We start from the raw sequence: 43,686 nt of genomic DNA, 5'->3' as shown, positions 1-43,686 counted from the left end.
ATTGAAGAATTGAAGAATTGAAGAATTGAAGAATTGAAGAATTGAAGAATTGAAGAATTGCACTTCTACTTGGTAGACACGCACTGCTGATCTGTAGAAGTTCGAAGAACTTCATCAAATTCCTTATCTTTCTCAGAGTCAGTCTAATCTTTTTATAATTGGTAAAGGAATCTAACGAGACTTGAGAAGAAGTCTCCACAGGGCAGTAGTGCAGCTTCAATCTAATCCTTTTATATATTTAATAAGAAAGTAAACTGCCCTAAGAAAGCAAGAAAGCAAGAAATAAAAAATTCTTGCTTTCTTCAACAATATGAAATAAAAAGATTTTTAAGCCTCTAAGATCTCAGCTTCAAGACTATCCATAAGTTCTTGAACTTTGACTATCTTATCTAAGCGATATGCATTTTCTCCACAGAATACTAGACCATTATCTACATCACCTTTAACTGAGTTTATCAAAGCTTCAGTTATGCAATATGGGGTTGTAGCTGGATTACATGGGGTTAAACAAGCGTAACACCTAGTAACTTTAGAGCCTTCAAGTTCAACTTTTTTCATGAATGGATTTTTTATAGCACGACCAGGCATACCAGCAGGACTTTTAACAATACCTATATCTTCACGTGAACTGCTTAAATATGCATTTTTAAAGTTGATGTGAGCATCACATTCTTCAGTAGTTACAAATCTTGTAGCCATTTGAACTCCACTGGCACCAAGTTGTAAGTACTTTGCAATATCGTAACCAGTAAAAATTCCACCAGCAGCAATTACAGGAATAGATTTATTATATTTATCCTCATAAACCTTAACTGCTTCAACTATATCAACTATAATTTTATCGAAATCTATGTTATCTTCAATAAGTTCTTCTTTAGAGAATCCTAAATGTCCTCCAGCCTTAGGGCCTTCTACCACTATAGCATCTGGAGCTACACCATGGTGTTTATCCCAAAGTTTTAGAATAACATTACAGGCCTTTAGTGAAGAAACTATAGGAGCAAGCTTCACATTAAAACCTTTAGCTAATTTAGGTAAAGCCGTTGGAAGTCCAGCACCTGAAATTATTAAGTCTACGCCAGCCTCTATAGCAGCTTTAACATGCTCATCATATTGTTTCATAGCAACCATAAGATTAACACCTATTACTCCATTTAAAGCATTTTCTTTAGCTGTTTTTATATGTTTTTTTAAGGCTCTTAGGTTAGCTTCAAGATTGTTAGTATAAAAATCTTCTTGGTCATAACCTATTTGAGCGCCTGATATTATACCTATACCACCTGCATTAGCAACAGCCGCAGCTAGCTTAGAAGAGGATACGCCTACACCCATCCCGCCTTGTATTATTGGTAGTTTAGATACTAAGTTTCCTATTTGTAGAGGTTTTATATTCACCATACACAACTCCTTTATATTAAAAACCTTTGAAAATAAAATACTTTCATAATCAAAGTATTTTATAGAGTAATTATAGATTATAATTAGAGAATTAACAAGAAAATTTATTTTGTATAAATATTGAATGAAAAAAATATATAAATTTAATGTATAATAAGAATATACGTATTCATATAGGAGGGGATTATGAAAAATAAATTATTAAAAGTGGTTGTTACTAATTTATCATTAATTATTTTTACTTCTATTTTTGGTTATGAGGTAAATGCTTTAGAAATAAATCCAGATATAAATGGAGATAATATAATTAATGAAGAGGATTTAAATGAATTAAGTAAATACTACAATACTAATAGAGAACAATTTGATTTTAATAAGGATGGTATAGTTGATATTTATGATTTTACAATTATAAGTAAATATATAAATAGTGATTTATATAAAACGTATAATTCTAGTGGAGTATTAATACAATCATTTAAAGTTGGAGAAATAGATAAAGCAATTCAGTTAGCAGTTACCGTAAATGGAAGAGTACTTAATAATAATGATGGACAAACTATATGGGACAAAACAGCTTATTGGGGTTTCAATGGAGAAGCCTCTATCGGAAAATATGATAATTTATATGATGCGATAAAACATACTGATAACTTATTAGGAGGGAGAGTTTTTACCCAATATGGTACAGAAATACTAAACAACTCAATTAACTTCAAAAGAGCTATAGGTGTAACAAATACAAGTGGTTTAAATTTTAGAGAAGCACCATCAACATCATCAAAAGTGATAAGTGTTTTATCTGATGGAGTAATGGTAGAAATACTAGGAAAGAACAGTGAGTTTTATCAAATAAGGTTATATAAAAAAGATGGGACATTTACATTAGGATATGTACATCAATTATATCTAGATATAATACAGGATGATAATGTTGAATCTAATTTTGGTTATATAGCAGCAAAATATGAATCGAATTTTAAGGTAGGTGCAATTTCCGATAATCCGCAAGATAAAGGAGGCCCATCATTTGGAATGTTCCAACTTGCAAAAAATGGTTCATTAGGAGCATTTATGATTTGGCTGCAAAGTGAAAATAATTATATATATACTATATTAAATAATGCAAAAGTAGCTGATAGTGATTCATATGGAACAAATTATAAAGCTGCTTGGAAAAGTATTGCAATAAATAACTATGAAGAATTTTTTAGAGTTCAACTAAAGTTTGTAAAGGGTCAATATTATGATCAATTTTTAAGAATATGTAAAAATAATGGATATGATCCGGGTGTACTTTTAAGTTATTATTCAACTAAAAATATGATATTTTCTACCTCTATTCAACATGGAGCCAATGGCGCATTTAATATAATTTCTTCTGTAGATAAAAATGTATCTATAAAGGATTTTATTACTAATGTGTATGATAATAGGTTAAATCAAATCTCTCAATCCTATCCAATAGATTCAGATATATATATAGGAGTAAAAAAAAGATATATATCTGAAAGTGGAGATATAAAGAGAAGCTATGATAGAGAAATATCATATTAGAGGTGATAAAAATGAAGAATAAGGTAGTAGTGTTAGTAATTATTTTAATTTTTAGTTGTACTTTATTTGGAGTAAATTATTATCAAAAAGTAAAAAATAATGAGAAAGAAGAGAAGACTTTTGAAAATGAACAAGCTAATATAAAAGATGATGAAGCTTATGGAGAAGAAATGATATCCTCTCTCAGTATTATGTATAAAAATATGGTCAACAATAAAGAAGCAAATTTATCATATTTAGGAGATATAATAAATACTAAGAGTGAAGCTTACTTAGTAATTGAAAATAAAATAAAAGAGTATAGAGAAAAAAAAATAACCATAGAATATTTTGATTATTATATTGATAAGATGGAAAAAATAGCGCCAGATGAGTTTAAAGTATACATAACTTTAGATGAATCTATATATAGGAATGAAAAAAGTGAAAAAGATAAAAAAAAAGTTGAAATAAAGTTGAAATTAGTGGATGATAGAGGAATATACGAATATAAAGAAATATAAAGAGGTAAACAATGAGTATAACATTTGATAAACTTAATTTAAATAAAGACATGGTTGAAGCATTAAAAAACTTAAAGATAACAGAGGCTACAGAGGTACAAGAAAAATCTATACCTTTAGCTTTAGAGGGGAAAAATATTTTAGCTCAATCAGAGACAGGAACAGGGAAAACTTTAGCATATCTATTACCATTAATAGAAAAACTTCAAAAAGATAAAAAAGAGATGCAAGCTATAATACTTGCGCCTACTTATGAACTTTGTATGCAGATACATAATACAATTTTAGAACTAAAAAAGGAAAGCAACGGTTCTATAACTTCTACTCAATTAATAGGCAGTGCTAATATAGCTAGGCAGATAGAAAAATTAAAAGATAAACCTAACATATTAGTTGGATCATCTGGAAGAGTATTAGAATTAATAAGAAAGAAAAAAATAACTGCGAGTACAATTAAAACTATAGTTCTAGATGAAGTGGATAAACTTTTAGATAACAAAAACATTCCTTTAATAAAAGATATAGTAAAAAATACACAAAAGGTTGATCAATTTTTGATGTTTTCTGCAACTATTAATAATAGCAGTTTACAACTTTCTAAGGAATTAGTAGAAGATTTAGAGGTTATAAGAGTAAAGGGTAGTAATAAAGTAAATGAAGATATAACTCATAACTATATTATGGTTGAGGAAAGAAAAAAGGTTGAATATTTAAGAAAACTTATACATGCAGCTAGACCTAAAAGAGCAATAGTGTTTATAAGTAATAGCTTTAATGTTGATCAGACATTAGAAAAATTAAAATTTCATAAAATAAATGCAGCAACTATTCATGGAGATATAGATAAAGATGAAAGAAAAAATGCATTAGAAAGTTTTAGAAAAGGAAAAATTCAAGTATTGGTGGCATCTGATGTAGCAGCAAGAGGATTAGATATAAAAGGAGTTACTCATGTAATTAATCTAGATACACCAAGAGACCCTAAAAATTATCTTCATAGAGTAGGTAGAGTAGGTAGAGCTGGAGAAAAAGGAGAAGCATATTCTTTAGTTGATAATAGGGATCTTAATAACATTAGAGTATATGAAAAAGATTTAAACCTAAAATTTAATAGAAAATATGTTTACATGGGAAAAGTATTACAAGACTAAGAGTTTTAACATGATAAAATATTGGAAACTAATAAAAAAACAGTTATAATGAAATTAAGAAAATAAAAGGCGGATAATCCGCCTTTTATAATATTATCTTTGGAGGTAAACTATATGAGCATGCATGAAAACGAAGTCATACTAGATTATTCAGTTAAGGACTTATTTGGGATCTTTATTAAAGTAGCAAAAAGAGATTTTCCTAATTTTAAAGAAAAAACAGCAGTAGGAACCAAGGTTGAAAAAAAAGTTGGAGCATACTCTGGAAAGACAGCAACTATGACTGTAGAAATAACTGATTTTGAGAGAAATAAGGTTTATGAGATAACTAGTACTAGTCCTAATGGGCAAGTATATACTTCAAGATATGAGTTTGAAGAGTTAGAAGAAAACAAAACAAAAGTATCTCTTAGTGAGACAGAGGCATCTGGAGGAATATTTGCAATTATTAATTCTTTTATAGTTAAATACTTATTTAAAAAGAGAATAAATAGAAGATTTGAATATTTTGTAAAAGGACTGGAAGCAGAGGCTAAAGACTTAATTGAGAGAAGAGAAAATAGCGGCAGAAGAAAAAATGAAGACGATGATGGGGAAGATGAAGTAGAAGAGATAGCATCAGAAGAAGAATAAAAGATAATAATTAATGATGAAGGGACAGGGTAAAATGAAAAAAATTATAATAAATGCCGATGATTTTGGATTAACAAAAGGTGTGTCATTAGGTATACTGGATTCTATGGAAAAAGGTGTGGTAACAGAAACTACTGCCATGGCAAATGGACTATATATAAAGGAAGCTATTGAAGAGGCAAAAGTTAGAGGCGTAAAAAATATAGGAGTTCACCTAACTTTAACCTGGGGTAAACCAATACTTCCTAGAGAAGAGATAAAATCTATAGTTTCAGAAGAGGGAAATTTTTATAGAAGAATAGATTTAGTTGAAAATATAAAATATGAGGAAGTTAAAAAAGAATTTAAAGCGCAGATAGAAAAGATTATTTCCATGGGAATAGTGCCAACTCATTTGGATGGTCATCATCATGCATTTGCGTTTACAAATGAGGGGCTAGATGTTGTATTTGAGCTTGCCAAAGAATATAAACTTCCAGTGAGATGCCCATTTATAGAAAATTTAAATTACTTCAAAGATAGTAATATAAAAACAACGGATGATATGTGTATTGATTTTTATAATGAAGGAGTAAGTGAAGATTACTTAATAAAAGTATTAGAAAACGCTAAAGATGGGGAAACGTTAGAAATAATGTGCCATCCAGCATATGTAGATGAGGATTTGATAAATGCAACCTCATATAACAAACATAGAGCAGAGGAATTTAGGGTTTTAACTTCAGAAAAAATTAAAACATATATTAGAGAAAATAATATCGAGCTTATAGGCTTTAATGAAATATAAATAAAAATAGATGCTTCTAAAAAATAGATTTTTAGAGGTGTCTATTTCTTTGTAGTTATATAAGAAGAAGAGATAATATAAACATTGAAATGAAAGTGCATATATCAATGTTCCATTAAAAAGTTGGTGTACAAATAAAGTTTTAAAAATGTAACTGAGAGATAGTATCACCAATTTTTAATTCCAACATTGTTATAAGAAAATAAAGACTATAGTACCAATCAAATTACCGTATAGTATGGAAAAATAGAAGTAATACTAAATCTAGAATATAAAAAGGAGTGATATTAAATGGCTCACAAAAATAACAAAAACTCTAAAGAAAATAAAAAAGCAGGTCAAAAAACTCAAAAGGAATTAAATAAAATGAAAATGGAGACAGCTAACGAAATAGGTTATTCAAAAGAGTCGAGAAAACTTGGCAAAAATGAGCCTAGAAAAAGAGACCCAGAACAAAGTTAATAGCCTTTAGGGCTATTTTATTTTGCTTGCAATTATTGGATATAGAAATAAATTGTAACAAATTAATTAGTAGGCTAAAATAGTATTAATTAGAAAATGTTGAGAGGGATCTTAAATGGATATTTTTTTAGCAAGGCAACCAATATTCGATAAAAAAAATAAAATAATAGCCTACGAATTATTATTTAGAACTGGAATTTTAAATAAATATAATAGTGTGGATGGAGATAATGCAACAATAGAAGTAATAAAAAATACTTTATTTAGTTTTGGAATAGAAAAAATAGCTAAAAGTAAAAAGGTATTTATTAATTTCACTGAAAATATTTTAAAATCCAACATTTTAGATTTGTTGTCTCCAGAATATGTTGTTGTTGAAATTTTAGAAGATATAGAACCAACCCTAGAGATAATTAACATATGTAAAAAGCTTAAAGAAATGAAATATACAATAGCACTAGATGACTTTGTTTTCCATGATAAATACAAGAGTTTAATGGAGTTTGTTGATATTATTAAAGTCGATTTTAGGATTACTAAAGGGGAAGAGCGAAAAGAAGTTATTAAAAAGATAAAAAACAAAAATATAAAGTTTCTAGCTGAGAAAGTGGAGACCATAAAGGAGTTTAATGATGCAGTAAAATATGGGTATTCGTATTTTCAAGGCTATTACTTAAGTAAACCCGTAGTTATATCAGGTAAAAAAATACCTGAAAATAAGATTATACATATGAGATTATTGGAGGAATTAAACTCTAAGGACTTTTCATTAGAAAAGGTTGATGAGTTGATAAAAAAGGACATATCTTTGTCATATAAATTGCTCAGAATAGTAAATTCAGCTGAATTTGGATTAAAGTATAAAATTACATCCATAAAACAAGCCTTATCCTATACAGGAGAAATTCAGGTGAAAAAATGGTTGTATTTAGTATCAATAAAGGCTATAGGGGATGACAGACCTGATTTTATAATATTTGAATCTTTAGCAAGAGCAAAATTTGGTGAATTAATATTTCTAAAAACAAGATTCAAAAATGACTCATTTAATGCTTATTTGACAGGTATGTTATCTTTAGTTGATGTGATTTTAGAAAAACCAATAGATGAAATACTTGAGGAAATTTTAGTTGATGAGGAAGTTAAAAGTGCGTTAATAGGAGAAAAAAACAATAAATATGGTTTCTTATTATCTTTAATATTAAATTATGAACAAGGAAAGATAGATAAGATATTTGAACTTATGGAATATTTTAATATTAGCACGGATGAATTAAGAAGTAGTTATATGGAAGCTATAGAGTGGAGTCATAGAAATAATTTATAACAAGTATTTTAAGTAATAAACTTGCGCTAGTAAGAAATTTATGTTAATATAACTAATGTTCAAAACATATAGGGGTATGGCTCAATTGGTAGAGTAGTGGTCTCCAAAACCATTGGTTGTGGGTTCGAGTCCTACTGCCCCTGCCATAAAAGACTTTAATTAAAATTTGATTAAGGTCTTTTTTTATTGCTTAAAATTTTATTACAAAAAAGACTTTTCATTGAATGAAAAATAACTATATGATACTATAAAAGTTGTTTAATATTTAAATAGAAGTTCAATTAATAAAATAGATTTGTAAAATTTAAAAAAAGAGAGGTTTGTTTTATGAAAATTTTAATTACTGGAGCAAAAGGACAATTAGGAAAGCAAATTACTAATATATTAAGAAATGGACAATCAGAAATAGGTAAACTACCAAAAGAATATGAAAATGTTGAGATCATAGGTGTGGATGTTGATGTACTTGATATTACAGATATAAATGCTGTAAGGAGTTATTTAACCGATGTTAAACCAGAAATCATAATAAATTGTGCAGCGTATACAAATGTAGATGCTTGTGAAAGTAATGAAGATTTAGCTTTTAAAATAAATGCGTTAGGACCTAGGAATTTGGCAATAATATCTAATGAAGTAAATGCTAAAATGGTTCATGTGTCTACTGATTATGTATTTAGTGGGGAAGGAACAGTGCCATTTAAGGAGTATGATGAAACAATACCAGTAAGTGTTTATGGAAAAACTAAACTAGCTGGAGAAAAATTTGTAAGAGAAATAGCTGACAAATATTATATAATAAGAACAGCTTGGCTATATGGATATGAAGGTAGTAATTTTGTATATACTATAATTAAAGCAGGAAAAGAAAAAGGGCATTTAACAGTTGTAGACGATCAAAGAGGAAATCCAACTAATGCAGAAGATTTAGCACATCATATGTTAAAAGTTGCTGTAACAGAAGAATACGGTACTTATCACTGTACAGGAACTGGAGAGTGTTCTTGGTATGATTTTGCTAGCAAAATCATTGAATTTTCTAATATAGATTGTAAAGTTGATTCAGTTACTTCTAATGATTATGTAAGAGCAGCAAAAAGACCATCTTATTCATCTTTAGACAACATGATGTTAAGAGTTACTGTTGGAGATGAAATGAGAAACTGGGAAGATGCACTTAAAGTATTCTTAAATAATAAAAAATAACACGGTTAGTAACCTATTTGTAAATATTATGAGGAATATGTTGCCTTTTTATACTCTATATATAAAGATTTAGTAACAAAATTTTAGTTTCATAGACACTATAAGCTAAGTATGGTAGAATTGTATTGCTAAAGTTATGAAAAAAATGGTATTCAAGTAATTTAAAATAAATCTAATTCTTAATTTTGGAGGGTAACATGCAAAATTTAGATTATAATATTTCTAAAAAAATCAACGGAGAAATAAGCATGAGTTTAAAAATATATTCACTTTTTAAAAGGATATTTGATGTTGTTAGTTCAACTTTATTATTAATAACTTTATCTCCATTGTTTTTGATTTTAATTATCTTAGTTAAATTAGATTCAAAAGGTCCAGTGTTTTTTGGACATAAAAGAATAGGATACAAAGGAGAAATCATAAGCGTCTACAAATTTAGAAGTATGGTTCAAAATGCAGAAGAGGTTTTAAGAAATTTTACACCAGAGCAAAAAGCGGAGTTTGAGAAAAATTTCAAATTAGATGATGATCCAAGAGTTACGAAAATAGGGGCGTTTTTAAGGAAAACTAGCTTAGATGAACTTCCTCAATTAATTAATATAATTAAAGGGGACATGAGTGTGGTAGGACCTAGGCCAATAGTTCAGAAAGAAGTAGTTAAATACGGGAAATATGCAGATAAACTTTTTTCTGTAAAACCAGGTTTAACTGGATTTTGGCAGGCTAATGGCAGAAGTGATACTACTTATGACGAAAGAGTTCAAATGGATATGTATTATATAGATAATAGATCTACGTTATTAGATATAAAAATATTATTTAAAACAGTTATAGCTGTTATAAGAAAAGAAGGGGCAATTTAAAGCAAGAGGGGATGACACTAACTATGTTATGTGCATTAATAATGGCAGGTGGAAAAGGAACAAGATTTTGGCCGCTTTCTACAGAGGAAAAGCCAAAACAATTTTTGTCGTTAATAACTGAAGATACAATGCTTCAGATGACGGTAAAGAGATTAGGGGAATTAGTACCAGTAGATAGAATATTTATTTCTACTGGGGAAAGATATGTAGATTATGTTAAAGGACAACTACCAAGCTTACCATTAAGGAATATAATTATTGAACCAGAAGCGAGAAATACTGCACCTTGTATAGCATTGTCAGCTATGGTTATAAATAGATATTATAAAGATGCAACTTTAGCAATTCTTCCATCTGATCATTTAGTGGAAGATGAGAAAGAATTCAAAAATAAACTTCTTGCAGCCTATGATTATACTAAAAAAGATAAAGATGCTATTGTTACTTTAGGAATGAAACCTAATAGACCAGAAACTGGTTATGGATATATAAATTTAAAGGAAAAGATTGATACTATAAGAAACTCAGATATATATGAGGTTAATAAATTTATAGAAAAACCTAATTATGAAAAGGCGTTAGAATATTTAGATGCAGGTACATACCTATGGAATGGTGGTATGTTTATTTGGAATAATGATTCTATACTTAAGTCTATTAGAGAGTTGTTACCTAATACCTATGATGCATTAAAAGAAGTTATGCACATTAGTGAAGAAAAATTGCAAGACATAATAAATAGCAATTATAAAAATGTTGATAATATATCCATAGATTTTGGTGTTATGGAGAAAGTTTCTAATATATATGTTATTCCTAGTGAGTTTGGATGGGATGATGTAGGAAATTGGACTAGTATAGAAAGATACAGTGAATTAGATGAAAAAGGTAATGTGTTTAAAACAGAGGGAGTTGCTTTTGAATCTAAAAATAATATTGTTGTAACAAACAAACCTATTCTTCTTAATAATGTAGATAACTTGATTGTTGTTGAAACAGCTGATTACATAATGATATCTTCAAAAGAACATGAACAACAAATCAAAGTTGCTAAAGAAAGCTTATATTAAGCTATTAAATAAAAATTTAAATTATTTTAAATGAAATTATAGATGAATATTGGAATTTATTAAGAAAGTGAAGAAGTCAAAATGGTAAAATATAAAGTTGATATAATATGTCCATTATACAAAGCAGAAAAGTATATTGAAAATCTACATAGAAGTTTATTAATGCAAAAAGGTAATTTTTTTGTAAATATTAAGTATGTTTTAACAAAGTCTAAAGATGATGGGACAGAAAATCTGTTAAATAAGTTAAAGGCAAATTACTCAACTATAGAGCCGAGAGAATTCTCTCATAGTTTAACTAGAGAGAATGAAGCAAAGAATTCAGATGGAGATATAATTGTTTTTATAACTCAAGATATAAGAATTAAAGGTGACAATTGGTTAAGTAGATTAACAGAACCAATAATTAATGGAGAATGTGAGGCATCTTTTTCTAGGCAGTTATGTGATAATAAATCGATTGAAAGATATACAAGAATCAATAACTATCCAGAAGAAAGTAGGACTGTATCAAAATCTGATATAAATAGATTAGGAATTATGACATTCTTTTTTTCAGATGCTTCATCAGCAACGAGTACAAAAATATTTAAAGAGCTTAATGGCTATGATGGAAAAGATATGCCTACTAATGAAGACATGTATTTTGCATATAAACTTATTAATAATGGTTATAGAATAAAGTATTGTGCGGATTCGCAAGTAATACATTGTCATGAGTATAACTTTTCTGAACTTTTTAATAGATATTATGCACAAGGAATGTTCTTGAAACAAAATCCTTATTTAATGCAATATGGTGCAAATAGTAGTGCTTTTAAGATGTTTAAGTTAGTTGTAAGAGAATCACTAAAAGAAGGCAATTTTAAAGCCTTTTTTAATATAATACCTAATTTTTCAGCTAGGTTTTTAGGAGACAAATTTGGGAAAAATCATGAAAGAATATCCTTTAAGAAGAATTTATAAAAATAAGAATAATTACTACGAGGTGTTCATATGAAAGGAATTATATTAGCAGGAGGATCTGGAACAAGATTGTATCCTGTAACAAAAGCAATGTCAAAACAAATGGTACCAATATACGATAAGCCAATGATTTATTATCCAATATCAGTACTTATGTTGGCTGGTATTAAGGAAGTGCTTATAATATCTACAGATAGAGATTTACCTAACTTTAAAGAGTTATTTAGAGATGGATCTGATTTAGGATTAAAGATAGAATATAAAGTTCAAACAGCTCCTAACGGGCTTGCAGAAGCTTTCATAATCGGAGAAGAATTTATAGGAAATGATAACGTGGCCATGATATTAGGAGACAATATATTCTATGGTCAAAGCTTCAGTAAAAACCTATATAATGCTTCTAAACTAGAAAAAGGAGCAGTTATATTTGGATATTATGTTCAAAACCCTAAGGCTTTTGGTGTAGTAGAGTTTGATTCAGAAGGAAATGTTTTATCATTAGAAGAAAAACCTGAAAAACCTAAATCAAAATATGCAATACCAGGATTATATTTTTATGATAATTCAGTTGTTGAAAAAGCTAAGAATTTAAAACCTTCACCAAGAGGAGAATTAGAAATAACAGATTTAAACAGATTATATCTTGAAGAGGAAACCCTTAAGGTTGAATTATTAGGAAGAGGAATGGCTTGGCTTGATACAGGAACTCATTCTTCAATGCTTCAAGCATCTAACTTTGTAGAGGCAGTTCAAAATACACAAGGAACTTACATAGCATGTTTAGAAGAGATTGCCTATAGAAAAGGCTGGATATCTAAAGATAAGCTATTAGAATTAGCTAAACCGCTATTAAAAACAGGGTACGGAAAATACTTAGAGGATATAGCAGAAGAGTGTGAGAAAGAAAATTTAGCTAATAAGTAAGGAGAATAATTATGTTTAATTTTATTGAAACTAAGATAAAAGATTTGTATATAATAGAGCCAAAAGTATTTGGAGACAATAGAGGATACTTTATGGAAACATACAATAAAAATGGTTTCTTTGAAGCTGGATTAACTATGGAATTTGTTCAAGATAATGAATCAAAGTCCAAAAAAGGTGTACTTAGAGGAATGCATTTTCAAACAAAACATACTCAAGGGAAGCTGGTTAGAGCTACTAGGGGATCTGTCTATGATGTAGCTGTTGACTTAAGAAAAGGTTCACCAACATTTGGTCAATGGGAAGGTGTTCTTTTGACAGAAGAAAATAAAAGACAATTTTATGTGCCAGAAGGATTTGCTCATGGATTTTTAGTAGTTTCTGATGAAGCTGTATTTAATTATAAATGCACAGATTTTTATGCGCCAGAATTTGATTCTGGACTTTTATGGAATGATCCAGAAGTAGGAATAGAATGGCCTTTAGATGGAATTGATGAACTTTTGTTATCTGAAAAAGATAAGGCACAGAAAACATTAAAAGAATTAGATTTACCGTTTATATATAAGGGGGATAAATAGTTTATGAAGACTTATTTAGTTACTGGTGGAGCTGGATTTATAGGATCAAACTTTGTTATATATATGCTTAACAAATATAATGATGTGAAAATAATAAACTTAGATAAATTAACTTATGCAGGAAATTTAGAGAATTTAAAATCCTTAGAAGGAAATGAAAAGCATATATTTGTTCAAGGTGATATATGCGATAAAGAACTAGTTACATCTTTATTTGAAAAATATGAGATAGATTATGTAGTGAATTTTGCAGCAGAATCTCACGTTGATAGAAGTATAAAAGAACCAGAAATATTTGTTCGAACAAATGTTTTAGGAACTGTAAACTTACTTAACTGTGCAAAAAATGCATGGGAAACAAAAGATGGATGGAAAGAAGGGGTTAGATATCATCAGGTATCGACAGATGAAGTATATGGTTCGTTAGGAGAAACAGGATACTTTATGGAAACAACGCCTTTAGATCCACATAGCCCATATTCTTCAAGTAAAGCTGGAGCAGATTTTATGGTGCAGGCATATTCAGATACTTATAAGATGCCAGTTACAATAACAAGATGCTCAAATAACTATGGACCATACCATTTCCCAGAAAAGCTTATACCATTACTTATAAATAACTGTTTAAATCATAAAGATTTACCAGTGTATGGAGATGGACTTAATATAAGAGATTGGTTATATGTTGAAGATCACTGTAAGGCTATAGACATGGTAGTAAGAGATGGAAAACCAGGTCAAGTTTATAATGTAGGTGGACATAACGAAAGAACGAATATACAGATAGTTAAAACAGTAATAGCTTATTTAAATGAAAATATAGATAATACTATAACTGAAGATTTAATTAAGTATGTAGAAGATAGAAAAGGTCACGATAGAAGATATGGAATAGATCCAACTAAGATAAAAAATGATTTAGGCTGGTATCCAGAAACTACTTTTGAAGTAGGAATAGTAAAGACTATTAAGTGGTATTTAGATAATAAAGAGTGGATGGAACATGTAACTTCTGGAGATTATCAAAAATATTATGATGTTATGTATAAATAATTAGGAGAAAAAGAAGATAAATGTCAAAACTTTCAGTAGTAATTGTGAATTGGAATGGAGAGAAATACTTATATAAATGTATTGAATCATTATTGAATCAGACTTTAAATGATATGGAGATAGTTTTTGTTGATAATTCATCAACAGATAATTCACTTAAATTGGTGCAAGAACATTTCAATAAGAAACTTAAAATTGTAAGTAATATTAATAACGGTTACGCAGGAGGAGCAAATGTTGGAATTAATTATTCAAATAGTGATTATGTAGCAATAATTAATCCAGATGTAGTCTTTGATCCTGAATATATGGAACGTTGCTGTGATTTTCTTGAGAAAAATTATAAAGTGGCTGCTGTTACGGGAAAATTACTAAAATACGATTTTGACACTAACGAAAAATTGAATGTAATTGATAGTGTTGGCATTTCAGTTAGACACGATAGATATGCTTATGATATAGGGCAAAATGAAGTTGATATAGGTAAATATGACAAAACAAATAGAGTTTTTGCTATCTGTGGAGCAGCAGCAGTTTTTAAAAAAGAATCTTTAGAAAAAATAAAATATGAAAATGAATATTTTGATGAGGATTTTTTTGCCTATAAAGAAGATATTGATTTATGTTGGCGCTTAAATTGGACTGGTTTTAAATGTTTTTATATTCATGATGCTTTAGCTTATCATGGTAGGGCAATGAATAGTGCTATAGGATTTTTTGAAAAAATTAAGAATAGGAAAATTCAATCAGCTTATTTAAAAGGAATTTCATTTAGAAATCATTATTTAATGATTTTAAAAAATGATACAAAAAAGACAATGAGAAAAGATTTTCTTTTTCTTTCAATTAGATTAATCAAATTTTTAGTTTTTTCTTTAGTCTTTGAACGAAGTAATTATAGATATATTAAAGAATTTTTTATATTAAAGAATAGAATTTTGAGTAAAAAACATTTTGTTATGAAAAATAGAGCAGTTGATGATTTGTTAATATACAATTTGTTTGAATAGTGGAGGTCCAAGTGAAAAAGGTTTTAAGTATTATAATAACGTATAATACAGGTAAGAACATACTAAAATCATATAATGCTATTAAATCAACGGAATATGATGTGTTGATTGTTGATAATGGATCCAATGAAGATACTATAAAATATTTAAAACAAATAGAAAATGATAAAGATACAACAATAATCTATTTAAATAACAATGAAGGAATTGCTAGTGCGTTAAATAAAGGGTTAAAATATGCAATGCATAATAAATATGATTGGGCATTAACATTAGATCATGATAGTATAGTTACTAGCGATATGCTACAGAAGATGTTTCATACATATGAAAAATTAGATGATTTTTACAAAGAAAAAATTGCTGTAATAACGCCAGTTCATATAGAAGAAAAAATAAAAGATTTTAAAAGTATACCTACTAACCCCACTGAATTTACTGAAGTTTTAACAGAAATAACATCTGGAAATTTAATAAAGGTTAGCCTTTTGAATAAAATATCTTTATTCAAAGAAGAGTTTTTTATTGATTATGTAGATCATGAATTTTGTTTAAGAATAAACAAATTTGGATATAAAGTTATTAGAGTTAATAATGCCATTTTATTGCACAACTTAGGTGAATCAGAAGAAAAGAAAATTGGAAAAGTAGTTTTTGTAAATACTAATCATTCACCATTAAGAAGATATTATATGAATAGAAATAGGATGTGGGTATGGAAAAATTATAAACTTCTATATCCTAAATGGGTTAAAGAAGATAAAATAAAATTTTGCAGAGAGCTAATTAAAATTATATTATTTGAAGAAAAAAAGATTATTAAAATTAAAATGATATTCATAGGAATAAATCATTATTATAAAAATAAATACGGTAAGTATAATAATTAATAGAGATTTGGGGGAGCATATGATTAATCCATATTTTGTATACTTTATCAGCTTTGTAGGAGTTCAGATTGTTTATTTATTTGGATGGTCGGATGTATATCCAAATATATCATTAAGTCTGATCTTATTTAATATAATTACATTTATAATTACATTAATATTAGGAGTTAAACATTATAAAAAGAATAAAAATAAATTTTATATTACAGAACATAGTAACAAAAGGCTTTTACCATTAATATTTCTTTTTGTAGGATACTTTGCAGAATATATGTATACTGATGGAATGCCCTTAACTAATCCTAAGATAGTATATGCAGAATATACAGGTATACCTACTCTACATGTAATATTATTTACATTTACAATATTCTACTCAACATATCTATTTTATCTTTTTATATCAAATAAAAATAAATGGGTATTTATATCTTTTTTAAGCACTTTATTACCTGCTATTTTATTAATTTCAAGAGGAATGCTAATGAATATTTTCTTAGGTTGCTTTTTTGTATATGCACAATATGTTATATCTAAGAAGAAGCTGAGTAAAACTGTTATAGTGGGAATTGTTAGTGTAGTTTTAGTATTTTTATATATGTTTGGTCTTTTTGGGAATTATAGAAGTAATCCTAGAACCAGAAATGTTTTTAATACTAATTATGTATTAAGAATTGGTGAAGCAACAGAAGATTTTAGAAACTCACATATTCCGAAAGAACTATTTTGGAGTTATATATATATATCATCACCGTTAGCAAATTTACAAAAAAATATAAATGAATATGAATATGAAATTAATGCGGAAAATTTAAGGAAATTTGTAACAGTTGAAATCATACCTGATTTTATTTCTAAAAGAATATCAAGTACATATTATGAAGATATTAGTAAGAAAGTTAAGTTGATAAAAAGAGAGTTAGTAGTTGGAACAATGTATATGGGAGCATATTACTATATTGGATGGGTTGGGATAATAGGATTATTTCTATATATGCTTTTAATTATTACTGTATACATGAAAATCGTAAAAAATAGTAAAGAGTTCTACGTTGTGGGAATTGCAATGTTATGTAACATTATAGTTTTGAATACATTTTCTAATATATTAGCTTTTTCAGGGATGGTGTTCCAATTAGCCTATCCAGTAATGTTTATAGTTATTCAGAAATGTATAAAAAAATACAGGACCTTATATCAAGGAGGGTGAATCAATGAAAGTTTTGATTGTAAATAGATTAGATGCATTTGAAAACTTCGGTGGAGATACAATGCAGATGATAGAAACAGAAAAAGAATTAAAAAAAATCGGTATAGATGTAGAGGTATCATTGGGATCTCAAACCTTGGAAAAATATAATGAATATGATGTTATACATTTTTTTAATATACAAACTGAAAAATTTACATATAATGAGATACTAAAAGCAAAGAAACTGAAAAAGAAAATAGCCGTATCTCCTATATGGTGGAATTATGAAGAATTATTAAATGATTTACCAGATAGTTTTTACACTTCAAAAGCAAAATTAATTAAAAAAATATTTGGGAAAAAAACACTGATTTACATGAAGAATGTAAATCAAAGAATTAGAAATATAAAAAGAGTAAAAATATTAGATATTGCAAATATAATTTTGCCAAATTCAAAAATGGAGATCGACTGTTTATTGGATTCATTTAATAAAGATTTTTCTTCAAAATGTAAAGTTGTATATAATGGAGTAGATGAAAAATTTGAACATATAACTGAGATTGAAATGCTAAATGAGTTAAAAGAAAAAGGATTTAACAAATTTGATTATGTAACCCAAGTTGGGAGAATAGAAGTTAATAAAAATACATTATTAACAATAAGAGCCTGTAAAGAATTGGGAATTCCGCTAGTTTTAGCAGGTAAGTGGAATGAAGATGAATATTTTGATTGCTGTAAAAATGAAGCAAAAGGACATGATGTAGTGTTTTTAGGGAAAAGGGATATGAGTGATATTGTAAAGTTGAATAAAAACGCTAAAGCACATATATTACCAAGTTTTAGAGAAACTCCTGGACTTGCTAGTTTGGAAGCTGGTGCACTCGGTTGCAATGTAGTTACAACTGTAATTGGAAGTACTAAGGAGTATTTTAAGGAAGATGCATACTACTGTGATCCATCAGATTATAGTAGTATAAAGGACAGCATTAGTAAAGCTTGGAATAGCAATAGAAATGAGATACTAAAAGAAAAGATATTGGAGCTATATACATGGAAGGTAGCTGCTAGACAAACTATGGAAGCATATATAAATATTTTGGAGTAGAAGATAATGAAGATATTAATGTTATGTGAAAGATTCTATCCTTATGTAGGTGGAGTAGAAAAACATGTGGAAAAACTTGCTATAGAATTAATTAAAAAAAATAATGAAGTTACTGTTATTACAAGAAATAGTGAAATAACGGACATGGAAGTTTATAAAGATATTAATATAGTTAGATTTGGGACTAAAGGAAGGCTTCAACGTTTAAAAGTATTTTTTAGTATGTTAAAAAATATAAAACATATAATAAAGGCCGATGTAGTTCATTGCCACGATTTTTCTACATTTTGGTATTGGTATCTTCCCTTTAGATTTATACTTCCATTTAAAAAAGTTTTTGTAACTTTTCATGGATGGGAAGGGGTATTTCCTCCAGATAAAAAAGTTATAAATATCAGAAAAAAAGTTGAAAAGTTAGCATATGGTAATATATGTATAGGGGATTTTATTACTAAATGGTACAATACGAAAGCTGATAAAATATTGTATGGGGCAAGTGATATTAAAATAAATAAAAATGAAATTAAAGAAAACCTATTAAATGGTAATAGGATTTTATATTTAGGAAGGCTAGAAAAGGATACTGGGATAGATTTATATTTAGATTCAATGATTTTATTGAAAAATAATTATAATGTAGAATTTACATTTGAAGTTTGTGGTTCAGGTTCTTTAGAGAATGAAGTAAAAAACAAGTGTCTAGAGCATAAAATTAATTTTAAAATGAATGGTTTCGTAAAGGATGTTAAACCTTATTTGAAAAATTCAAATTATATATTTACATCAGGATATTTAGGTATAATAGAGGCTTTAGCCGCATATAAGGTTGTTATTTCAAATTATGACAATGATTTGAAAAAAGATTATTTATGTATGATTCCAGATTATGATAAAAAAATTTTGGTAGCAAAGAATAAATATGATTTATCTGAAAAATTATACAAATTAATGAGTAATAAAGAAAATGAGAAATCTTTAAAAGATGCGGGGTACGAGTGGGCAGTAACTCAAACCTGGAAAAAAGTTGCTGAGGAGTATATGGATTTATGGGAAAAATAATAGAGGATGTTTCTATAATAAGTACGGTGTATAATGAAGAAAAAAATATAGCTTCATTTCTAGAAAGTCTATTAAATATGACAGTTCTACCTAAAGAAATAATAATAGTAGATGCAGGTTCCAAAGATAATACTGTAGAAATAATAAAAAAATATTCGAAAATTCATAGCTTCATAAAGCTGATGATAAGCAATGGTTGTAATATTGCAAAGGGAAGAAATGTTGCAATTGAAAATGCTACAAATAGTATTATAGCAGTAACAGATGCAGGATGTGAAATTGATAAGTTTTGGTTAGAAAAAATAATACTTCCTTTCAAAGATAGCAATATAGATGTAGTTTCAGGTTGGTATAAACCCCTAATAAAAAATAAATTTCAAGAGATTACATCTCAAATACTATTTTCTAGTTTAGATCAAATCGACAAAGAAAGTTTTTTACCTTCATCTAGATCAATAGCGTTTAAAAAAGAGTCTTGGAAAAAAATTAATGGATATCCTGAACACTTAACTTTTGCTGGGGAAGACACATTATTTGATATAAAGTTAAAAAATGAAAAAAATATTTTTTTCTTTCAACCAGAAGCGTATGTATATTGGGAGCCAAGAGAAAATGTTAAGCAATTTAAAAAACAAATTTTTTATTATAGTTTAGGAGATGCAGAAGCTAGTAATATGGATTTTGATTATATAAAGAAAATTATTTTTTATATAATTAATTTTATTTTACTAATTTGTGCTATTAAGATACCTGCAATTCTTTTATTAAATGCAGCTCTATTTTTGATAAAATATAGAGTAGTATTTCAAAAAAATAAAAAATATAGACTAAATTTATTTTTTGTTTACATATACTTAGAAATTATACAAATATATGGATTTATTTCAGGGAAGTTAAACAGAGATGTTATACGTAAAAATAAAGAATATATGAGTAGTAGGTGTAGCGATGAAAGATAAGTTTAATCAACTTAAAACCAAAATAATGCAAAATAGAATACTCAAAAACTTATTTATTATATTGACAGGAGATTCATTAGTATCGGTAATAGGAATTGTCAATCTTACAATAGCTATATGGACTATTGGACTAGAAGGTAATGGAGTAATTGCTATTATACAGTCTTATGTACTAGTTTTTAACGATATATTTAATTTCCAATCCTTTAATGCATTAATTAAGTTCTTACCTCAATATATCGAAAATAAAAATATAACAAAATGCAAAGAAATAATTAAGCAATCTCTAATATTAGATATTAGTTCTGCTATAATTGCATTAATTGCTGGTTATATTTGTTTATCAGCTGTAGCTAATTTTATGAATTGGGACAGCGAAGTAGTATTGTATGTTAAAATTTATTTAATAACAATAATATTTAATATCACAGGAACTGCAATTGGAATACTAAGAATATTTGATAAATTTACATATACTACATATACTGGAATAATAACCAGTATTTTTAAATTGGGCTTATATTTAATAGGCTTCATGATGAAGATGAGCTTTATGTATTTCATAATTGTTGAAGTGATATTAGAAAGTATCAGAAATATATCTTTATTGATATTTGCATTAAAGGTACTTAAACAGCAAAAATTAAATAAATTCTATAGAGAAAGATTAAAATTTGATAGAGAGTTCTTTGTCTTTAATGTCTATAGTAACATAGTTTTTACTATAGACGTACCTGTTAGATATTTAACAACATTTGTAATTAATAAATATCTTGGTGATTCTATGACTGCTATATATAAAATATTCCAAAAATTAGGATCAATAATCGAAAAGCTTGGATCGCCATTAAGCCAAATTATTTTCCCAGAAATGTCTATAATGGTATCTAAAAATGATTATGATTCTACATTCAAGCTTAATAGAAAACTTACGAAAGTATTATTATTAGCAGGAAGTGGAATATTGGTTGGAACAGCGTTAACATATAAATTATGGATGTGGTTATTTATACCAGATTACAATAACTATATTATTCAATTATTACTATATTTCTTTATGATTGTGATTAGTTATTCAGCGGTAGGTTTACATTCATTGTTTATAACACTAGGGTTTATAAAATACAATTTTCCTATTCTTTTAGTGGTTAATAGCCTTTATTTAATAATTTTATATTATGGAGTAATGTATTATACTTTAACAGGAGTTATAGTAGCATTAATACTACAGACAATGATGGTAGTAATAGCAAAAATAATTATTTTAAGTAGAAATAATTATAAAATACTAGGTTAATGAATATATGGGAGGTAGGTTTTGAGATTTTTAAGCAAGAAAAGTAAAGTAATTGCACGAATATTGGTTTTGATATTTATACTAACAAATAGTATAGGAATTAAAATTAATGCTTATGAGGGAATGGGTATAATTAAGCAAAAGTCGGTAAAAGCAAGTGATATGAAAGAATGGGCTATAAGGAATAATGCGACACAAGCATTTGCAAACTTGGCTAAAACTTATTATGAATTGGCAAGTAATCATGGGGGAGTAGATCCTACAATTGCATATGCGCAAGCTGCAAAAGAAACAAACTTTGGAAGATTTGGAGGTCCTTTAGATGAAACCTATAAGAATCCAGCAGGATTAAAAATAGGTCAAGAGGTTGATAATTCAAATGAATATCAAAGATTTAATTCATGGGAAGATGGTATAAGTGCTCATTTAGATCATTTAGTCTTGTATGCTCTAGCAGATGGATATCCAAGAATAAATAACACTAGAGATTCTGAACAGCTTAAGGAACTTTTAGGACAATCTAAGACGGTTGAGCAATTAGGCGATAAATGGTCACAATCAGATACATATGGAATAGAAATAATAAATATGGTTAGAAATATACAAAGTATTTCAAATCTAAATCCAATAACATGGATAGATTCACCTACAAATGGACAAGTTGTTAATCAAGATAAATTCAATTTATATGGTTGGGCAATAAACAAAACTGGCATTAAAGATTTGAACGTATATATTAATGGAGCATTGATTAAAGATGTAAATGAAAGGCTTCCAAGGCAAGACGTAAAGGATTTTTATCCTCTTTATAGTGATGCTGAGAATAGTGGTTTTTCTATAGAAATAAATAGTAATATTTTAATCGAAGGAAAGAATACGGTAAAAGTTGAAGCAATAGGAAATGATGGAGTGATTCAAAGTACAGTTACCACCTTTAATTATGAATATTTAACACCAAAGTTGTATACAGAAAGTCCAATGAATAATAGCACTTATTCTAAGGATATAGAAGTGAATGGATGGACATTAAATAAATCTGGAATTAAAGAAGTCAAGATATATATTGATAATACATTTAAAGGAAATGCCAATATAGGGATTATAAGACAAGACATAAATAAAATTTTTAGTGAATACAAAAATTCATTAAATAGTGGATATAGCTTCTTAATAAAGAATGGTGATCTTAGTCCTGGTGAACATACAATTAAAATTGAGTCTATAGGAAATGATGGTACAATTATAAGGGACAATGCGAAAGTGATTTATAAAAAATTAAATCCAATATTGTACATAGACTCACCAAAGAATAATAGCACAATATCAGGAAAAAGTTTGACAATTAGCGGATGGACCCTAAATCAAAGTGGGGTAAAAGAGGTCAGTGCTTACATTGATGGAAATTTAGTTGGGAAAACTGATGTGAGTTTGGTAAGAGAAGATGTAGGTATAGTGTATAATGAATATTACAATTCTCGTGTAAGTGGATTTAGTCTTAATATTAATTCCAAATTAATTAGCAAAAATGGAAGCACTGTCAATTTAAAAGCAATTGGAAACGATGGAAGTATTAAAGAGGATAATTTAATAATTAAAAGAGAAGGTCTTAATTCATTAATATTTCTAGATACTCCTTATAATAATCAGAGTATAGGCACAAATACAGAATTAAAGTTAAATGGATGGGCATTAAATGAATCAGGAATTAAAGAAGTACGAGTGTATCTAGATAATAAATTACAGGGAAATGCTAATTATGGAAACTTGAGACCAGATGTAGCAACAGCTTTTCCTAATTATGATGAATCTAAGACAAGCGGGTATGAATATAAACTTAATTTTAAAGATGTGTCATTAGGTATCCATGAAGTTAAAATTGTATCAATTGGTAATGACAATACGATGGATGAGGTGTCTACAAAAATTCAAGTTATAAAATTGGAGCCTAAGATTTTTATAGATACGCCTACTAATTTAGCAACAGTTAATTCGAAAGAGTTAAAAGTTAATGGATGGGCACTTAATGAATCGGGAATTAAAAAAATTAGTGTGTACATAGATGATGTTTTTATAAAAGATATAGACGATAGAGTCTTAAGACCAGATATAAAGTCATCATTTCCTCTTTACCCTGAGTCAAATAATGCTGGTTATGATACGAATATTGACATTTCAAAACTAAGCATAGGTAACCACAAGTTAACTGTTATTGCGGAAGGTAATAATGGATTTAAGCAAGCTAGTATAATTTCTTTTAACTATAAAAATTATATTATAATAGTTGATCCTGGACATGGTGGAAAAGACGGAGGAGCAACTAGCATTCATAACGGTATTGAATATAAAGAAGACACACTAAACTTTTCTGTATCTATGAAACTAAAAAGCAAACTTGAAAGTATGGGATATTATGTAGTATTAACAAGACAAGCTTGGGAATTCGTTGATTTGGTTCCTCGTGCAAATTATGCAAATTCAATTAATGCAGATCTTTTTATTAGTATTCATCATAATAGTGCGGATACAAATGTACAAAAGAATCCTGGACCTAGTGGTGTTGAGACTCATTATAGTTCATATCGACCTAACATTGATAATGAAGGAATAACTACAATCACTACTGGTGAATATATAGGAGCATATATAGATACTACTCCGACAGAAGCTGCTAAATTAAGCAAAATCTTATCAGAGAAAATAGTTAATAATTTAGCATCATATTTGGGAAGAAATAATAGAGGAGCACGTGACCATAATCTAGCTGTTACTAAATACACAAATATGCCATCAGTATTAGTTGAATGCGGATTTATATCTAATCCTAATGAAGCAACTGATTCTGGTAAGGATGATAGGCAACAAACAACAGTAAATGCAATAGCAGATGCAGTTGGAGAAATGTTTTAATTAAAAATAAAAGTAAAAGTATGACAAAACAGTAACATGTCATACTTTTATTTTTTTTTTTAGTATTTATTTGATATAATACAGATATTGAGATTAAATTACAATATATTGAATTTGGAGGTATACTATGTCAATATTGGTATGTGGAGGAGCCGGCTATATAGGAAGTCATATGGTAGCTTATCTTTTAGAACAAGGAAAAGATGTTGTAGTAGTAGATAGTTTAGAAACTGGCCATGAAAAATCAGTAAAAGGAGTTAAGTTATATAAAGGAGATTTAAGAGACAAAGCATTTTTAAATAATGTCTTTAATGAAAACGAAATAGAAGCAGTTATAGATTTTGCAGCATACTCTCTAGTAGGAGAAAGTATGGTAGAACCATTAAAATATTTTAATAATAATGTATATGGAACCATAAACTTACTAGAAGTTATGAAAGAGCATAATGTTAAATATATAGTATTTTCATCAACAGCGGCAACTTATGGTGAGGCAGAAAAAACTCCTATAGTAGAAGAGGATAAAACATTCCCTACTAATGCTTATGGAGAATCTAAACTTATGGTAGAAAAAGTTCTTAAGTGGTGTGATACAGCTTATGGAATAAAACATACAGTTTTAAGATACTTTAACGTAGCTGGGGCTCATGTAAGTGGAAATATAGGAGAAGATCATAAGATAGAAACTCATTTAATTCCGCTTATATTACAAGTTGCTTTAGGGAAAAGAGAAAAGATAATGATATTTGGAGAAGACTTTAATACCCCAGATGGAAGTTGTATTAGAGATTATATTCACGTGTCAGATTTAGCAGAAGCTCATGCTTTAGCATTAGATAGATTATTTAAAGGTGGAAAAAGTAGAATATTTAACTTAGGAAATGGAACAGGATTCTCAGTTAAAGAGGTAATAGAAGTAGTTAGAAAAGTAACTAATCATCCTATACCAGCAGAAGTTACAGGAAGAAGAGCGGGAGACCCTGCTATACTTATAGCATCTTCTGATAAAGCTGTAAAAGAATTAGGATGGACACCTAAGTTCAACACTTTAGAAACAATAGTAGAAACTGCTTGGACGTGGCATTCGAATAATCCTAATGGATATAATGACTGATTAAATAACTGAAAGAAGGAAGAGAAACATGACAATAAAAAAAGCAATAATTCCTGCAGCAGGACTTGGAACAAGATTTTTACCAGCTACAAAAGCATTACCTAAAGAAATGCTACCAATAGTAGATAAACCAACAATGCAATATATTATAGAGGAAGCTATAGCATCGGGAATAGAGGAAATACTAATAATAACAGGAAGAAATAAAAAGTCTATAGAAGACCATTTTGATAAATCAATAGAGCTTGAGATGGAACTTGAGAAATCAGGAAAGCAAGAGTTACTTGAGCTAGTTAGAGATATATCAGAAATGGTAGATATACATTTTATAAGACAGAAAGAACCAAAGGGATTAGGGCATGCGATTCTTTGTGCTAAAACATTTGTAGGAAATGAACCTTTTGCAGTACTTTTAGGAGATGATATTGTTCATAATGATGAAAACCCATGCTTAAAGCAATTGATAGATTGTTATAGTGAGTATAAGACATCAATACTTGGAGTACAAACAGTTTCTGAAGAAAATGTAAGTAAATATGGTATAGTAGATGGGCTGCATATAGAAGATAGGGTATATAAAGTGAAAAATCTAGTAGAAAAACCATCTAAAGAAGAGGCTCCTAGTAATGTGGCTATACTTGGAAGATATATAATAACTCCAGAAATATTTAATATATTAGAGAAAACTAAACCAGGGAAAGGTGGAGAGATTCAGCTTACAGATGCACTTAAGGATTTAATATCGCAAGAAGCAATGTATGCTTATAACTTTGAAGGAAAAAGGTATGATGTTGGAGATAAGTTAGGATTTCTACAAGCAACAGTTGAATATGCATTAAGAAGAGAAGACTTAAGAGAAGATTTTATAAAATATTTAAAAGAAATAATATAATAATTAAGGAACGAGAAGTATTTATATTGAATGCTTTTTGTTTCCTTTTTGTAAACAAATTTTTGTGAGGAGTATTTTATATAATGAAAATTAAAAATAATTAAACGATTTTAAACAGAAATCGACACGGTCTATTGAGAGAATAAAATCTTTATTTTGTATATAGAAGTCTTGTAAATTAGTTGTTTAAATGGTTACATATACAGGGCTGTAAATAAATTCTAATTATTTAAAATTTATTTACAGTTTTTTTTATTGGGAAATATATAAATAAATTCCTTAAAACTACATATATTAATTTTAAAAACGGAGATAATATTAAATTAATAAATATAAATAATCATTAAAAAGTATTTAAGACATTACAATAGTCGAATAATGTCAATTTTGAATAAAGATTATCAATGGACCTAATGTTGAACAATATGTTAAAAAGTTATATAATTAGTTGGTAAAACTTTAAAGATATATATTATCGTGAGACTTAAATTATAGTTTATAGTATAATTTTTAAAAGTTTAATAATTAACACCAAAAAATGGTTTCGACACCATTAAACAATTTGAGTGAAAAAACTTCATAAAATAGACACAAATATAGTAATATGTTATGATTTATATACATTAGATTTAAAAAATATTCGGAGGATTTAAGATGGAATTAAAGGAATACCTACATATTTTAAAGAAAAGATGGCTATTGATAATATCAGTGACTTTAACCTGTGTATTTGTTAGTACAATAGTAAGTTTTTTCTTAATTAAGCCTACATATCAAGCTAGTATATCAGTTATTATAGGAAGTAATAAAGATCAATCTTCAAGTAATACTAATCAAACCTATAATGATGTTATTATGTATCAAAAGTTAGTTAAAACCTATAGTGAATTTGCAAAAACTAGGGCTGTAGCAGAAGATACTATAGATAAGTTAAGTTTAGATAAAACTCCTACAACTCTTTTAAATATGCTTTCAGTAGCACCGAAAGGAGATACCGAGTTTTTAACTATAACAGTAAAGTCTAATGATGCTTATGAAGCAAGAGATATAGCTAATCAGATAGCAAGGTCATTAAAAGACGTAACTAAGAAAATTAAAAATGTGGACAATGTTCAGTTGGTAGATGATGCATTATTACCTAGTGGGCCTGTAGCACCTAAGCCATTACTTAATATAGCTATAGCACTACTACTTGGAGTATTTGTTTCAGTGGGAGTAGTATTCCTAATAGAATATCTAGACAATACAGTAAAAGATCCAGAAGAATTGGAAAAGTTATTAGAAGTTCCTGTATTAGGGGCTATACCTATGATAGAAGATAAAAAGAAAACAAGAGGTGGTAAGCGTGATAAAAGATCTAATAGCATATAGTGACCCTAAGTCTGCAGCAGCAGAAGCATATAGAACCTTAAGAACAAATTTACAATTTTCCATGTTAGATAAAGATTCTAATATTATTGCAATAACCTCATGTGCTCCAGGAGAAGGAAAAAGTACTATAATATCTAATTTAGCTATAAGCTTAGCACAGAGCGGCAAAAAAGTATTATTAGTAGACTGTGATTTAAGAAAGCCAATAATACACAAGAAATTTGGAATATCGAATACTACTGGATTAACTTCCCTATTATTGAAAGAGAGTACATTGGAAGAGGCTATATATAAAGTAGATATACCTAATCTAGGACTTATACCTAGTGGTCCTGTTCCACCTAATCCATCAGAAATATTGGGCTCCAAGAAGATGGGAAAGATATTAGAAGATCTTAAAAATTATTTTGATGTTATACTTTTAGATTCACCTCCAGTACTTGTTGTTTCAGACTTACATGTGCTTGCATCAACCTTAGATGGAATACTATTAGTTGCAACTTATGGAATAACAGAGAAAAACGCGATATTAAGAGCAAAGGAAAGTATTATAAAGGTTGGAGGGAAAGTTTTAGGAGTAGTTGAGAATAAAATACCTCAGGATGCTAAAGAGTATGGTTACGGTGGATATGGCTATAATCAATACCAAGGATATTATTCTTCAGAAACAGAATAATAGGAGGCAATATGATAGATTTTCATTCACACATAATTTATGGAGTAGATGATGGCTCTAAAGATATAGATATGTCCATGGACATGATAAGAAATGCAGAGAAGGAAGGCACTAAATATATATGTGCCACATCTCATTATTTATTAGGAGAGTATGAGCCTGATAGAGAAGAATATTTTGATAAACTTAATGAATTAAGAGAAAAAAGCAATATACATATAATATCAGGTTTAGAAGTGTATATGGATCCAAGTCTACCCATGCTTTATAAAGAGAATAAGATATGGGGAATAAATGAAACTAAATATATGTTAATAGAATTTCCTATGAGAGATGTACCTAAATATTCTATGGATGTACTATATGAATTAACGGTTTTAGGAATAAAACCCATAATAGCACATCCAGAAAGAAATATTAAGCTTATAAACAACATAGATATGATAGAAGACTTTATTGAAGAGGGGTACTTACTACAACTTAATGCTAACTCACTATTAGGAAAACATGGACAGGCTGAAAAAGATTTTGGAGAAGAATTAGTAAAAAGAAATATGATTCATCTAGTAGGCAGTGACGGGCATAATAACAGTTTTAGAAAAACAGATATAAAAGAAGCATTAAATAGATTACAAGAATTGAATCCAGAATTATATGAATTTGTATTAACAAATGAAAAAAATGTATTAGATGGAAGGGATATAGAATTACCATATATAAAGGAAGTAAAAGAGAAGAAAAGTTTCTTCGGGTTATTTAAGAAAAGATAATTGATAGGTCATAAGTAATTATGACCATATTTATAGAGTATAGATGGGAAACTAAGGAATTATTTGATTAAGAATTATTATTTATTTAAATATATTAATTAATGAAATAAAGGAGGGGCGATAGTATTGGAGAATTTTAGAGAAAAATTAAGTTTTCATGGAAATCAAGAAATTATAGTGAGTGAAAAAGATAGATTTTTATATAATATTATAAAAAGAATAATTGATATATTTTGCTCAATTATAGGAATAATATGTTTAAGTCCGTTATTTGTTATTATAGGGATAATAATAAAGTTTGACTCTAAGGGCTCCATTATATTTTCTCAAAAAAGAATCGGAAAAAATGGAAAAGTATTTAAGATGTACAAATTCAGAAGCATGGTAGTTAATGCAGAGGAGCTAAAGAAAAAGTTAGTGACTCAAAATGAGATGTCCGGACCTATGTTTAAAATGAAAAATGATCCTAGGATAACTAAGATAGGAAAATTTATAAGAAAAACAAGTATAGATGAATTACCACAGCTTATAAATGTGCTAAAGGGAGAAATGAGCTTAGTAGGACCTAGGCCCAGCTTACCTAAGGAGGTATCAGAGTTTGAGCCTTGGATGATGAGAAGATTAGAGGTTAAGCCAGGATTAACTTGTTATTGGCAGATAAGTGGAAGAAATAATATAGGTTTTAATGAATGGATGAGACTAGATGTAAAGTATGTAGAAAAAAGAAATACATGGGTAGATATAAAGCTTATATTTAAGACATTTTTTGTTTTATTTGGAGATAAGAATGCTAGATAGGAGGAAACATGAAAAAGATAAAAATATTTACTATATTTGGTACAAGACCAGAAGCAATAAAAATGGCACCATTAGTAAAAGAATTAGAAAAAAGAGAAGGCATAATTTCAAAGGTATGTGTAACAGCACAACATAGAGAAATGCTAGACCAAGTTTTAAATTATTTTGATATTAAGACAGATTATGACTTAAACATAATGAAGAGTAAGCAAACTCTAACAGGAATAACTACCAAAGTGTTAGAAGGTTTAGAGGAAGTTTTTGAAGAAGAAAAGCCAGATATGATATTAGTTCATGGTGATACTACTACTACATTTGGTGGAGCACTTTCAGCTTTTTATAAACAGATAAAGGTTGGGCATGTAGAAGCTGGACTAAGAACCTTTGATAAATATTTTCCTTTTCCAGAAGAGATGAATAGAAAGCTTACAGGAGCTTTAGCGGATATACACTTTGCTCCAACGGTAGGATCTAAAAATAATCTTTTAAGAGAAGGTGTAAAAGAAGAAGATATATATGTTACAGGAAACACTGTTATAGATGCTATGGAGCATACAGTAAAAGAAGATTATGTATTTGAAACAGAAGAGCTTAATCATATAGACTTTAATAAAAAGAAAGTAATAATGATAACAGCTCATAGAAGAGAAAATTGGGGAGAAGGAATAGAAAATATATGCACTGCTTTAAAAACTATAGTAGAAGAAAATAAAGATGTAGAATTAGTTTATTTGGTGCATTTAAACCCAGTAGTAAAAGATGTGGTATATAAACATCTAAATGACAAAGAAAGAGTTCATCTACTTACTCCTCAGGATACAAAAGAAACTCATAATCTTATGAATAAGTGTTTTATGGTAATGACTGATTCAGGAGGCTTACAAGAAGAAGCTCCTCACTTAGGAAAACCTGTATTAGTTTTAAGAGATGTAACAGAAAGACCTGAGGCTGTAGAAGCAGGAACTGTAAAGCTTGTTGGAACAGATGTAGAAACTATAATTAAAGAAGCTAACGATTTAATAAGAAATAAAGAAGCTTACGAAAAAATGAGCAAATCTGTTAATCCATATGGAGATGGTAAAGCGTCTGAAAGAATAGTAGATGCTATAGAAAAATATTTTGGATTAAGTGATAAAGAAATAGAAGAATTTAAAAATAAAGAGGTGTAGAAATGGGAGTATTAAATGTAGTAGGACTTGGGTATATAGGGTTACCAACAGCTATGATGTTTGCAGCTAATGGAATTGAAGTAGTTGGAACTGATTATAATGCTGAATTAGTAGAAAAATTAAATAGAGGAGAGCTTACTTTTGAAGAGGATGGCTTAGAGGAATTGTTTAATAAAGTTAAGAAAAAAGGCATTAGGTTTACTACTGAATACATTAAAACAGATAGATATATAATAACTGTCCCTACACCATATATTAAAGATAGTAAGAAGATAGATGCAACTTACGTAGTTAATGCTGTTAAAACTGTTCTGGATAATTGTGAGAAGGGAACTATAATAGTTATTGAATCTACAATTTCACCAGGAACTATAGATAAATTTATAAAACCTATTATTCAGTCCAAAGGATTTATGTTAGGAAAAGATATTCATATAGCTCATGCTCCAGAGAGAATTATTCCGGGAAGAATGGTTCATGAATTAGAGAATAATTCAAGAACCATTGGAGCTGATGAGAGAGAAATTGGAGAAGAGATTAAAGCTTGGTACGAGAGCTTCTGTAGAGCAGAAATTGTTGTGACTAATATAAAAACTGCAGAGATGAGTAAAGTGGTAGAAAATACTTTTAGAGATATAAATATTGCTTTTGCAAATGAGTTGGCTAAAATGTGTCATAAAGAAGGCATGGATGTATATGAACTTATAAGAATAGCAAATAAACATCCTAGAGTAAATATACTTCAACCAGGACCTGGAGTAGGGGGACATTGTATATCTGTTGATCCTTGGTTTTTGGTAGGAGATTATCCTGATATAGTAAATGTGGTATTGGGAGCAAGAGAAGTTAACGATGCTATGCCACAATATGTTTTTGATAGAATTCATGAGATAATGAGAGAAAATAACATTAAAGATTTCTCACAAGTTGGTTTATATGGACTAACCTATAAAGAAAATATAGATGACATGAGAGAAAGTCCAACATTACAGTTGCTACAAATAATGAATAAATATAATATAACTAATATCAAGTTATATGACCCGTGGGTTAAAGACAGTAAGTTTAATAATCAATATCATGATATTGAGACTTTTTTAAATGACACTAAGATAATTATAGTACTAGTTGGACACAGTGAAATTAAAGAGAAACAGGAGCTTTTAAAAAATAAAATAGTTTATGATACTAGAAATATAATTAGCCATGGAAGAAAAATATATAGATTATAGTGTAAGGATATATATAATTCAAAAGAGGTAGATATGAAAAATATTTTTATAATTGGATCTAAAGGAATCCCAGCGAATTATGGAGGATTTGAGACCTTTGTAGAAAAGCTTACAGAAAAAAGAATAGATGAAGATATTAAATACCATATATCATGTATGGCTAATGATGAAAGAGAATTCGAATATAACGGCGCTAGATGCTTCAATGTAAAGACTCCTAATATAGGTCCAGCTAAGGCTGTTTATTATGATATATTAGCATTAAAGAAGGTAATTAAATATATAAAAGAAAAAAAAATTTCAGATGGAATTGTATATATTTTAGCATGTAGAGTAGGGCCATTTATTAAATACTATAAACAGCAATTAATTAAGTTAGGTATAAAAATCTATGTGAATCCAGATGGTCATGAATGGAAAAGAAGTAAATGGAACTCATTTGTTAAAAGATACTGGAAGATATCAGAAAAACTAATGGTTAAATATTCAGATTTACTCATTTGTGATTCTAGAGGAATAGAAGAATATATACATAAAGAATATAAAAAATATAATCCACAAACTACTTTCATAGCTTATGGAGCTGATATTGAAAAATCAAAATTAGAGGATAAAGATTTAAAATTAGTTGACTGGTTAAAAAAACATAAAATTAAATCTAATAATTACTATTTAATAGTTGGAAGATTTGTTCCAGAGAATAACTATGAACTTATGATTAAAGAATTTATGATGTCAAGTATAGCTAAAGATTTGGTTATTATAACCAATATTGAACATAATAAATTTTATAGTGAATTATTACAAAGAAGTGAGTTCAACAAAGACAAAAGAATAAAATTTGTAGGAACTGTATATGAACAAGAATTACTTAAAAAGATCAGAGAAAAAGCCTATGGGTACATTCATGGACATGAAGTAGGTGGAACTAATCCATCTTTATTGGAAGCTTTGGCTAGTACAAAAATTAACATATTATTAGATGTTAATTTTAATAGAGAAGTTGGTGAAGATGGAGCAATTTACTTTTCAAAAGACGAGGGATGTTTAAAAAATATTTTTGAGAGCTTAGAAACTATAAGTAAGTCAGAAATAATTGAGTTAGAAGAAATAGCTAAAAAACGAATAAAAGAGAAATATTCTTGGGAAAAAATAATTCGAAAATATGAAAGAATTTTAAAGTAAACTGTGTAGGTGAAATATGAAAGGTTTGTATATTGCAGCTATAGATTCTTATAATCATGAACATGTAGGAATTTATAACAAAATTTTAGGGCAAGTAAAAGGGTTTAAGGAAAATAAATTTGATATAAGTTATATAATTTATAAAAATCAATTTATATATTATAACGAACAAAATACTAATGTTAAATTCGTTAAATCTATTGGATATAACTTACATAAATTTTTAATCCATAACTCATATTATTTTAATGAAGTAGATTTTGTTTATATTAGATATTCTATAGGAGATTATCAGTTTTATAAATTACTCAAGTTATTAAAAAAGATGAATATTAAAATTATAGTTGAGATAGCTACATGGCCATATAGGTATGAACAAAAAAAAGGAATAAAAAATGTTGTTAAAAGCATCATAGATAGATATATAGCTAAACGTATAAATAAATATATTTACAGAATATCAGTAACTACTAAAGTTAAAAGTATATATGATGTTGACTGTATTAATATATTTAATGGAATAGATTTGAATAATATACCAATAATCAAAAAGGTTCAACATGATGGGATAAACCTAATAGGTATAGCTAATGTTAGTCTATGGCATGGATATGATAGATTAATCAGAGGAATAGCTGATTACTATAATTTAACTAATGAGAAGCAAGAAAATATTAATTTCTACATTGTAGGAAATGGGACAGAGTTAGAAAATTTAAAAAAATTAAGTAAAAATTTATCGATAGAAAATAAGATTCATTTCACAGGAGTTAAAAGGGGTAAGGAATTAGATGATTTTATTAATTCAATGGATATAGGTGTATCATCTTTAGCTTTACATAGAATAAAGGCTGGGGATCCTATAAAGACTAAAGAGTTTATTGCAAGAGGGCTACCTACAATATTAGGATATAATGATCAATCTATAGAAAGTAGTTTTAAGTATATTTTTGAAGCTGATCAAGATGAAACTGCTATAGATGTTAAATCAGTATTAGAATGGTATTATAGTGTGGACTTAAATGCTAAATATATTAGAAAATATGCAGAACAAAATCTAGATTGGAGTTCTCAAATAAAAAAAATTGTTGAGGTTTTAAGGTAGGTAAAAATATAAGAAAAAGGGTAGAAATTTTATGGATATTAGTATTATAGTTCCCATTTATAATGTAGAAAATTATATACATAAATGTATAGATTCTATATTAAATTGTAATTTAAAAGAATATGAAATTTTATGTGTCAACGATGGAAGTACTGATTCTTCAAAAGAGATCATAGAAAGTTATGTAAATAGATATCCCAATATAGTAAAATTGTTAAACAAAAAAAACGGAGGACTTTCTGATGCAAGAAATTATGCTTTAGATTATTGTAAAGGAAAATATATTGGTTTTGTAGATGCTGATGATTGGTGTTCTAATAATATGTTTAAAATATTGTTAGAGAAAGCTTTAAGCGATGATCTTGATATTGTTGTATGCGATTATATTGAAGAATATGAAGAGTACTCAATGGTCATAAAAGAAAATAATTCAAAATATTCTCTTTTATTTGAAGCCCCAGTATGGAATAAAATCTTTAAGAAAACTCTTTTTATAGAACATAATATAAAATTTCCTAAGGGACTTTGGTATGAAGATAATGGAACCACGTACAAATTATTAGCTGTAACTAATAATATAGGATATATTAACAAAGCTTTATATCATTATAGAAAAAATAGACCAGGGTCTATAATGAGTTCTCAAAAATCAAGTAAAATATATGATATTTATGGAATAGGAGATACATTGTATGATTTCTATAAGAAAAATGTTGAAGATAATGAAAAATTTGAACAGTTAGAATATATATTTATAAAAAATATACTATTTAGACAAATTCCCAAAATTTTAATTTTTGAATTTCCTAACGTAATTACAATGCTTAAAAAAATAAATATGCATTATAAATATATTGAACAAAAGTTTCCTTATTGGTATAAAAATAATATTTTTATTAAGGATGAGGATTCTTATTTTAGAAATAAAGTAGGTAGTAATCATGTAAATAAAATTAAATATATAAAAGTATATATGATAAATATAATTTTATTTAATTTAATGAAAAGATAATGTAATATGAATCTGAAAAATAAATTTAAAGAGGTACAAAATGATTTTTTTTGTTGGATGGATTTTATTTATAGCATACACTCTAATTTTTAATAGCAAAGCTTTTTATAAAATTTATTTTTTTCTAGTTATAATGATTCCTTTTAACGATAAAGTATATGAATTTTTAGGTTTGAAAAAAGGTAATATAAGTATTCTAGATTTAATACTGTTTTTAATATTAATATTATCAATTAAATCCTATAAGAGTTTAAAACTTAGTAGTATAGATATTATATTTATTATTATTGCATTTTTAACAATTATTTATTTAGGAATTGGAATAAAAAATAATAATAATTTTATAAATTTAGATACTTTAAATATTATTAGAATTTTTATTATATATGCTACATATAGAATCTATTTTAGTCAAAATAATTTATTAAAAGAATATATAGATTTATTTTTAAAGTCATTGATTTTATTTTCATTAATAAATATTTTTATATATTTTTTTAGAGAAAGTATTATACCTAATATATACGATAGAAACTCAATAGCTTGGTGGGGAACTACTAGAGTATCGTTTAGTAATGCATCAAATTTCTTATTGGTTCCTTTTTTCATTAATAATATAAATATGAAAAAATATATAAAAATAGTATTATTTATAAATACAATAATTTGTATTTTTTTATCTAAAAATAGAACACTCATTATTCTTTATTTTTTGATATACATTATTACATATATATTTAAAAATAGAAAGACAAATATAAGTAGATTTTTAGATATTTTAGCAATTATAGTTATAATAATTGTTATATTTATTAATAAAGATATTTTAATAAATAAATTAATTTTATCAAATAATGATATTTTTCAAAGATTTGTGGAGGTATTAGAAGGAAACATTTCTTCTTTAAATACAAGAAGTGTAACAAATGAATTTAATCTTTTAACAATAAAAGATAATGATTTTTTAGGATATGGATTAGGCAAGTCTATGATTTTATATAATAGTGATTTTTCATATGCATCTATTGGAGCATTTATAGATAATGGAATATTAACTATTATAATGAAGATGGGAATAATAACTTTTAGTTTAATAGTTATAGCAATTATTATAATTAATTTTAAGATTTTTACATGTAAAGATTTAAAATTATATAGTAAATTTTCAATAATTTTTAGTGCTATAGGTTATTTATTTTTAGTCTTTATTTTAAATTCACAAGTTATATATTCACTTCCTGTGTTTACAACTATGTTAATTCTATTAACTTTATCCTATAATAAATTTTATGAAATAAAAAGTGAATAATATTTGGAGGGAAATTGTATGAATATTATACACATAATAAACAATGAAAAATTTACACTACCGTATTTAGAGTTTATAAACAAAAATTTTGATAATAAAGAACATTATTTTATAATTGTAGGAAAGCAGAAATATTTAAAAAAAATTGATGTAATAAATAATAATATTAAATTTATTGAAGGATCTTTCGTTGAATGGACAAGTAATAAAGATATTCTGAAAAAAGGAGGTTTAGTATTTATACATGGTTTCTTTCAAGGAATTTCTTTTAAGCTTTTTTTAAATCTTAATCCACAATTTCTTAAAAAAATAAACTGGGTTATTTGGGGAGGCGATTTAAAAAAAAGAAATAGTTCATATAAACTTATAACTAGTATAGATGAGTTTCTAAAGATGAGAGTAACAAAAAAGTTTGCTTTTATAAGCACCTTAGTAAAAAATGATTATAAAATAGCTCAAGAAAGATATAATGTATCTGGTAAATATAACAAAGCAATTTATATTAATCCAATAACATTAGAATTTTTAAATAATATAAAAAAATGTAGTAATATTAATGTAACTAATATTCAAATTGGGAATTCAGCCGATTTATCTAATAATCATATTCAAGCAATTGATCTTATAGAGAAATTTAAAAGTGAAAACATAAAAGTATACTGTCCATTGTCATATGGAGATTCAGTATATGCTAAAGAAGTTATAGATTATGGCAAAAAGGTTTTAGGTGAAAAATTTGTAGGAATAACAGAGTATATGAATCCTGAAGCATATGGAGAATTTTTAGGGAGAATTGATATAGCTATCTTTAACAATAATAGACAACAAGCATTAGGAAATATTTTTGCTTTAGCATATTTGGAAGCAAAAATATATATGAGAAATGATACTACTATGTGGGAAGACTTAGTTGAGGATGAAGGTTATAACTTTTATTCAATAGAAGATATAAAAGATTATAGCTTTGAAGAATTTATATCTTCTAATATAGAAGTTATTATGAAAAATAAGTTATTAAGTGAGAAGAGATTTGATGAGAAATATATAAAAAATGTTTGGGAAAAAATCTTTACTCGACAGAGAGGTGATTAAATGGACAGCTTTTATAGTAGAGATGAGCTGAATTTGCTAGGATTAAAACAATTTGGAGATAATGTTCTCATTAGCAAAAAAGCCAGTATATATTCTCCAGAAAAAATATGCTTAGGAAATAATGTACGTATAGATGACTTTTGTATATTAAGTGGTAATATAATAATAAAAGATTATGTACATATTGCAGCATATTGTGGGTTATTTGCAGGTAATTCTTTAATATTTATAGACAGCTTCACTACAATGTCATCAAGAGGTGCTATTTATGCTATTTCAGATGATTACTCTGGTGAATATATGACTAATCCAATGATTCGAGATGAGTTTAGAAATATTCAAGAGGAGTCTGTTAAAATAGGAAAACATGTAATTATAGGAACAAACTCTACTATTTTACCAGGCGTTAAAATAGAAGAGGGATGTTCCTTTGGTGCATGTTCTTTAATTTTAGAAGATTGTGAAGAATGGACAATTTATGTAGGTATTCCAATAAAAAAGATTAGGAAGAGAAAAAATAATTTATTGAGATACGAAGAGATAATAAATAGTGAGAGGTGAAAATATGGATAAATTTAAACAACCTATACAAGTAACTAAGTCTTTTTTACCACCATTAGAGGAATATATCGAGCTTTTAAAAAGTATTTGGGAGACTAGTTGGCTAACCAATAATGGCAAACTTCATAATGAACTCCAAAATAATCTTTTAGATTATTTAGGGGTTAAAAATACTACTCTATTTACGAACGGGCATTTAGCATTAGATACAGCTATAAAGGCACTAAAGCTGAACGGAGAAGTAATAACAACACCATTTACATTTGCTTCAACAACTCATGCTATAGTTATGAATGGATTAAGACCTGTATTTTGTGATATAAACATGAATGATTTTACTATAGATACAGATAAAATAGAAGAATTGATTACCGAAAAAACCTGTGCTATTTTACCAGTTCATGTTTTTGGATATCCATGTAATATTAAAAAAATCGAAGAAATAGCAAAAAAATATAATTTAAAAGTTATTTATGATGCAGCACATGTATTTGGAGTTGAAGTAGATGGAGTTGGAATAGGGAACTTTGGAGATATATCAATGTTCTCCCTACATGCTACTAAAGTATATAATACTATAGAGGGAGGTCTGCTTACTTATAATGATAATGAATATAGTAGAAAATTAAATTTGTTAAAAAACTTCGGAATATCTGGATATGAACAGGTAGAAGAAGTTGGGCTAAATGCTAAAATGAATGAATTTCAGGCAGCTATGGGACTTCTTAATTTAAAATATGTTGATGATCAAATTGAAAAAAGAAAAAATATAGCTAATATATATAGAAATGATTTAAAAGATATAGATGGAGTGTATTTTTTAGAAGATATGGAGAATGTAAAACATAACTATGCGTACTTCCCAGTAATAATAGATGAAAAAATAGTTGGTTTAACTAGAGATCAAATACATGAAAGATTAAAAGAATTCAATGTAGTAACTAGAAAATACTTCTATCCATTAGCAATAGATTTTGATTGTTATAAGGGGAAGTATAATGAAGACAACTTATTTAATGCTAAGTATATTTCCGAAAGAGTATTGACGTTACCTATCTATGGAGAGCTTAGTGTGGAGGAGGCTATTAAAATAGTTAGATTAATTAAAATGGTAATAAATCTATAATGATGGAGGAATCAAATGCCAGGAATTTATGGTGTTATTAATAGTAGGAACTTTGATTTAACTGATATAAAAGAAACGGGCAATGATAACATAGAACACAAAGATTATATGATTGGAAAGACTAGTATAAAAAAATTTGAAAATGATAAAGTTTTTTTTGATAATGATGAATTCTCTATAATTATAGATGGCGTAGTTTTGAATTTGCAGGAATTAAGAAATAAATATACAGCTTCTAGTTGGCCTAATACTATTATAAAGATGTATAAGCAAATAGGTGAGCAATTTATGGACTCTTTTAGAGGAGCTTTTTCAGGAATATTATGTGATAAGATTAATAATACTTTTATTATATTTACTAATCATTATGGAGATAAGGGTATATTTTATACTGTTTTAGAAGATAAGGTTGTTTTCTCATATGATTTAAAAATGGTAAAGGATATACTCAAAAAAAACGATGTTGGTACTTCATTTAATATTAATGCAGCCTATGAATTATTGACATATGGCTTTATGATAGAAGATAATACTATTATTGATAAGATAAAGCGCTTAACAGCAGGTAAATATATTAAAATTAATAATGGAAAGATAGCTGTAAATAGTTTTTATGAACTTAATAACAACATAATAAATAATTTAAGTGAAGAAAAATTAATAGATTCGTTTGACGAATTATTTAGATATTCAGTTAAACTTGAATTTGATAAAGATATAGAGTATGGTTATAGTCATTTAGCAGGGTTAAGTGGGGGATTAGATTCTAGAATGACAACTTGGGTAGCTAATGACTTAGGGTATAAAAATATAACTAATTATACTTTTTCTAAATCTAATTATCTTGATTATAAGGTTGCTCAAGAAATAGCAATTAAGCTTGGAAATAAATTTATATTCAAATCTTTAGATGACTTGAGATATTTGGAGGATATAGATTTAGTAATAAAAAATAATGGTGGGACTGGATGTGCTAGTGGGCATATACATGGAAGAAGTTTTCTTGAACTTATTAATTTTGATAAGTTTGGATTAATACATACCGGTCAATTAGGAGATGTAGTAGTAGGAACATTTTCAAGCAAAAAAGAACACACTAAACCTTCAATAAATGATGGTACATATTCAAACCTTTTGATTGATAGAGTAAATTGGATAGAATTAGATAGATATAAAAATGAAGAAATATTTAAAATGTATAATAGAGGCTTTAATGGAGCATTAAATTCTCATATAACTATGCAAAATTACAGTGAGGTCAGTTCACCATTTATTTTAAAGGAATTTATGGATTTATGTTTATCAATAGATCCTAAGATTAGATTTAATCATAATGTATACTATAATTGGATACTCACAAAGTATCCTGAAGCAGCAAAATATACTTATGAAAAATATAGAGTAAGTATTGATAGTTTTATATTTAAAAATAAATTATTTTATTTAATGTTAAAAAGAATTCCTAAGAAATTAAAAAATAAAAATAATGAGATTTTATTTAAACTTGGTTTTAGAGAAAGTAAATATAGCAATGATGATATGAACCCTTTTCAATATTGGTATGATACAGACTATAATATGAGAAAAAACATTAGTAACTATTTTGAACAAAACTTAAGTTGTATAGATGAATTTAGTAACTTAAATAATGATATAGTTTGGATGTTCAATAATAGTTTAGCGAGAGAAAAAATACAGATATTGAGTTTGCTTTCTGCTTATAAATACATGTTCATAGAGGATAGTAATAAATGAGTAATTTAAATAAATATATAAAAAAGCTAATGGACAAAGGGTTATTTCATATTTTTGGAGCCAATATCATAAATAAAATAATTTTATTTTTTAATAATGCCGTTATAGTTAGGCTGGTAACAATTCAAGAATTTTCTGCCTATTCTTATGCAAATAATATTTTGTCAATTGTTTTATTATTAAATGGTTTAGGTGTTACATCAGGATTACTTCAATTTTGTAGTTCTAATATACCTAAAGGTAATAAAGCAAGTTATGAAAAGTATGCATATAAAATTGGAGTTATTTCTAATTTAATAATTACATTAATGATTTTAATAATTTCAGTAATTATAAAACTTCCGGTAGATAGTAGCAATGGACTGTTACTATTAATGAGCGGCATGCCGGTATTATCATTTATATTAGAATATGTTATGATAAAATTTAGAACAAACTTACAAAACGATAAGTTCTCTTATATTAATACAATAAATACGGTGTTAATCTTCCTATCTACTATTATAGGGGGGCTGATAGGAGATATAGACACTATAATAATGCTTAGATATGTATCTACAATAATTCCAATAATAGTAGCATATTTATGGCTAAAAAAAGATATTAATCAAATAACAAGAGCAAAGGTATTATTGAAAAGTACTAAAAGTGAGTTTATGAAATTTTCAATAACGTCATTAACTAATAATGCCCTTTCTCAAATATTATATTTATTTGATATATTTTTGATAGGAATATTAATCACAGATAATACAAGTGTTGGAATATATAGAACAGCTACGCTTATTCCATTCACATTAAATTTTATACCATTATCTATTGCAACTTTTATATATCCATATTTTGTAGTGAATAGCAATAATAAAAGATGGCTAATAAAAAATACTAAAAGGCTTATATCTATTATGGCTCTATTTAATATTATAATTAGTTTAGTTTTAGTTATATTTGCACCACTAATAATAAGATTATTGTTTGGTCAACAGTATATTGAAGCAGTACCGTCTTTTCGATTATTATCTATAGGGTACTTCATAGCAGGAACTTTTAGGATTCCTGTTGGAAATATACTTACTATGTTAAAGAAAATTAAATATCTACTTTTCGTAACAATCTCAACAGGAATAGTAAATATTGTCCTTGACTACATCTTGATTTCAAGAATAGGGTACAATGGAGCAGCAGTAACTGTAGTAATAGTTTATACACTATCATCGCTTATGACATTCCCATATCTCGTGTATAATTTGAAACATGGTATTAGTAAACATATAAATAAAAAAACCACTGTTTAAACAGTGGTTTTTTTATTTATATGTTTATTTTAGAACTTCTATAGCATCTAAACAAATAGCATAGTTTTGAGATGCTGAATTTTTAGTGTTAGTAACTTCTATTTTAACTGTATGCTCACTATCAGTTAATCCAGTCTTCTCAAAAACCTTGTTTTGGAATACATCAGAAGCTGAATAGTTATCAGATGTATAAGCTTGACCATCAATAGTAACCTTAGCAATACCTCTAAAAGCATTAGTGTAAGCAAAAAGTCTTAATCCAGTACCATTAAATTTAAATTCTAAGTAATCGCCAACTTTAGTAGTAATAGTAGCATTAGA

At 27.4% G+C, this 43,686-nt stretch carries 40 protein-coding genes, 1 tRNA gene and 1 pseudogene; 40 read left to right on the top strand and 2 right to left on the bottom strand.

Features of this window, described 5'->3' with window-relative positions; translation table 11 throughout:
* Positions 1-327: 327 nt before the first annotated feature.
* Entirely contained in the window at positions 328-1,395 is a 1,068-nt protein-coding gene (locus BUA92_RS20950; protein WP_021800519.1) for an NAD(P)H-dependent flavin oxidoreductase, read from the bottom strand.
* A gap of 189 nt (positions 1,396-1,584) precedes the next feature.
* Here BUA92_RS20950 and BUA92_RS20945 point away from each other — a divergent pair, with 189 nt between their 5' ends.
* From BUA92_RS20945 to BUA92_RS20750, 40 genes are all read left to right on the top strand, one after another.
* Positions 1,585-2,955 (top strand): VgrG-related protein, encoded by a 1,371-nt coding sequence (locus BUA92_RS20945; RefSeq protein WP_073022602.1) that lies wholly within the window; start codon positions 1,585-1,587, stop codon positions 2,953-2,955.
* 11 nt (positions 2,956-2,966) lie between these two features.
* Entirely contained in the window at positions 2,967-3,458 is a 492-nt protein-coding gene (locus BUA92_RS20940) for a hypothetical protein (RefSeq protein WP_073022601.1), read from the top strand.
* Positions 3,459-3,469: 11 nt separating this feature from the next.
* Complete coding sequence (locus tag BUA92_RS20935; RefSeq protein ID WP_073022600.1) at positions 3,470-4,609, top strand: DEAD/DEAH box helicase; 1,140 nt, start codon at positions 3,470-3,472, stop codon at positions 4,607-4,609.
* Positions 4,610-4,723: 114 nt separating this feature from the next.
* Positions 4,724-5,242, top strand: coding sequence for a DUF3284 domain-containing protein (locus BUA92_RS20930; protein ID WP_021800521.1), 519 nt, complete (start codon positions 4,724-4,726; stop codon positions 5,240-5,242).
* A gap of 34 nt (positions 5,243-5,276) precedes the next feature.
* Complete coding sequence (locus tag BUA92_RS20925; protein WP_073022599.1) at positions 5,277-6,029, top strand: carbohydrate deacetylase; 753 nt, start codon at positions 5,277-5,279, stop codon at positions 6,027-6,029.
* 291 nt (positions 6,030-6,320) lie between these two features.
* Positions 6,321-6,491, top strand: a complete 171-nt coding sequence (locus tag BUA92_RS20920; RefSeq protein ID WP_021800523.1) for a small, acid-soluble spore protein, alpha/beta type — start codon at positions 6,321-6,323, stop codon at positions 6,489-6,491.
* Between the two features lie 115 nt (positions 6,492-6,606).
* On the top strand, positions 6,607-7,818 hold the full coding sequence (locus BUA92_RS20915; RefSeq protein ID WP_073022598.1) for an EAL and HDOD domain-containing protein: 1,212 nt from the start codon (positions 6,607-6,609) through the stop codon (positions 7,816-7,818).
* Positions 7,819-7,888: 70 nt separating this feature from the next.
* Positions 7,889-7,964: transfer RNA gene (locus tag BUA92_RS20910), tRNA-Trp, on the top strand.
* Between the two features lie 181 nt (positions 7,965-8,145).
* Positions 8,146-9,024, top strand: coding sequence for a dTDP-4-dehydrorhamnose reductase (rfbD, locus tag BUA92_RS20905; protein WP_073022597.1), 879 nt, complete (start codon positions 8,146-8,148; stop codon positions 9,022-9,024).
* A gap of 248 nt (positions 9,025-9,272) precedes the next feature.
* A complete protein-coding gene (locus BUA92_RS20900; RefSeq protein ID WP_242950226.1) occupies positions 9,273-9,887 on the top strand; it encodes a sugar transferase in 615 nt (204 codons plus the stop codon).
* A gap of 23 nt (positions 9,888-9,910) precedes the next feature.
* On the top strand, positions 9,911-10,957 hold the full coding sequence (locus BUA92_RS20895) for a mannose-1-phosphate guanylyltransferase (RefSeq protein ID WP_073022595.1): 1,047 nt from the start codon (positions 9,911-9,913) through the stop codon (positions 10,955-10,957).
* An 81-nt stretch (positions 10,958-11,038) separates the two neighbouring features.
* Entirely contained in the window at positions 11,039-11,923 is an 885-nt protein-coding gene (locus BUA92_RS20890; RefSeq protein ID WP_073022594.1) for a glycosyltransferase family 2 protein, read from the top strand.
* Between the two features lie 30 nt (positions 11,924-11,953).
* Positions 11,954-12,847, top strand: a complete 894-nt coding sequence (rfbA, locus tag BUA92_RS20885; RefSeq protein ID WP_073022593.1) for a glucose-1-phosphate thymidylyltransferase RfbA — start codon at positions 11,954-11,956, stop codon at positions 12,845-12,847.
* 5 nt (positions 12,848-12,852) lie between these two features.
* Positions 12,853-13,428: a dTDP-4-dehydrorhamnose 3,5-epimerase gene (gene rfbC / locus BUA92_RS20880; RefSeq protein ID WP_139259395.1), complete on the top strand. Its 576-nt coding sequence runs from the start codon at positions 12,853-12,855 to the stop codon at positions 13,426-13,428.
* Positions 13,429-13,431: 3 nt separating this feature from the next.
* On the top strand, positions 13,432-14,481 hold the full coding sequence (gene rfbB, locus BUA92_RS20875; RefSeq protein WP_073022591.1) for a dTDP-glucose 4,6-dehydratase: 1,050 nt from the start codon (positions 13,432-13,434) through the stop codon (positions 14,479-14,481).
* A 20-nt stretch (positions 14,482-14,501) separates the two neighbouring features.
* Complete coding sequence (locus BUA92_RS20870) at positions 14,502-15,491, top strand: glycosyltransferase family 2 protein (RefSeq protein WP_073022590.1); 990 nt, start codon at positions 14,502-14,504, stop codon at positions 15,489-15,491.
* An 11-nt stretch (positions 15,492-15,502) separates the two neighbouring features.
* A complete protein-coding gene (locus BUA92_RS20865) occupies positions 15,503-16,381 on the top strand; it encodes a glycosyltransferase family 2 protein (protein WP_073022589.1) in 879 nt (292 codons plus the stop codon).
* Positions 16,382-16,400: 19 nt separating this feature from the next.
* Entirely contained in the window at positions 16,401-17,591 is a 1,191-nt protein-coding gene (locus BUA92_RS20860; RefSeq protein ID WP_073022588.1) for an O-antigen polymerase, read from the top strand.
* A 4-nt stretch (positions 17,592-17,595) separates the two neighbouring features.
* Complete coding sequence (locus tag BUA92_RS20855) at positions 17,596-18,681, top strand: glycosyltransferase (protein ID WP_073022587.1); 1,086 nt, start codon at positions 17,596-17,598, stop codon at positions 18,679-18,681.
* A 6-nt stretch (positions 18,682-18,687) separates the two neighbouring features.
* Entirely contained in the window at positions 18,688-19,740 is a 1,053-nt protein-coding gene (locus BUA92_RS20850) for a glycosyltransferase family 4 protein (RefSeq protein ID WP_073022586.1), read from the top strand.
* Positions 19,728-20,699 (top strand): glycosyltransferase, encoded by a 972-nt coding sequence (locus BUA92_RS20845; RefSeq protein WP_073022585.1) that lies wholly within the window; start codon positions 19,728-19,730, stop codon positions 20,697-20,699. Before BUA92_RS20850 ends, BUA92_RS20845 begins: the two co-directional genes overlap by 13 nt.
* Positions 20,689-21,996 carry a lipopolysaccharide biosynthesis protein gene (locus BUA92_RS20840; protein ID WP_073022584.1) on the top strand — a complete coding sequence of 436 codons (1,308 nt, stop codon included), beginning with the start codon at positions 20,689-20,691 and terminating at the stop codon, positions 21,994-21,996. The genes BUA92_RS20845 and BUA92_RS20840 overlap by 11 nt, the downstream gene beginning before the upstream one ends.
* A gap of 21 nt (positions 21,997-22,017) precedes the next feature.
* Positions 22,018-24,903, top strand: coding sequence for an N-acetylmuramoyl-L-alanine amidase (locus BUA92_RS20835; RefSeq protein ID WP_073022583.1), 2,886 nt, complete (start codon positions 22,018-22,020; stop codon positions 24,901-24,903).
* Between the two features lie 127 nt (positions 24,904-25,030).
* A complete protein-coding gene (gene galE / locus BUA92_RS20830) occupies positions 25,031-26,017 on the top strand; it encodes a UDP-glucose 4-epimerase GalE (RefSeq protein ID WP_073022582.1) in 987 nt (328 codons plus the stop codon).
* 28 nt (positions 26,018-26,045) lie between these two features.
* Entirely contained in the window at positions 26,046-26,909 is an 864-nt protein-coding gene (galU, locus tag BUA92_RS20825; protein WP_073022581.1) for a UTP--glucose-1-phosphate uridylyltransferase GalU, read from the top strand.
* A gap of 654 nt (positions 26,910-27,563) precedes the next feature.
* Entirely contained in the window at positions 27,564-28,280 is a 717-nt protein-coding gene (locus tag BUA92_RS20820) for a YveK family protein (RefSeq protein WP_073022580.1), read from the top strand.
* Entirely contained in the window at positions 28,255-28,956 is a 702-nt protein-coding gene (locus BUA92_RS20815) for a CpsD/CapB family tyrosine-protein kinase (protein ID WP_083553616.1), read from the top strand. The genes BUA92_RS20820 and BUA92_RS20815 overlap by 26 nt, the downstream gene beginning before the upstream one ends.
* 11 nt (positions 28,957-28,967) lie before the next feature.
* A complete protein-coding gene (locus BUA92_RS20810) occupies positions 28,968-29,726 on the top strand; it encodes a tyrosine-protein phosphatase (protein ID WP_073022578.1) in 759 nt (252 codons plus the stop codon).
* Positions 29,727-29,897: 171 nt separating this feature from the next.
* A complete protein-coding gene (locus BUA92_RS20805) occupies positions 29,898-30,524 on the top strand; it encodes a sugar transferase (RefSeq protein WP_242950224.1) in 627 nt (208 codons plus the stop codon).
* A gap of 8 nt (positions 30,525-30,532) precedes the next feature.
* A complete protein-coding gene (gene wecB / locus BUA92_RS20800; protein WP_073022576.1) occupies positions 30,533-31,693 on the top strand; it encodes a non-hydrolyzing UDP-N-acetylglucosamine 2-epimerase in 1,161 nt (386 codons plus the stop codon).
* A gap of 2 nt (positions 31,694-31,695) precedes the next feature.
* The gene (locus tag BUA92_RS20795; protein ID WP_073022575.1) at positions 31,696-32,925 is read left to right on the top strand and encodes a nucleotide sugar dehydrogenase; all 1,230 of its coding nucleotides are present in this window, start codon (positions 31,696-31,698) and stop codon (positions 32,923-32,925) included.
* A gap of 33 nt (positions 32,926-32,958) precedes the next feature.
* Positions 32,959-34,110, top strand: a complete 1,152-nt coding sequence (gene cps2T, locus BUA92_RS20790; RefSeq protein WP_073022574.1) for a beta 1-4 rhamnosyltransferase Cps2T — start codon at positions 32,959-32,961, stop codon at positions 34,108-34,110.
* A 16-nt stretch (positions 34,111-34,126) separates the two neighbouring features.
* Complete coding sequence (locus tag BUA92_RS20785) at positions 34,127-35,215, top strand: glycosyltransferase (protein ID WP_073022573.1); 1,089 nt, start codon at positions 34,127-34,129, stop codon at positions 35,213-35,215.
* A 31-nt stretch (positions 35,216-35,246) separates the two neighbouring features.
* On the top strand, positions 35,247-36,227 hold the full coding sequence (locus BUA92_RS20780) for a glycosyltransferase family 2 protein (protein WP_073022572.1): 981 nt from the start codon (positions 35,247-35,249) through the stop codon (positions 36,225-36,227).
* 40 nt (positions 36,228-36,267) lie between these two features.
* Positions 36,268-37,536, top strand: coding sequence for a hypothetical protein (locus BUA92_RS20775; RefSeq protein WP_073022571.1), 1,269 nt, complete (start codon positions 36,268-36,270; stop codon positions 37,534-37,536).
* A gap of 18 nt (positions 37,537-37,554) precedes the next feature.
* Positions 37,555-38,628 (top strand): TDP-N-acetylfucosamine:lipid II N-acetylfucosaminyltransferase family protein, encoded by a 1,074-nt coding sequence (locus BUA92_RS20770; RefSeq protein ID WP_073022570.1) that lies wholly within the window; start codon positions 37,555-37,557, stop codon positions 38,626-38,628.
* A complete protein-coding gene (locus BUA92_RS20765; RefSeq protein ID WP_073022569.1) occupies positions 38,629-39,189 on the top strand; it encodes an acyltransferase in 561 nt (186 codons plus the stop codon). It begins immediately after the preceding gene.
* Between the two features lie 4 nt (positions 39,190-39,193).
* On the top strand, positions 39,194-40,315 hold the full coding sequence (locus tag BUA92_RS20760) for a DegT/DnrJ/EryC1/StrS family aminotransferase (RefSeq protein WP_073022568.1): 1,122 nt from the start codon (positions 39,194-39,196) through the stop codon (positions 40,313-40,315).
* 15 nt (positions 40,316-40,330) lie between these two features.
* The gene (locus BUA92_RS20755) at positions 40,331-42,070 is read left to right on the top strand and encodes an asparagine synthetase B family protein (RefSeq protein ID WP_073022567.1); all 1,740 of its coding nucleotides are present in this window, start codon (positions 40,331-40,333) and stop codon (positions 42,068-42,070) included.
* Positions 42,067-43,365, top strand: coding sequence for an oligosaccharide flippase family protein (locus BUA92_RS20750; protein ID WP_073022566.1), 1,299 nt, complete (start codon positions 42,067-42,069; stop codon positions 43,363-43,365). Before BUA92_RS20755 ends, BUA92_RS20750 begins: the two co-directional genes overlap by 4 nt.
* Positions 43,366-43,389: 24 nt before the next feature.
* Here BUA92_RS20750 and BUA92_RS23420 read toward each other — a convergent pair.
* Positions 43,390-43,686: pseudogene (locus BUA92_RS23420) on the bottom strand (hypothetical protein); the annotation flags it as partial.

It is taken from the genome of Clostridium intestinale DSM 6191 (assembly GCF_900130055.1).
GTDB lineage: Bacteria > Bacillota > Clostridia > Clostridiales > Clostridiaceae > Clostridium_T > Clostridium_T intestinale.
This window is presented reverse-complemented; position numbering and strand designations above follow the sequence as displayed.

Coding starts and splice junctions, on each gene's coding strand:
- BUA92_RS20935 (WP_073022600.1), top strand. CDS start 3,470: ATGAGTATAACATTTGATAAACTTAATTTAAATAAAGACATGGTTGAA.
- rfbA (WP_073022593.1), top strand. CDS start 11,954: ATGAAAGGAATTATATTAGCAGGAGGATCTGGAACAAGATTGTATCCT.
- BUA92_RS20780 (WP_073022572.1), top strand. CDS start 35,247: ATGGATATTAGTATTATAGTTCCCATTTATAATGTAGAAAATTATATA.
- BUA92_RS20945 (WP_073022602.1), top strand. CDS start 1,585: ATGAAAAATAAATTATTAAAAGTGGTTGTTACTAATTTATCATTAATT.
- wecB (WP_073022576.1), top strand. CDS start 30,533: ATGAAAAAGATAAAAATATTTACTATATTTGGTACAAGACCAGAAGCA.
- BUA92_RS20765 (WP_073022569.1), top strand. CDS start 38,629: ATGGACAGCTTTTATAGTAGAGATGAGCTGAATTTGCTAGGATTAAAA.
- BUA92_RS20750 (WP_073022566.1), top strand. CDS start 42,067: ATGAGTAATTTAAATAAATATATAAAAAAGCTAATGGACAAAGGGTTA.
- BUA92_RS20770 (WP_073022570.1), top strand. CDS start 37,555: ATGAATATTATACACATAATAAACAATGAAAAATTTACACTACCGTAT.
- BUA92_RS20940 (WP_073022601.1), top strand. CDS start 2,967: ATGAAGAATAAGGTAGTAGTGTTAGTAATTATTTTAATTTTTAGTTGT.
- rfbD (WP_073022597.1), top strand. CDS start 8,146: ATGAAAATTTTAATTACTGGAGCAAAAGGACAATTAGGAAAGCAAATT.
- BUA92_RS20890 (WP_073022594.1), top strand. CDS start 11,039: ATGGTAAAATATAAAGTTGATATAATATGTCCATTATACAAAGCAGAA.
- BUA92_RS20820 (WP_073022580.1), top strand. CDS start 27,564: ATGGAATTAAAGGAATACCTACATATTTTAAAGAAAAGATGGCTATTG.
- BUA92_RS20930 (WP_021800521.1), top strand. CDS start 4,724: ATGAGCATGCATGAAAACGAAGTCATACTAGATTATTCAGTTAAGGAC.
- BUA92_RS20895 (WP_073022595.1), top strand. CDS start 9,911: ATGTTATGTGCATTAATAATGGCAGGTGGAAAAGGAACAAGATTTTGG.
- galU (WP_073022581.1), top strand. CDS start 26,046: ATGACAATAAAAAAAGCAATAATTCCTGCAGCAGGACTTGGAACAAGA.
- BUA92_RS20760 (WP_073022568.1), top strand. CDS start 39,194: ATGGATAAATTTAAACAACCTATACAAGTAACTAAGTCTTTTTTACCA.
- BUA92_RS20785 (WP_073022573.1), top strand. CDS start 34,127: ATGAAAGGTTTGTATATTGCAGCTATAGATTCTTATAATCATGAACAT.
- galE (WP_073022582.1), top strand. CDS start 25,031: ATGTCAATATTGGTATGTGGAGGAGCCGGCTATATAGGAAGTCATATG.
- BUA92_RS20845 (WP_073022585.1), top strand. CDS start 19,728: ATGGGAAAAATAATAGAGGATGTTTCTATAATAAGTACGGTGTATAAT.
- BUA92_RS20920 (WP_021800523.1), top strand. CDS start 6,321: ATGGCTCACAAAAATAACAAAAACTCTAAAGAAAATAAAAAAGCAGGT.
- BUA92_RS20795 (WP_073022575.1), top strand. CDS start 31,696: ATGGGAGTATTAAATGTAGTAGGACTTGGGTATATAGGGTTACCAACA.
- BUA92_RS20755 (WP_073022567.1), top strand. CDS start 40,331: ATGCCAGGAATTTATGGTGTTATTAATAGTAGGAACTTTGATTTAACT.
- BUA92_RS20810 (WP_073022578.1), top strand. CDS start 28,968: ATGATAGATTTTCATTCACACATAATTTATGGAGTAGATGATGGCTCT.
- BUA92_RS20860 (WP_073022588.1), top strand. CDS start 16,401: ATGATTAATCCATATTTTGTATACTTTATCAGCTTTGTAGGAGTTCAG.
- BUA92_RS20855 (WP_073022587.1), top strand. CDS start 17,596: ATGAAAGTTTTGATTGTAAATAGATTAGATGCATTTGAAAACTTCGGT.
- cps2T (WP_073022574.1), top strand. CDS start 32,959: ATGAAAAATATTTTTATAATTGGATCTAAAGGAATCCCAGCGAATTAT.
- BUA92_RS20925 (WP_073022599.1), top strand. CDS start 5,277: ATGAAAAAAATTATAATAAATGCCGATGATTTTGGATTAACAAAAGGT.
- BUA92_RS20775 (WP_073022571.1), top strand. CDS start 36,268: ATGATTTTTTTTGTTGGATGGATTTTATTTATAGCATACACTCTAATT.
- BUA92_RS20915 (WP_073022598.1), top strand. CDS start 6,607: ATGGATATTTTTTTAGCAAGGCAACCAATATTCGATAAAAAAAATAAA.
- BUA92_RS20850 (WP_073022586.1), top strand. CDS start 18,688: ATGAAGATATTAATGTTATGTGAAAGATTCTATCCTTATGTAGGTGGA.
- BUA92_RS20870 (WP_073022590.1), top strand. CDS start 14,502: ATGTCAAAACTTTCAGTAGTAATTGTGAATTGGAATGGAGAGAAATAC.
- BUA92_RS20900 (WP_242950226.1), top strand. CDS start 9,273: ATGAGTTTAAAAATATATTCACTTTTTAAAAGGATATTTGATGTTGTT.
- BUA92_RS20840 (WP_073022584.1), top strand. CDS start 20,689: ATGAAAGATAAGTTTAATCAACTTAAAACCAAAATAATGCAAAATAGA.
- rfbB (WP_073022591.1), top strand. CDS start 13,432: ATGAAGACTTATTTAGTTACTGGTGGAGCTGGATTTATAGGATCAAAC.